The organism is Erythrobacter ramosus, assembly GCF_009828055.1.
Taxonomy (GTDB): Bacteria; Pseudomonadota; Alphaproteobacteria; order Sphingomonadales; family Sphingomonadaceae; genus Erythrobacter; species Erythrobacter ramosus.
In genome coordinates this window covers 1-46,238 of record NZ_WTYB01000005.1, presented here as the reverse complement: position 1 = coordinate 46,238, position 46,238 = coordinate 1, and the positions used below count along the sequence as shown (strand labels likewise).

At 63.2% G+C, this 46,238-nt stretch carries 42 protein-coding genes and 1 tRNA gene; 15 read left to right on the top strand and 28 right to left on the bottom strand.

Annotation, left to right across the window (positions count from 1 at the left end):
- Window positions 1–266: 266 nt before the first annotated feature.
- Window positions 267–503, bottom strand: coding sequence for a DUF6894 family protein (locus tag GRI59_RS15120; protein ID WP_160762088.1), 237 nt, complete (start codon window positions 501–503; stop codon window positions 267–269).
- A 626-nt stretch (window positions 504–1,129) separates the two neighbouring features.
- Between GRI59_RS15120 and GRI59_RS15115 the strand changes: the two genes are divergently transcribed.
- Window positions 1,130–1,609: a cupin domain-containing protein gene (locus GRI59_RS15115; RefSeq protein ID WP_160762087.1), complete on the top strand. Its 480-nt coding sequence runs from the start codon at window positions 1,130–1,132 to the stop codon at window positions 1,607–1,609.
- Between the two features lie 32 nt (window positions 1,610–1,641).
- On the opposite strand, the gene GRI59_RS15110 is transcribed toward GRI59_RS15115, so the two are convergent.
- From GRI59_RS15110 to GRI59_RS15045, 15 genes are all read right to left on the bottom strand, one after another.
- A complete protein-coding gene (locus tag GRI59_RS15110; RefSeq protein WP_160762086.1) occupies window positions 1,642–2,343 on the bottom strand; it encodes an ATP-binding cassette domain-containing protein in 702 nt (233 codons plus the stop codon).
- Window positions 2,336–3,562 (bottom strand): ABC transporter permease, encoded by a 1,227-nt coding sequence (locus GRI59_RS15105; RefSeq protein ID WP_160762085.1) that lies wholly within the window; start codon window positions 3,560–3,562, stop codon window positions 2,336–2,338. The genes GRI59_RS15110 and GRI59_RS15105 overlap by 8 nt, the downstream gene beginning before the upstream one ends.
- Window positions 3,559–4,893: an efflux RND transporter periplasmic adaptor subunit gene (locus GRI59_RS15100; protein ID WP_160762084.1), complete on the bottom strand. Its 1,335-nt coding sequence runs from the start codon at window positions 4,891–4,893 to the stop codon at window positions 3,559–3,561. Before GRI59_RS15100 ends, GRI59_RS15105 begins: the two co-directional genes overlap by 4 nt.
- The gene (locus GRI59_RS15095; RefSeq protein ID WP_160762083.1) at window positions 4,890–6,215 is read right to left on the bottom strand and encodes a ferredoxin reductase family protein; all 1,326 of its coding nucleotides are present in this window, start codon (window positions 6,213–6,215) and stop codon (window positions 4,890–4,892) included. The genes GRI59_RS15100 and GRI59_RS15095 overlap by 4 nt, the downstream gene beginning before the upstream one ends.
- Before the next feature lie 145 nt (window positions 6,216–6,360).
- Window positions 6,361–6,810: a ferritin-like domain-containing protein gene (locus GRI59_RS15090; RefSeq protein ID WP_160762082.1), complete on the bottom strand. Its 450-nt coding sequence runs from the start codon at window positions 6,808–6,810 to the stop codon at window positions 6,361–6,363.
- Window positions 6,811–6,864: 54 nt separating this feature from the next.
- Entirely contained in the window at window positions 6,865–7,191 is a 327-nt protein-coding gene (locus GRI59_RS15085) for a hypothetical protein (RefSeq protein WP_160762081.1), read from the bottom strand.
- A gap of 53 nt (window positions 7,192–7,244) precedes the next feature.
- Window positions 7,245–7,427 (bottom strand): CsbD family protein, encoded by a 183-nt coding sequence (locus tag GRI59_RS15080; protein WP_160762080.1) that lies wholly within the window; start codon window positions 7,425–7,427, stop codon window positions 7,245–7,247.
- Between the two features lie 54 nt (window positions 7,428–7,481).
- A complete protein-coding gene (locus GRI59_RS15695) occupies window positions 7,482–7,646 on the bottom strand; it encodes a Thivi_2564 family membrane protein (protein WP_183363777.1) in 165 nt (54 codons plus the stop codon).
- A gap of 49 nt (window positions 7,647–7,695) precedes the next feature.
- Entirely contained in the window at window positions 7,696–7,842 is a 147-nt protein-coding gene (locus GRI59_RS15965; protein ID WP_160762079.1) for a lmo0937 family membrane protein, read from the bottom strand.
- Between the two features lie 41 nt (window positions 7,843–7,883).
- Complete coding sequence (locus GRI59_RS15070) at window positions 7,884–8,291, bottom strand: glycine zipper 2TM domain-containing protein (protein ID WP_183363776.1); 408 nt, start codon at window positions 8,289–8,291, stop codon at window positions 7,884–7,886.
- Window positions 8,292–8,448: 157 nt separating this feature from the next.
- Complete coding sequence (locus GRI59_RS15065; protein ID WP_160762078.1) at window positions 8,449–9,186, bottom strand: helix-turn-helix domain-containing protein; 738 nt, start codon at window positions 9,184–9,186, stop codon at window positions 8,449–8,451.
- A gap of 143 nt (window positions 9,187–9,329) precedes the next feature.
- Window positions 9,330–13,712 carry a chemotaxis protein CheB gene (locus GRI59_RS15060; protein WP_160762077.1) on the bottom strand — a complete coding sequence of 1,461 codons (4,383 nt, stop codon included), beginning with the start codon at window positions 13,710–13,712 and terminating at the stop codon, window positions 9,330–9,332.
- A gap of 367 nt (window positions 13,713–14,079) precedes the next feature.
- A complete protein-coding gene (locus GRI59_RS15055; protein ID WP_160762076.1) occupies window positions 14,080–14,712 on the bottom strand; it encodes a tyrosine-type recombinase/integrase in 633 nt (210 codons plus the stop codon).
- A 326-nt stretch (window positions 14,713–15,038) separates the two neighbouring features.
- Window positions 15,039–16,736 carry an amidohydrolase family protein gene (locus tag GRI59_RS15050; protein WP_160762075.1) on the bottom strand — a complete coding sequence of 566 codons (1,698 nt, stop codon included), beginning with the start codon at window positions 16,734–16,736 and terminating at the stop codon, window positions 15,039–15,041.
- 363 nt (window positions 16,737–17,099) lie between these two features.
- Window positions 17,100–20,399: a S41 family peptidase gene (locus tag GRI59_RS15045; protein ID WP_160762074.1), complete on the bottom strand. Its 3,300-nt coding sequence runs from the start codon at window positions 20,397–20,399 to the stop codon at window positions 17,100–17,102.
- Between the two features lie 232 nt (window positions 20,400–20,631).
- On the opposite strand from GRI59_RS15045, the gene GRI59_RS15040 reads away from it, so the two are divergent.
- Window positions 20,632–22,479: a DUF885 domain-containing protein gene (locus GRI59_RS15040; RefSeq protein WP_160762073.1), complete on the top strand. Its 1,848-nt coding sequence runs from the start codon at window positions 20,632–20,634 to the stop codon at window positions 22,477–22,479.
- A 132-nt stretch (window positions 22,480–22,611) separates the two neighbouring features.
- On the opposite strand, the gene GRI59_RS15035 is transcribed toward GRI59_RS15040, so the two are convergent.
- Window positions 22,612–24,270: an NAD(P)/FAD-dependent oxidoreductase gene (locus GRI59_RS15035; RefSeq protein WP_160762072.1), complete on the bottom strand. Its 1,659-nt coding sequence runs from the start codon at window positions 24,268–24,270 to the stop codon at window positions 22,612–22,614.
- 119 nt (window positions 24,271–24,389) lie between these two features.
- Between GRI59_RS15035 and GRI59_RS15030 the strand changes: the two genes are divergently transcribed.
- The 3 genes from GRI59_RS15030 (at window position 24,390) to asd (ending at window position 26,849) form a co-directional block, all read left to right on the top strand.
- Complete coding sequence (locus tag GRI59_RS15030; RefSeq protein ID WP_202391050.1) at window positions 24,390–25,097, top strand: alpha/beta hydrolase; 708 nt, start codon at window positions 24,390–24,392, stop codon at window positions 25,095–25,097.
- Between the two features lie 106 nt (window positions 25,098–25,203).
- Entirely contained in the window at window positions 25,204–25,956 is a 753-nt protein-coding gene (locus GRI59_RS15025; RefSeq protein ID WP_160762071.1) for an SDR family oxidoreductase, read from the top strand.
- Window positions 25,957–26,000: 44 nt separating this feature from the next.
- Entirely contained in the window at window positions 26,001–26,849 is an 849-nt protein-coding gene (gene asd, locus GRI59_RS15020; RefSeq protein ID WP_160762070.1) for an archaetidylserine decarboxylase, read from the top strand.
- Between the two features lies 1 nt (window position 26,850).
- Here the strand turns inward: asd and GRI59_RS15015 are convergent, their stop codons facing one another.
- Window positions 26,851–27,294 (bottom strand): TlpA family protein disulfide reductase, encoded by a 444-nt coding sequence (locus tag GRI59_RS15015; protein ID WP_237440880.1) that lies wholly within the window; start codon window positions 27,292–27,294, stop codon window positions 26,851–26,853.
- 154 nt (window positions 27,295–27,448) lie between these two features.
- Here GRI59_RS15015 and argH point away from each other — a divergent pair, with 154 nt between their 5' ends.
- From argH to GRI59_RS14995, 4 genes are read left to right on the top strand one after another with little or no spacing between them, the layout of a single operon-like run.
- The gene (argH, locus tag GRI59_RS15010) at window positions 27,449–28,825 is read left to right on the top strand and encodes an argininosuccinate lyase (protein WP_160762090.1); all 1,377 of its coding nucleotides are present in this window, start codon (window positions 27,449–27,451) and stop codon (window positions 28,823–28,825) included.
- Window positions 28,825–29,061 carry a hypothetical protein gene (locus GRI59_RS15005; RefSeq protein ID WP_419866808.1) on the top strand — a complete coding sequence of 79 codons (237 nt, stop codon included), beginning with the start codon at window positions 28,825–28,827 and terminating at the stop codon, window positions 29,059–29,061. The genes argH and GRI59_RS15005 overlap by 1 nt, the downstream gene beginning before the upstream one ends.
- Window positions 29,062–29,072: 11 nt before the next feature.
- Window positions 29,073–30,332, top strand: a complete 1,260-nt coding sequence (gene lysA, locus GRI59_RS15000) for a diaminopimelate decarboxylase (RefSeq protein ID WP_160762068.1) — start codon at window positions 29,073–29,075, stop codon at window positions 30,330–30,332.
- 7 nt (window positions 30,333–30,339) lie between these two features.
- Window positions 30,340–31,152: a precorrin-2 dehydrogenase/sirohydrochlorin ferrochelatase family protein gene (locus GRI59_RS14995; RefSeq protein WP_160762067.1), complete on the top strand. Its 813-nt coding sequence runs from the start codon at window positions 30,340–30,342 to the stop codon at window positions 31,150–31,152.
- Here the strand turns inward: GRI59_RS14995 and GRI59_RS14990 are convergent.
- The 3 genes from GRI59_RS14990 to GRI59_RS14980 all read right to left on the bottom strand — a co-directional run bounded on the left by GRI59_RS14990 (window position 31,149) and on the right by GRI59_RS14980 (window position 34,106).
- On the bottom strand, window positions 31,149–32,144 hold the full coding sequence (locus GRI59_RS14990) for a helix-turn-helix domain-containing protein (RefSeq protein WP_160762066.1): 996 nt from the start codon (window positions 32,142–32,144) through the stop codon (window positions 31,149–31,151). The two genes, GRI59_RS14995 and GRI59_RS14990, sit on opposite strands and share 4 nt — an antisense overlap.
- Window positions 32,145–32,212: 68 nt before the next feature.
- Window positions 32,213–32,767: a L,D-transpeptidase family protein gene (locus GRI59_RS14985; RefSeq protein ID WP_160762065.1), complete on the bottom strand. Its 555-nt coding sequence runs from the start codon at window positions 32,765–32,767 to the stop codon at window positions 32,213–32,215.
- Between the two features lie 49 nt (window positions 32,768–32,816).
- Window positions 32,817–34,106 (bottom strand): adenylosuccinate synthase, encoded by a 1,290-nt coding sequence (locus GRI59_RS14980; protein ID WP_160762064.1) that lies wholly within the window; start codon window positions 34,104–34,106, stop codon window positions 32,817–32,819.
- Window positions 34,107–34,466: 360 nt separating this feature from the next.
- Between GRI59_RS14980 and GRI59_RS14975 the strand changes: the two genes are divergently transcribed.
- Window positions 34,467–35,294, top strand: a complete 828-nt coding sequence (locus GRI59_RS14975) for an alpha/beta hydrolase (protein ID WP_237440881.1) — start codon at window positions 34,467–34,469, stop codon at window positions 35,292–35,294.
- Between the two features lie 98 nt (window positions 35,295–35,392).
- Here GRI59_RS14975 and GRI59_RS14970 read toward each other — a convergent pair whose 3' ends face one another.
- The 4 genes from GRI59_RS14970 to GRI59_RS14955 form a co-directional block, all read right to left on the bottom strand.
- Window positions 35,393–35,782, bottom strand: a complete 390-nt coding sequence (locus tag GRI59_RS14970; RefSeq protein ID WP_160762062.1) for a RidA family protein — start codon at window positions 35,780–35,782, stop codon at window positions 35,393–35,395.
- Complete coding sequence (locus GRI59_RS14965; protein ID WP_160762061.1) at window positions 35,782–36,906, bottom strand: ATP phosphoribosyltransferase regulatory subunit; 1,125 nt, start codon at window positions 36,904–36,906, stop codon at window positions 35,782–35,784. Before GRI59_RS14965 ends, GRI59_RS14970 begins: the two co-directional genes overlap by 1 nt.
- Before the next feature lie 201 nt (window positions 36,907–37,107).
- The gene (gene serA / locus GRI59_RS14960) at window positions 37,108–38,694 is read right to left on the bottom strand and encodes a phosphoglycerate dehydrogenase (RefSeq protein WP_160762060.1); all 1,587 of its coding nucleotides are present in this window, start codon (window positions 38,692–38,694) and stop codon (window positions 37,108–37,110) included.
- Window positions 38,695–38,808: 114 nt separating this feature from the next.
- Window positions 38,809–39,987: a phosphoserine transaminase gene (locus tag GRI59_RS14955; protein WP_160762059.1), complete on the bottom strand. Its 1,179-nt coding sequence runs from the start codon at window positions 39,985–39,987 to the stop codon at window positions 38,809–38,811.
- A 165-nt stretch (window positions 39,988–40,152) separates the two neighbouring features.
- Between GRI59_RS14955 and GRI59_RS14950 the strand changes: the two genes are divergently transcribed.
- On the top strand, window positions 40,153–41,343 hold the full coding sequence (locus tag GRI59_RS14950; protein ID WP_160762058.1) for a glycosyltransferase family 4 protein: 1,191 nt from the start codon (window positions 40,153–40,155) through the stop codon (window positions 41,341–41,343).
- Window positions 41,344–41,355: 12 nt separating this feature from the next.
- Here GRI59_RS14950 and GRI59_RS14945 read toward each other — a convergent pair whose 3' ends face one another.
- A complete protein-coding gene (locus GRI59_RS14945) occupies window positions 41,356–41,790 on the bottom strand; it encodes a hypothetical protein (RefSeq protein ID WP_160762057.1) in 435 nt (144 codons plus the stop codon).
- Window positions 41,791–41,875: 85 nt separating this feature from the next.
- Window positions 41,876–42,520 (bottom strand): PadR family transcriptional regulator, encoded by a 645-nt coding sequence (locus GRI59_RS14940; protein WP_160762056.1) that lies wholly within the window; start codon window positions 42,518–42,520, stop codon window positions 41,876–41,878.
- A 115-nt stretch (window positions 42,521–42,635) separates the two neighbouring features.
- Here GRI59_RS14940 and GRI59_RS14935 point away from each other — a divergent pair, with 115 nt between their 5' ends.
- The 4 genes from GRI59_RS14935 to GRI59_RS14920 all read left to right on the top strand — a co-directional run bounded on the left by GRI59_RS14935 (window position 42,636) and on the right by GRI59_RS14920 (window position 45,638).
- Window positions 42,636–43,949: a replication-associated recombination protein A gene (locus tag GRI59_RS14935; RefSeq protein WP_160762055.1), complete on the top strand. Its 1,314-nt coding sequence runs from the start codon at window positions 42,636–42,638 to the stop codon at window positions 43,947–43,949.
- Window positions 43,946–44,830 (top strand): hypothetical protein, encoded by an 885-nt coding sequence (locus tag GRI59_RS14930; RefSeq protein WP_160762054.1) that lies wholly within the window; start codon window positions 43,946–43,948, stop codon window positions 44,828–44,830. Before GRI59_RS14935 ends, GRI59_RS14930 begins: the two co-directional genes overlap by 4 nt.
- A 22-nt stretch (window positions 44,831–44,852) precedes the next feature.
- Window positions 44,853–44,928 (top strand) — tRNA-Thr (locus tag GRI59_RS14925).
- A gap of 437 nt (window positions 44,929–45,365) precedes the next feature.
- Window positions 45,366–45,638: a hypothetical protein gene (locus GRI59_RS14920; protein ID WP_160762053.1), complete on the top strand. Its 273-nt coding sequence runs from the start codon at window positions 45,366–45,368 to the stop codon at window positions 45,636–45,638.
- A gap of 32 nt (window positions 45,639–45,670) precedes the next feature.
- Here GRI59_RS14920 and GRI59_RS14915 read toward each other — a convergent pair whose 3' ends face one another.
- Window positions 45,671–46,099 carry a protein NO VEIN domain-containing protein gene (locus GRI59_RS14915; RefSeq protein WP_160762052.1) on the bottom strand — a complete coding sequence of 143 codons (429 nt, stop codon included), beginning with the start codon at window positions 46,097–46,099 and terminating at the stop codon, window positions 45,671–45,673.
- Between the last annotated feature and the right edge of the window lie 139 nt (window positions 46,100–46,238).

The window sequence follows — 46,238 nt, the reverse complement described above, 5'->3', positions numbered from 1 at the left end:
TGATTCCTCGCCATCCCATTCCTCCTTCATGACCTATTCTAAAATAGAAATTGGGCCACTCAGAAGGGGGCAGATCATCTCGTTGGCCTCACCCAGGCATCGACATAAGGCCCGGCCAAAGGCACGCTGACCAAACAGCCGCTCCCCCGAGGGCAGCTTTCGGGATCGAGCCGGGTCGTCACTCATGGCTGGAACTGGGTGGAAAATGGACGCCGGATTTGCTCGAAACGCATGGGGAATAGATGCAAAACCGAAACGCCATACGCCTAGGCTTTTAAAACAATTGCCTCATCAAATCGAACTTGGCCGATTATATTTTGGTCGGCATCCACGAACTCCACGCGGTCACTTCCGGTAAAATGACCGAGCAAAACCGTTTCTGAAGCGAGTGAGCGAACCGCTTTTACTGCATGTGCTCGTGCAGCATGATCGTCCGCTAACAACGCCCCTTCGTCATCGAAGGTTATGTCGTCATTGTAGACGTTGAAATAATATCTTTTCATAGGGCATACTGGGACGCTCCCCAAAAAATGCTCTATTTTAAATCAGGTTTCGCAATTAAAGTTTCTAGAGAGCGTGCATGTTTCACGCGACGGCAATGGGGTCGGTTGCGGAACGGCAGCTCTTGGGTAACGAATTCACGATAGCCGCCATTCGTAGCACGCGTGGGGGGGGGCGGCGGTTGCCGACCCAGACCCGGTCGTTTACGATCACCGCATTGAATGTCCCCTTCTGACAGAAGCTGCCGATTTGGATGCCTCGAAGCGGACGGTAAGCAACGCGCGCCCGGTTCGGCACCGTAATCACACCGTAGCCGTGCCCAAATGCGGACGTCTGGGGCGGTCGATTTGTGTCCGGGTTTTGCTCCTATGAGCGGGAACTTCCCGTTCATTTCCTCGGCATTGCTAGAATCGGGAGAATTTGCCGACTTGCCGCGGATCTCGGTGGATTATTTCAGTTTCCCTATCTTCCGCCCCACTCGGGGATGGCTGGTCCCGCGAAATAGCGTCAGTAATTCCCGATGCTTTCCATAGGCGCCGAAAGGTACGATTAAGCCATCCGGGCGCACCAGTATTTCCTGACGTCTATAGAAGCGCACGCAGCATTTGCCCGCTCTAGGAGACGCATCATGGAACGCGCTGAACCGACGATCAAAGACATTGGACCAGCGCCCCAAGCGTTCGATATTGAGCGCGCGACCATTGCCAATCCGGATTATCGCACGGTCGCGTGGAGCGGGCGGTATCTTCAGGTCACCCTGATGGCGATCCCGGTCGGCGGCGATATTGGCCTTGAGGCCCACCCCGAGACTGATCAGTTCCTCCGGATCGAAGCGGGCCAAGGCCGGATGCGGATGGGTCCATCGGCGGATCACTTGACCCTCGATCGCGACGTGTCTGATGGCTGGTGCGTTCTCGTGCCAGCGGGAACCTGGCACAATATTGCCAATACCGGCAGCAGCCCCATGCAGCTCTATACGATCTACGCCCCGGCCCATCACAAGCCCGCAAAGGTGCAGGCGACCCAAGCCATAGCCGCCGGTGATGATGATGATCCGCCGGCCGATTGGTCAGTGCAGCCCCATCCCGCCGCCGACAAGCATGGCTGAACCGACAGGGGATTGCGGGGCAATGGCGCGGGTCAGGCTGGCGTGATCGCCCCGTCGGCCATAGTGATGATCCGGTCGCACTTCTGGGCGAGTTCGAGATTGTGGGTGACGATCAGGAAGCAGGTGCCTTCGTCGCGGTTCAGCTGGCGCATGAAGTCGAACACATTATCGGCCGACTGGCTGTCGAGGTTGCCGGTGGGCTCGTCGGCGAGGATAAGGCTGGCCTGCATCGCCAGCGCCCGCGCGATCGCCACCCGCTGCTGCTCGCCGCCGGACATGTTCGAGGACATATTGTCGCCGACATGCGCGAGGCCCATCTTCGCCAGCAGGCCCAGTGCGCGCGCTCTGATCGCATCACTGCCGCCATTACGATCGACGATCATCGGCATCATGACATTCTCCAGCGCCGTGAAGGCGGAGATCAGGTGGTGCTCCTGAAACACGAAGCCGATGGCATGGCCGCGCAGGCGGGTAATGGCAGAATCATCAAGGCTCGCGGTGTCGATCCCATTGATGAACACGTGCCCCGCCGTCGGCCGGTCGAGCAGGCCGATGATGTTGAGCAAGGTGCTCTTGCCCGACCCCGAAGCCCCCATCAGCGCCAGAAACTCGCCGCGATGCAGATCAAGGTCGATGCCGTGCAGGATCTCGATCTCGGACGGCAGCCCGATATTGTAGGAACGACGGATCCCCTCAAGATGCACGATCGGCGTGTCGGCAGCAGGTCTATCCACGGATGGCGTCGACCGGATCAAGCTTGGCCGCGCGCAGGGCCGGCGCGGTGGCGGACAGCAGACCCGTGATGGTGGCAAGGCCCAGCGTCACGATGAACATCTGACGCTCTAGCAGCAGCGGAAACAGCTCGCTACCATCGGCCTGACGGATCAGACTGTGATACCAGATGAGACCACCCGCCCCGACCAGGCAGCCGATGATCGCGCCCGCCAAGCCAAGCAAGCCGCCTTGAATGAGGAAAATCCGCAGGATCTGCCCGCGCGTCGTCCCCATCGCGCGCAGGATGCCGATGTCCTTCGACCGCTGGATCACCGAGACAACCAGCACTGCCGCAATCCCGAAGGCGACCGACAGACCGACGAACGCTCGGATCAGCGTGTTGGACGATTGCTGCGCCCGGATTGCGGTGAAGAACTGCGCATTGGTGGCGATCCAGCTTTCGGCTTTGACCGGATTGGCGGCGGCAATCTGCTGCGCTAGCCGCTCGGCGGCATAGACATCGGCGATCTTGACCTCGATCGTGGTGACCGCGCCTGCCTGCCCCAGCAGCGATTGCGCTGTGCGTAGCGCGACATAGCTGACGCTTTCGTTCGCAGCCTTGTTACCCAGATCGAACAGCCCGGTGATGCGCAATATGACCGAATTGCCCGAAGCCGCCCGGACATTTACGGTATCGCCCAGACTGGCGCCGAGATTGGTGGCGAGATCGGTGCCGAGAATGATCTCGTCATTGGCAAGGGTCGCTTTACCCTCGGTCAGAAAGTCAGGGATGCGGATGATTGGGAAATAGCTCTCGGGTTCAACCCCGGACACTCTGACCGCGCGGCTCGCATCGCCGCGCGTGACCAGCGCAGAACCCAGCATGGTCGGGGCAGCGTTCAACACACCTGGCATTTGCGCCACCCGGTCTCGCACCTTTTGCCATTGGTTGATCGACACGATCCTTTGCGTGGGACGCTGCACGGTCGCGTCCTCGATCACGTCATCCGATGCAAACAGCGGCCGGGCGACCTGATCGAGCGGCAGCAGCTGGATCTGGGCCGAGGATGTCAGCACCCGGTCAAGGAAGTTGACCTGCAAGCCCGACAGCAGCGCCGACATGAACACGATCACCGCAACGCCGATGGTGATGCCCAGAATGATGAAGGCGGTCTGCAAGCGCCCTTCGCGCAAGAATCGGACCGCTGCGATCCATTCGAACGGCACGGCATTGTTCATCGCGCAGCCGCTCGCACCCGGTCACCTACTGCAATCTCCGATGTTGCCGGGATCACCTGCGCGCCCTTGGCAACGCCGCTCAGGATTTCGATCCGCTGGTCGCCCTGCAACCCCAGCCGCACCGGACGGCGCACGGCGCGTCCGTTCTCGATCACCATCACCCACGGCGCAGGCGTCAGCGCATCGCGCACGGCGCTGCCCGGAAGCGACAGAACATCGGCGCGGCGGGCCGTTTCGATGTCGACCGACACCGTCATATTCTGGCGCAGATAGGCGGGCGGGTCGGTGACGGTCAGCTTCACGGTCGCCGAGGCGCGGGCAATGTCGATGCCCGGATTGATGTAAGCCACTTTCGCGGCGAAGTGCGCTTGCGGATAGGCATCGGCTGAGACACGCGCCGTCTGCCCGATGGCGATCCGGCTAAGATTGCGCTCGTCGATTTGCAGCACGATCTGCATGTCGCCACCGGGCGAGAGCAGCATCAAGGTCGCTCCGGGTACGACCACGGCCCCGCGTTCGACCGAGCGGCTGATGAGCACGCCGTCGCGTGGCGCAGCGATCGTGGCATCGCCGAGCCGTGATTGCGCCGCCGCCGAGCTTGCTCGGGCTTGCTGCAAGTCGGCGGTGGCTGCGGCCAGCCCGCTCCCGCCGGCGCGGGCGCTGCGAATCTGCGTCTGCGCCACCACCACCTGCGTGCGCGCAATATCGCGGTTACGGGTGACCTCGTCGAAATAGGCGCGAGTCACGAAGCCCTTCGGCAAGAGGGCGGATGTGCGGTCGTAGATCTGCTGCGTGCCAAGGAGGCTGGCCTGCGCGGAACGCTCCGCCTCCAGCGCTTGCGGCAAGGACAGCTCGCTCACTTGCCGGACCCGCGCACTGGCTTGCGCCTCGGCAGCTCGGGCCTGAGCAGCGATGTTCTGCAATTCGTCCGACCGCAGCAAGATCAGCGGCTGCCCCCGCCGCACCACTTCGCCTTCGCGCACAGCGACCGAGACCACGGTGCCAGTAATCTGACTGGCAATTTCGACCCGATAGGGGGATTCGATGTGCCCACTGGCGACCACCGTCTTCAGCAGGTCGGCGCGCTGCACCAGCTCGACCGGAACCGCTGTGCCGTTCAAATACCGGTAGCCAAAGTAACCGGCGAGCAGCAGGCCGAGAACGGCCAAGGCGACCAGCCATTTGTGGCCCAGCAGGCTTTTGGCCAGCGGACTGACCTTGGCCTGAGGGATTGCCGCCGCCGAAGTCTGTGGGCCGACAAGGGGCGGAGGGACCGGCTCGGATGATGCCGATGGAACCGAAGCGGGGCCTGCCAGGATTTCAGCCGTCATCGCATCTGGAACAATTCGCGGTGAAAGCGGTGCGCAGGCAGGCCGTCCGTGCGCATGGCCTTATGCAGAGCATCGCCGAATATCGCCGGGCCGCAAAACCAGACGTCGGCCTTGCGCCACTCCGGGACCCAGCCTTCGATCTTTTCTAGATCGACAAATCCGTCCCGGCCCGTGTCGACAAGGTGCAGACGCACACCCGAGGCAGCGGCTGAGTTGCGGACCTCGGCGATGAAACCGTCATCGGGCGCGGCTGTCGAGTAGATCAGGTCAACGTCCGCCAGATGGCCGGACATGGTGAGCGCCTCCATCCGCGCGATGAAGGGAGTGATGCCGACCCCGCCAGCGATCCAGAGCTGCGCCCCTCGGACGGGCTCAAAGTCAAAGCGGCCGTAAGGCCCTTCAATTGTGATCGCTTCGCCGACCGCGATGGTCGTCGGCAGGCGCCGGGTGTAATCGCCGAGCCCCTTGATGCTGAAGGCAAGGCGGCCCGTATTGGCCCAGCCGGATGAAATGGTGAAAGGATGGGCCTGCCCGTCACCTGTGAAGGTCAGGAAGGCGAATTGTCCGGCGGCATGACCTGGCCACGCCGTCGTCAATTTCACACCCACATCCAGAACGCTGTTGCCTGCATGGACATGGAAATCGGTGACTTCGCCCGCAAACCGGTGCGATTTGCCGATCCTCCCGAAGATCGACAGGCCGGCGGCAACCGCTGCGGCAGCGAGCACGGTCATTATCAGCCATCCGATCGGGGCGCTCCAGTAGCTGGCCGGAGTCAGCACGGCGGCGTGGAACGTCAGCACCAGAAACATGGGCGCCATCAGGCGGTGGGTCTTGAAGAAGAGGTGGTAAGGAAACCGCCGCCACAACGCGAGCGCGGCCAGCACCAGCAGCAGGTAGAACGCCCACTCACCGAGGTCTGCGGCCAGATCCCTGTATTCGGCGAAAGGCCGCTCCCCGGCGCCAGCGTCCGCCCCGGCGACGCGCACTCGCGGCGCAAGCCACCCCAGTTCGACGAGCCATTTCGGCGCCTTTTCCACCAGCCAGTGCAGCACCGCCATGCTGACCGCCGCGATGCCCAGCCATTTGTGGAGGCGGTAGAATTTGTCGAGTCCGCCCAGAGCCGCTTCGACCTGCACCGGCCTTGCCGCCAGCAAAACGGCCACAGCCATGAAGGTGATAGCCAGAATGCCGGTCAGGGGCACAAGCAAGCCCCGAACCGCCCAGAAGCCGCCTGCTAGAAGAGGCAGTTCGACGCTGGCGAGCCACAGCACGATGATCAGGGAGGCAACGGCTGCAAAGGCCAATTTCAGGCGTTTCATGGGGTTTGCCTTCCGGCGTCGGCGTAACGGGCTGCGTAAACCTATTGCTGCGCCCGCTAGTGCCAGGTTCGCGGACGCAGCAATAAGCCATCAGTGCCGTGCGCGGGGTGCCGGACAAGCCGCCATCTGGCGCACGGCAGAAACGTCACGTCATCGAATGCTTCAGGTCGCGCATCTCGTCATGGCCCTGCTTGATCGAGACAAAGCATTCGCGGATCGTATGCATCACCTGCGGGGAGATATTAGAGTCCGCGATTGCGTCTTCGAACTTGGCCTTGATGTGGTCTTCGCCCTCTTCAACCTCAGCGATAATCGCCTTTTCATCCCGCCCGGTGACGACGGATTTGAGGTTCATGAACATCCTGTGCGCTCCGCCCAGCACAGTGCCATTGTCATCCGGCTTGCCGCCCAGCCGGATCACTTCGGTGCACAGTGTTCTGGCCGCGGCCTCACGCTCAACCGAACGGGCGGTGAACATGGCGATGAAGCGTTGGTTGTCCGAGTTCTCGGCAGCTTCGGTGTAGCCATTTATGCTGTCATACGTCGTGGCGATCAGATCGTTCAGCGTTGATATGTCGTGCGATGTTTCGGACATGAAGGTCTCCTGTCCCGAAAGGGTGGGTGAAGCGCGCAGCCAATGCCGCGCGCCTTATTGTGCGGCGTGCTTGCTCTTGCGGCTGACTGCCATCATGCCCATCACCGCAACCACTGCGGTCAGCGCTGCTGCCAGCGATGCCAGCGGATGGGCCTCCACCTCGTGCTTGGCATAATGCGCGGCGTCCTTGGCGGCATCGACCGCATGGGCGCGCAGGCTTTCAGCCAGCTTGGTGATCTCGGTGCTCGCCGTGGCAAGCACTGCGCTGGCTTCCTCGGTGAACTCATGGGTGCCGGAGGCAGCGGCTTTCAAGGCATCAGCAGCGGTATCGACGCTGTCCTGGAAGTGGCCGGTCATAGTGTCGGTGAGGGTATTGGACATCAGGTTGTTCCTTGGTTCTGCCGCCGAGTTACGGGCGGGGAAAGGCAGGCAGATCAGATCTTGTCGCCAAGCGCGCCCTTGACCGAGCCGGCGACATTTTGGGCCTTGCCCTTGGCTTGCTGGGCCATGCCCTTGGCGACCAGTTCGGGGTTGTCGGTCGCACGGCCAGCGGCGGCCTTGGTCTTGCCGATCGCTTCGTTGGCGGCGCCCTTGGCCTTGTCCTTGAATTCACCCATGTTACGTCTCCTTGAATGGTCGCAGAAGAGTTCTGCATCAGTATTAGTAAGTTATCACAGAAGTCCGAAGGTTCTCACGAGCCAAAGAATGACTGCAATCACCACGACAATGTTGAGAATGCTTTTAATCTTGCCGTCCATCGGTAGATAATTGTTGATGAGGTAAAGAATGACCCCAACAACGACCAAGGTGATGATTAGGCTAACCAGCGGTGTCATAGTGAATTCCTTGCTTCACGATTGATCTGGAATTCTGATGCGAGCCGCGTCACGCACTCTTTGCGGTCATGAATTCCACGACAAAAATGAAGAGCGCGATGATCAACAGCAGGTGAATCAGGCCGCCCAGCATGATGAAAGTGGCCAGCCCGGCCAGCCACAGCAGGACGAGGATCGCGATGACTTTGTAAAGCACTGATCCCCTCCCTGTTTGCGCTGCTGCCGGTGCTGATCTGCCTAGCGGCAGCGGACATCGCGGCCGCGGTCGATCGCACGGCCAGCCACGCCACCGCCGATCGCACCGAGGATCGTGCCGACCAGTTCCGAACCGCCGGGTGCGATGACATTGCCCAGTGCGCCGCCAGCGACCGCGCCGACGATCAACCCGGTCGTGCCGTCGGAGCGGCGGCAGTAATAGCGTCCGTCCTGTCCGCGATAGACGCGCTCGTTGCGCTTGAGTGCGCGTTCGCGATAGCGGCGGGTATCGTCGCGGTGGTAGCGGTCCGCATAGTAATTTCCGTAAGCGGGATCGGGCCGGTCATAGTCATAGCGCGACCAGTCGGAGCGATAGTCGGGATCTTGAGGCCCGGTGACACAACCCGCCAGCAATCCTGCCGAAACAATTCCTAATGCCAATTTGAACATGACTCACCTTTACCAAAGAGCGAGCGTCCGGACGGGCATCAGGGACTGACCTTCCGTCCAGACGCTCTAGTCGGGGTCGAGATAAACCATTGGACGCATTCTCACGGCTTGCTCAGCCTCGGAATCTACGCAGGCTCGAAAGGGAGACGGCTGCGTGTCAGTTCAAGGCATGCTGCCGCGCGACTGCGGGTGCGTGATCGAGATAGCCGGGATCAAAAGAGGCGCTGGCTTTCAGGAACGGCAGATCGAGGATTTCGATGCTCTGTGACTTCAGCGTGATCAGACGGTCCTGCCGTAACCGTTGAAGTTTCCGGTTTACGTGCACAGGCGTAAGGCCGAGCGCATCGGCAAGATCGCTTTGTGTGAGCGGCAGGGAGAAGGAGTTGGGCTTGTGCTGTTCGACCTGAAGCATCCTGTGTTGCAGTTCACATAACAGATGGGCGAGCCGTGCGATGGCATTGCGCCTGCCAAGGCTGACAAGCCATACGCTCGCAATGGCATATTCGACAGCCGCATAGACCTGCATGGCGTTGGCAATCCCGGGTCGCTCCACCATGAGGTCGTGCAAGTCGCGGCGAGAAATTAGGGCAATCCGGCACGCGGACAGGGCGACGATTTCCTCACTCGCAAAGGGCGTTACGTGCCGGCTCGAGTAAGCAAAATCGCCCGGAAGCAACAGGCCGGTAATCTGGCGTTGCCCGTTCGATAGAAGCTGACATCTCGCTGCCCAACCCTCCAGCACAGCGGGGAAAAACTCCACCGGTTCGCCCGCGCGGCACACGACTCCCCGTGCCTCGACAGTAATGGACTTGCGGATGAGGCGCCTAAACGCGGTTTGATCGGCTGCCTCCAGAGGCGCCAATCTGCACAATCGCATCAGGAATTGGTTTTCCACGGCATAAGCCCCTGTCATTGCGCCGAGTTGCTACCTTAAGCCCTCGGACGAATGCCGGAATGGAACCATTCCTAACTAATGTTCAGACTCGGAAACTACGCAGTCGGGAACATTCCGCCTGCGGCAGCCACGCGCGATCGGGATTAGGCGGGCGTGACCAAAAGCACCGCACGGACAAGGTCGGGGATCGTGCGCACGCCCAGCTTGTGCATGATCTGCGCACGGTGGCTTTCAACGGTGCGCTGCGAAATCCCGAGATCTGCGGCGATATTCTTGCTCGGGTCGCCTGCCATGACCATGTCGAGAACGTCCTTTTGCCGCGCCGTCAGGGTGGTCAGTTTCTGGGCAATGGCATCGCCCGCTGCGTCCCTGTTGCGCCCTGAGGACGCACCAGCGACGGCGCGTTCGATGCTGTCGATCAATTCTCGGCGACTGACGGGCCGCTCGATGAAATCGCTCGCCCCCGAGCGCATGGCCTGCACCGCCATGGCAATGTCCCCGGTGCCGGTGATGAGCACGGCGGGCAAGTCGTCACCTGCCTTGCGCAGCATTTCGATCAGAGCGATCCCGCTCATGCCTGGCAGGTTGGTGTCGACGATCAGACACCGGTCGGTGCCAGCGGTGTCGGCCTCAAGAAACGCTTCGGCGCTCGGATAGGTGGTGACCTGCCAGTTTTCATGTCCGAGCACGCTCAGCATCGTTTTGCGCATGTCCGGGTTGTCTTCAAGAATGCAGATCAACCTTGTCGGGCAGGATGTGACGGGGGTATTATCGGCGCGTCCATCCGGCGTCACCTTGCGGATCGCGGCATGCAGCTTGGCGGCGGTGACCGGCTTGTTCAGCAGCAGACAATCGGCCAGCTCGATCTCGGCCAAGGCATCTTTTGAGATATCGCCGGTCAGCACAATCCCGGGAAGATGCTGCTTGAACATGGCCCGCAAGTTGTTCAGCACGACGACGCCGTTCATGCCGCCGGGCAGGTTGTAGTCGGTCAACACCAGATCAGGCAGGATCGCGCCTTCGCTGGCCAGCGCCAGTGCGGCGGGCCCGTCTCTGGCGGAGATTACGGTATGACCAGCCTCGGTCAGCAGCGTTTCCAGCGTCTCACGCACACCGGCATCGTCCTCCACCAGCGCAATGGTGCATCCGGTTGTCGGGCCGGACTGTGCAAGCTTAGCCACCGGCTGCGCCTTGTGCTCGCCCGTGGCCGCATGCGGAATGGTCACCGCAAACACCGAGCCCTTGTCCGGACGTGATTGCACCGCGACAGCATGGCCGAGCAGCAAACCGAGTTCCCGCACAATCGTCAGACCCAGTCCGAACCCGCGCCCGTTTGCCCATGCAGGGTTATCGACCTGGTAGAACTCATCGAAGATCGGGCCGAGCTGGTCCGCCGTAATCCCGATCCCGGTATCCCACACCTCGATCCGCTTCATCGCGCCGGGATGGCGGCACCCCAGCAAAATGCGCCCGCCGGGCGGCGTGTATTTGATGGCATTTGCCAGCAGATTGCGCAGCATCGCTTCCAGCAGGCGCGCATCGCTCAGCACGGCGGCGGTGCTTGGTATCACGCGCAACTCGAGGGCTTGTGCTGCGGCCAATGGCGCGAACTCTTCGCGCAAGCGTTCGAACAGGTCGGCAAGGGTAAAGGACGCAGTGCTCACTTCGAGCACGCCCGATTCGATCTGGTTGATATCGAGCAGGGAATTCAGCATCCCCGTCATTGCATCCAGCAGCAGGCCAAACCGCGCGATCTGTTCCTGTGCCTTGGGATCATCAACGCTTTGGCGCAGCATGTCCTGAATCAGCGACAGCGATTGCAGCGGCTGGCGAAGGTCATGGCTTGCCACCGCCAGGAACCGCGATTTGCCGCGGTTGGACTGTTCCGCCGCGCGCCGCGCCTCGTCCAGCGCGGCTGCCGTCCGGCGACGTTCGGTGATGTCGATAAAGGTGATAACCACGCCCTCAACCCGGTCATCATGCGTGCGGTAGGGGAAGATGCGGCGCACGAACCATGTTCCGCCCGGCCCGCCGATTTCACGGTCTATCGTTGTGTGCTGGAGCAGGACGATCCGGGCGTCGGCCAACAGATCATCGTCATCGGCCAGCGATTGCAGGTCTGCCAGCGGACGGCCGATATCGCCGGGGATGACGCTGAAGAAGGACTTGGTGGCCGGCGTGAAAAACCGAATGCGCAGTTTCTGATCAAGGAACAGCGTTGCGACATTGGTGCTGTAGAGGATGTTCTGCAAATCGTCCGACGCGATCCGTTGCCGGTCGAGGGTTTCCTGAAGCTGGCTGTTGAGCGCGATCAGCTCCTCGTTCAGCGATTGCAGTTCCTCCTTGGATGTCAGCAGCTCTTCATTGGTGGACTGAAACTCCTCGTTGACCGAGAGGGCTTCGTCATTGATCGCCTTCTGTTCGAGCACCAGCGTATCGCGGCTCTGGATCGCCGACAGCAGGTCAGCATGGGCGACTTCAAGCTGCCGCTCGAGTGCGCGCATCTGCCCTTCATTATCGTGCTGGGGTGGCAGAGCGACGGACGCAGTCTGCGGCGCCTGTTCAATGAAGCTGACCAGATGCAGCGGCTCACCATCGCTTTCGACAAAGCGCACCATGATGGTGAAGAACACCGCCGCGCCGTCGGCGGTGGCTTCGCACAGGCCAGTCGAAATGAGCGGCCGCTCACGATCCGCGCGCGAGATCGCAAAGCGCAAGGTGCCGCGTAGCTCCTCCGGTGCCAGCGCCAGCAGATCGAGCGTCGGCGGGCCGGAGGCAAGGCGCAGATAACGGCTCACGGCGCCAACCGAATAGATGCAGTGGCGCTGGGCATTGATCAGCAGGCTGGCCGGTGCAAAATTGTCCAGCACGGTATCGCGGCAGAGTTTTGCGAGCGCCGCCTGCCGGGTCAGCTGTGCCTTGCTCTCGTGGCCGGTCAGCCGGGGAATGTTTTCGACAAAGCTGAGCGGAAAGCCCGGCTCGCCCGGCTTGCTTCGCGCGATGTGGCGATAGATCCGCTCGGCCTTGTGCAGTACCGCAAACCGTTCCGAGACATTGCCTGGCGTCTCGGCCATGCCTAACATCAGCACGCCATTTTCGCGCAAGGCGAAATGGAACAGGCCAATCACCTTGGCCTGCGCGTCGGGCTTGAAATAAATCAGCAGGTTGCGGCAGGATACCAGATCCATCCGCGAAAACGGCGGGTCGTTCAGCACATCCTGCACAGTAAACACCACCGATCCGCGCAAGGCCTGCGTGACGCGGTAGCCGCCATCCTCCTCGACGAAGTAGCGGGCCAATCGTTCGGCAGGCACTTCATCCTTGATGGAGCGCGAATAGAGCCCCTCGCGCGCGACTGCGATGGCTTGGGCATCAATGTCAGACGCGAACACTTGCAGCTTGATATCGCGCCGCGCGGCAAGGATGGCGTCGCGCATGATGATCGCCAGCGAGTAGGCTTCTTCGCCGGTGCTGCAACCTGCCACCCAAATCCGCAGCGCCTGATTGGCAGCGAGATTGTCGAGCAGATCGGGGATCACCTCGCGTTCCAGCAGCTCGAACACCGTAGGATCGCGAAAGAAGCTGGTGACATTGATCAGCAAATCTTCGGCCAAAGCGAGGCATTCTGCCTGATTGCGGCTCAGCTCGTCATGATACCGCGCCAATGCGCCCGCGGGCAGGCCGCGTAGGCCCATCCGGCGGTGAATGCGCCGCTCCAGCGTGCCGCGCTTGTAGGCACTGAAGTCCTGCCCGACCTTCTCTTGCAGCAGTGCGATGATGGTTTGGATGTCGGTCGCATTATAGTCTTCGGGCCGCATCGTGCGGGATGCAGCCGCAGCCGCTTTCTGCTGACCGATAGCCGCCAGCCGCGCGGGGATCTGCGCGAGCGGAACCACCGCATGGGCGAGCCCGGTCTGCACCGCACTGCGCGGCATCCCGTCGTGCTCAGCCTCGTCCGGGTCTTGCACAATGATATGACCGCCGCTTGCGTGCAGCGAGCCCAGCGCGTTGCTACCGTCAGTGCCGGTGCCTGAAAGGATGACCGCGACCGACCGCGCGCCGCATTCCTCGGCCAGCGACCGGATCAGGAAATCGATCGGCATGCGTGCGTGGTCGCCCGTCAGCGGGCGCGTCAGATGAAGCACGCCGAAGCGGATCGCCAGAAAATGGCCCGGAGGGCAAATGTAGATCGCGTCTGGCTCCATACCCATGCCTTCGGTAGCCTCGACGATGGGCATGTCGGTGTGGGTCGAGAGCAGTTCGGCTAGCTGACTGGGGTGGTGGGGATCGAGATGCTGAACCAGCAGGAACGCCATCCCGGTATCGGCCGGCATCGCATCAAGCAGCCGCGCCATCGCATCCAGCCCGCCCGCTGAAGCTCCTATGGCTACCACCGTAATGGGAGATTGAGCCGATCCTCCGGGTTTTGTCGCTGCCGCGGCCGGGCGTCGATCTGCCTTCCCGGTGTGCAAAACCTCCCCGACGAGCCTGTCGCCACCTGCTTGAGGAGGGCTGCTGTTCGGCATCAGGGTGAACGTCTAGCATCAATGCGGCGAGCCAGCACCATTCAAAGCGACCGGCGCCACGTGCCAATGGCGCCAGCTTGGCGCGACAGCGGATCTGACCAACGGGCCTGAAAGCATCTATTTCAACGGTTCCCTTTTACCGGATGCCGAACTGCCCTCCAACACCAGAACGGCCGATCTTGCATTTGGCCGGAGCATGGCGGCTGAAGCGATCAAGGCTACAGGCAGATCCGTCGGACGTTCAAATGACCGACATGGGGACGGTTTGAGAATTTCCGCTTTCGGCAAAGGAGCTTAGAATAGCCGCTATCCATAGCGCGAGCAGAGTAGTGTCGGCTCCCCGCCGGTAAAGCGAGGAGCCCGTTGTTCAAATTTCGGTGTTCTCGGCGAGGGCAAGCGCATCTTCTACGTCGATCCCGAGGTAGCGCACCGTATTCTCGATCTTGCTGTGGCCGAGAAGAATTTGGACGCCACGGAGGTTGCCGGTCGCCCTGTAGATGATCGACGCCTTGGTTCGCCGAAGTGAGTGGGTGCCATATTCGCTTCGCACCAAGCCAACTCCGGTCACCCATTCATCAACAAGCCGAGCGTATTGGCGAGTGCTAAGGTGACCGTTGTGATCGACCCGGCTTGGAAAGACATAATCATCCACCGTGCCACCTCGGCGATTAAGCCACGCCAACAGACTAGCTCTGGCGTCCGGCAGAAGTTCGAACTGAACAGGACGGGCTGTCTTCTGCTGCATCACGATTGCGCGCGATCGGATCTGCCCGCCGCTGACGATGTCGCCAATCTTCATCCGCACAAGGTCGCAGCCACGCAATTTGCTATCAATTGCGAGGTCGAACAATGCGCGATCACGCAAGCGGCGGCGTTCGTTGAGAAAAAAGCGGATCTCCCATGTCTGCTTCGGTTTGAGCGCGCGCTTGGCGCCAACACTCCTTCCCGCGTTCCAGACCGGGCGCTTGGTGGCAGTCGTTTCGGTTTCGGGCATCTCCATGATCATTCTCCAGTGACCACAATGGTCATCTGAAGAATGTCTGTCGGCCTGAAGATTAGAAAATGCTGCCGCTCTGACCGACCAGTTGCAGGCTTCGCCAGTGCCAGCCTCGCTGCTTCCCGAACCGCTGGTTTCGGCGTAGTCGGTCGTTCCGGTATGCGTCACCGCATGGCAGTTTTGTCCCACTTCGTTCCCTTCCGGGCAACTGGCTGCAGTCGACCCACAGCTGGCCGTTTCCGATCGTCGAAAGGAGTAGCGGCTTTTGGCAAAGCACGACATTCCAAGAATAGAGCCGGAGGTGCAGGCCAGAGATGAACTCGGCGTAACTATTCTTGCACTGTGGCTGGGTTGGGGACCGCTGGTCCCGGCAGCCCGAGGCGCGCCTTTTCGGACGCCACCATTTCGGTCACTTCCGCCAACAGCTTCTTGGCGTCGTAAACGATGCCATCCTTGATCGTGTAGCTGACGCCGCCCACCAGCTCTTGCTTGTTCGTCTCCGGGTTCAACCGCAGATGCCCGGTGCCGTAGAGCGTCCTGAGGTTGGCGAGCGGGTTCTCCTTCACGATCACCAGGTCCGCGAGCATGCCGGGCCGCACCACGCCGAACTGGGCTGCCTTGCCCGAGGGCCTGGCAAGTTCGTCCGCGCTCCACATCGTCGCCGCGCGCAGAATCTCCGGCGGGGTGAAGCCCGCCTCGCGGAACAGCTCGAGCTCCTCGACATAGGCAAAGCCGTAGGTCTTAAAGATGAAGCCGGAATCGGTGCCGACCGTCACTCGCCCGCCCATGTTCTTGTAATCGTTCATCAGCCGGAAGAAGTTGGAATAGAACTTTTTCCAGGCGTATTCATGTTCGGTCGTCCAGTCGTAGAAGTAGGACCCATGGTTATCGCGCGTGGATTGGAAGAAGCTCCACAGCTGCGGGGTCGTGTACCTGTTGTTCCAATCGGCGTTGCGGGCGCGCATCAGATCGCGTGAGGCGGCGTAGATGTTAAACGTTGGATTGAAGACAACGCCGTTGGCCTTCTGATGGCGCAGGTATTCGGTCCATTCAGGTGAACCCGGCGGGTAGGTCTCGTCCCATATCTCGGCAATGTCGCCAAAGCGCTGCTGCTCATCGAAGTAGTTATAGTCAGACGGCAGATCCTGGATCGTCGCATCCTTGAGCAGTGCCTCGTGATGGCCGTAGAAATGCGTAACGGTGTCGAGATGCGCATCGCCAGCGTCGCGCGCGTTGAAGCTGGCTACCCCAGTCTGCGAAAGATGGGCGATCGTGCCCATGCCATTCTTGTGCGCCTCGTCGATCGCGGCGGCGATGATTGCGGGCGTTTCCGAAGGGCGGTTGAAGAACTTGATCCCGTCGATGTTGTGCGCGGCGGCCCAGCGCACCCAAAGCCGCGCCTTTTCCGGCGTGTCGACCGCGCCCCCCGTCCAGCCGGCACCCAGCGTCTGATAATTGAAGATCCGCGGGGCCGCGATCACGTTGGCGGCCGCGCGGTTCTTTTCCGAACTTGCAAAATCGGGCGGAGCGAGCGGTACGCCGCGCACGCTCGTCACGCCGTGCGCCAGCCATAGCTTGTAGGCGTAGCTGACGTCGGGTGCCTTGTCGGCCGCAGGCAGATGGACGTGTGTATCCACGAAGCCGGGCATCACGTACATGCCCGTGGCATCGATCTCATGCTCGGCGTCGCGCGGCTCGCGGTCCGCATTCATCGGCAGCCCGGGCCAGCCCGCCTGGTTGACCGCAACGATCCGGTTGCCCTCGATCACGATGTCGGTCGGCCCGCGCGGCGGCCCTCCTGTGCCGTCGATCAGCATGGCACCGCGGATCACCAGCTTGCGGAATGGGCCAAGGCTCTCGGTGGATGTGCGGGATGGGCCCTGCACAAATGTATCCGCTGACCCTTGCGTGGCACCTGCGGCCCCGCCGGCAAACCATTGGTCATGATCGTCCTGAGCCATCGCCATGCCCGTCAGCGCCGTCGTTGCAAGGATCAGTGCGGCTGCCGCTCGGAATGCCTGTTTCATCGGTGAAGCCTTTGGCTGTTGATCGCGGCAGAAGAGTGAACCCTGATTTGAATAAGCTCATACTCGGCTAGGTGTCTCTCGCTAACGCCTATCCTAGTCAAGCCTCCCATCCGTTCATGCTTCGAGGTTCAAGAGCTGAGGACTTGGACGAGACGAATTCTTCCCGCGTGCGGCTGCCCCCGACGCGTCATTCCGGGCTCACACACCAAGAACGTCCAGCTCTGGATCGATTTGGGGATTTCGGCCGATGGGATGCGGACCCCGAATAGCCGCCATTCGCTGCCCGAGTGCCCTAGAAATGATAACGTGCAATTGCTTTAACAGAGCCCGGGCGCAGGTTGAATTCAGCCTGCGCCCGATTGCTCACTTCCCGATTTCGGTCGGATAGGGAGGCGGCGGTTTGATGGGGGAGGATGCCCCTTCCAGCTGTTGCAAGACGCTCCCGATCGCTGCCTCAAGCTGGGTGTCCTGCCCCCGGTCGAGCGCGAGCGGATCAAGCTCGACCATGATATCAGGGGCGACGCCTTCGTTCTCGATCGTGAAGCGGCCCTGCGTGTCGTAAAACCGAAAATTCGGCACCGCCAGCCGCCCGCCGTCTATCAGGCCGGGATTGGCGCTGATACCGATCAGACCGCCCCACGTGCGGGTGCCTATCAACGTGCCAAGGCCGTTCTCGCGGAAGGCATAAGGCATCCAGTCCCCACCCGATCCTGCGTCCTGATCGATCAGCATCACCTTTGGGCCGTAGATCCCGCCGCCCGGCGTGGAATAGGTCAACCCTTCGCGGTCCTTCCAGCCTGCCAGCCATTTCCGGCCCAAAACGTCGATGATGTAGTTGGCCGCTTGCCCGCCGCCGTTCGAACGTTCGTCCAGGATCAACGCTTCCTTGTCGGTCTGCGCAAAATACATCCGGTTGAACAGAGTGAACCCGGCGTCGGCAGTGTTAGGCATGTAGACATAGGCAACGCGTCCGCCCGTTGCCTGATCGACCCGCCTGCGATTGTCCTCGATCCAGGCCCACAAGCGCAATGTGCCTTCGTTGGCGACAGGCTCAACCGTCGATGTGCGGCGCGGCCCATTGGGCGAGGCGGCAACGGTCAACGCAATCTGGCTGCCACGCGCGCCAGACAGCGCGGCGTAGATATTGTCACGCGAGGTCAGTTCCTTGCCGTCGATGGCGACGATATAGTCGCCCTGGTTCACATCGACGCCGGGTGCGGCTAGCGGGGCGGCAACGAACGGGTTCCACTGTTCGCCGTTGAAAATGCGCTTGATCCGATAGAGCCCGTTTTCCGCGACAATGTCGGCGCCCAGCAGTCCCGGCGCGGCTGCGCTGTTATCATACACCTGACCGCCGCCAACATAGTTGTGGCCGACACCCATCTCGCCCGTCATTTCGATCAGTAGCTCGTTGAGGTCTTCGCGCCGTCCGATATGCGCCAACAGCGGCTCAAACTTGGCGCGCACGCCGGCCCAATCCAGCCCGTGCAGGCCCGGATCGTAGAAATATTCCTTCTCCATCCGCCAGACGTCGCCGAAGATCTGTTTCCACTCGGCCATCGGATCGACATACAGCTTCGCTCCGGCGAGGCTCACCGGCTCAGGCTCCAATTTCTTGCCCGCATCGGCGGTTAGCAGGGTGTCGTCGTGCTTCATCAAAAGCAATTTTTCACCCTTGGCATCGGTGGTGACGGCGATGACGCCGTCGCCGACCTGCTCTGCCTTGCGTTCTTCGAAGTCGAACCGCATCAGCCTCGCACGTTCCTGCCCGCTGCCCGGGCCGGTGGCGACGCCAGGCTGAACACGCTCGATATAGAACAATGCGCCATCCTTGGCGGTGGCGAGGCTGGCATAGGCCGCTTCGGCTACGGGTAACGCAACGATGCGCCGTTCCAACCTGAAGGGATCGACCTTCGGGGCCGGATCCTTGGCCTTGGCGGTGTCGGCCTTGGTGTCCTTCTGGCCCTTGCCTTCCTTGCCTTCGGTGTCCGGCTTCTCCGCCTCTTCATTCGCGAGGATTGGAGCGAGCGGTGATTCTCCGTCAGCTTCAAGCACGGCGGCATAGATTCCCGCTCGGTACGGGCGATCCTGCGTCGTCATATCGAGCCCGGAATAGAACGAGCCAGCATTGGTCGACGCCGTAAAGAACAGCAATTTGCCATCCTTGGAAAATTGCGGCGAGCCGATGTCGGCAAAGCTGCTAGTCACCGGGTGACTACGGCGGGTGGCGAGGTCGTATAGGTTGAGCGCGGCGTTCTCGTTCGCCCCGCGGGTGGTGTAAGCTACCCAGTTGCCAGTGGGAGAAATGGTCGCGCCGAAATTGCCATTGCGACGCGGGCTGCTGGCGACCTGCCAATGGTTGCCTGTCGCCACTTCCAACGCATGCAGGGTCAACTTGTTGCTGGCAAAGATGATATGCTTGCCCGCGTTACCCCAGCCGACAAGTTCGTAAAAATGTTCCCCCAGCGGGATGCGGCGCACTGGTTCGATGCCGCTTTGATCCTCGATCATTAGAACCTGTCCGGCCCCGTCATCGGTGACATAGGCGAGCCTGGTGCCATCGTCCGACCAGATCGCGGAGTAGTCGCGGGTCGCGGCACTCTGCGAAATGTTGCGGACAGCGCCCTTATCGGTTGGGGCGGTGAAAACCTCACCGCGAGCAGTGACCGCGACCCGTGCGCCTGATGGGGAGAGCGCCGCGCTCGTCATTTGATCGCCAACCGGTTGCCAGCCTGCGCGGCGCGCAGGCAGGTCGGCGACGAGCCTGATGGGCAGGCGGCTCGACGTGCCGCTCGCCACGTCGAGCGTATGGAGAACGCCGCCAGCTTCATAGACGATCCGCCCGTTCTTGCCGGTGATATTGCGGATGTCCCAATCGCTTTCGCGGGTGATCTGAACGGTCTCACCGCTGGCCGGATCGTAGCTGAAGATATTGGCGCGGGTGTTCCAGCGGTCGGATAGGAAATAGAGCTTTCCGCCCATCCAGATTGGATCGAATTCGCTGGTGCGATCGCCGGGGATGGTGGCCGACGTGCCAGCACCGAAATCGATCAGCTGGAGCGACGGAGTGCGGCCGCCGCGATAGCCGCGCCAACCATTGACGCCGCCGCCGGTCAGCACGGCATTGCCCGATGTCCAAGGCACATTGGCAAAGACGCGCCCGCTTTCGTCGTAGCTACCCGCCGCTACCGCAGCTTCGGACACCTTCGTCGGCAGGCTGCCATCCAGCCCGACATGGTAGAGCTGGCCCGACCGGCCCGAGCGCCGCTCACGCGCGCTGACCATCGCCACCGTCTTGCCGCCGGGTGCCCAGTCGACTGCAGTATCTTCGCCCGGATGCCAGGTCAGCCGTTGCGGTTCGCCCCCGCGCACATCAATCACAAACACATCGGCATTGCCGTCGTAATTGGCGGTGTAGGCAATTTTGGTACCATCGGGCGAAATGATCGGATCACGTTCATCGGCGAGGTGCGACGTCAGCCGAACAGGGTTGCTGCCATCAGGCGCCGCGATCCAGATATCCCCGGCATAAACAAACGCGAGCGCATTGTCCGACAGCGCCGGATCGCGCAGCAGCTTAGTTTCGGTCTCTTGCGCCTGCGCAATTGGTGCAGCGAGCGCGCTTGTGGCGAGCAAGGCAGCGGCGATCCAGCGGTGTTTCATGTTGTTCCCCCTCCTGCGGATAACAGGCTGCACCCAGCCTAGCGCCAACCTTGCCAAGCAAAATGCCGCTGGTCGAGCCTGAGTACACTTTGGGCGAATGCCAAACCGCCAGGTCCCCGCTCTCCGTCACCTGTTATGCTCGGCACCAAAGCCCCTTCACCCGCTTGGTAATGCCCGCTACGCCAAGCAGCCATTACCTTCGATCAATCATCGGCCAGCGACAGGAACCCAGATGAAGCGCACATTTTCTTGCAGCCTTGCCACTGTTATCGCCGCGCTGATGCTGCCGAGCGCGGCCGCATTGGCGCAGGATGGTGCCGCCACTGTCGCTGCTCCGGACGCAGATTTCGCGCAGGAAGATGCCCGCCTGACCGCGTTTCTCGATGCGGAATTTGCCGAGTGGCTAACGTTGCAGCCGCAGCTTGCCACCCGATTGGGGATTCAGGATGGCGGAGATCGCTGGAATGACAATGGTGATGCGGCGGCCAGTGCCCAGGTCGCTTGGCGCGAAGCCAGCGTGGCCAAGATGCGCAGCGCATTTGACCGCGCCCGGCTGTCGCCCGAAGCGCAGGTCAATTTCGACATCTGGGTGCTTGAGGCCGAGCGCGCGGCTCTCTCGCAGACCGGGCGCATTTATCGCCCACCGTTTTATTCGCGGCTGTATTCTGCGCACAGTCAATTGCCCGACTTTCTGGTCAACACACACACGGTCGCAGAACGAACCGATCTGACAAATTACATCGCCCGGCTGCGCGGCATTCCGGCAGTGCTTGATGTCGCCATCGAACGCACCAAGGCGAGCGAGGCGGCGGGCATTCGTGTACCGCGCTTCCAGATCGAAACCATCATCGCAGGAAGCCGCCAGCTGATTTCCGGCGCGCCTTACGGGGACGGCCCGGACGCAGCGCTTTGGGCGGACGTCAAGGCCAAGGCCGAGGCTTTGGTCGACGCTGGCAAGCTCACGCGCGGCGATGCCGATACGCTGCTGGACGAGGCGCGCAGCGCGATTGTGGCCTTGCAACCAGCTTACCAGCGCGTGATCGCCTGGGCCGAAGCGAGCCTGCCCGATGCACCCAGCGGCCAGGTCGGGGCGATCACGCTACCGGGCGGCGCTGACTATTACGCCGCCGAGCTGAAGCTCAACACCACCACCGACCTGACCGCCGAACAGATCCACGCGATTGGCCGTTCGGAAGTGGCGCGGATTGAGGCGGAGCAGGATGCGCTAGCGCAGAGCGCGGGCTTTGCAGATCGGCACGCCTTTTACAACGAGCGCGCCCGGCTCTTCCCGCCGCGTCCTTATGACGATGCGGCGCGCGCCGAATATCTCGCCACAGCCAATGCCTTCGTCACCAAGACCCGCACCTTGCTCGAACCCTATTTCGGCACCTTGCCCGCCTATGGCATCGAGGTGGTGCGCGAACCGGCCTTTTCGGAAGTGGCAGGCGGTGCAGCCCATGCCTCGGCTCCAAGCCCAGATGGTTTGCGCCCGGCGCGCACCTATGTCCATCTTGTCGGCAACACGCCCGACCCCGCAGCGATGTTCACGCTGATGTGTCACGAGGCAATCCCCGGCCACAACATGCAGGGCGACATTCAGGTGCGCCAGAGCGGCGGGCCCAAGTTCCGCTCGGTCACCGGCTATGTCGCGTTCGGCGAGGGTTGGGGCCTCTATGCCGAGGCCATGTGCAAGGAAATGGGCGCTTTCCCCGACATTGCTGCCGATTTCATGCGGCTGGATGCCGAACTGTTTCGCGCGGCACGGCTGGTGGTCGATACTGGCATCCACGCTCTCGGCTGGACCGAGGATGAAGCGGTGGAATACATGAACATCACGGGCCGCCAGCCGCTTCAAAGGTCGCGGTCGGAGGTGCGCCGCTACATTACGCTGCCCGGACAGGCCACCGGCTACAAGATCGGCATGATCAAGATCATCGAGCAGCGGCGCAAGGCTGAGGCCGCGCTAGGTGCGAAGTTCGATCTAAGGGGCTTCCACGACCTATTGATTGCTTCGGGTTCGCAGCCTTTGTCGATCCTTGAACGCCGCGTGGATGAGTGGATCGCCCGCCTTTCGATGTGATTGCAGGCCGGTGCCTCAGAGCAATTTCTCGCTCCGGGACATTGTCAGATTTTGGCCCATTTGCGGTCAGTGTTCAGAACACGTCGGTGAAAGTTGGATGTCCGGTTTGACTGATCCAGACTTCAGCGCTTCTTACGGGGCGGGGGCGCTTTCGTGACTGCTGCGTGCTTGGGCAGCGCCGAGGCTTAATGCCACTGCTTCGGCAATCTTGATTCCATCCACCGCTGCAGACAGAATTCCTCCGGCATAGCCTGCCCCCTCGCCAGCAGGAAATAGCCCCGCCGTGTTCAGGCTCTGGAAGTCCTTGCCGCGGGTGAACCGGATCGGTGAGGACGTGCGGGTTTCGACGCCGGTCATCAGCACGTCGGGGTGATCGTAACCTGGGATCTGGCGGCCGAAGATGGGCAGGGCCTCACGCATCGCGGTCACCGCGTAGTCGGGCAGGCATTGCGCCAGATCCGTCAGATGCACGCCGGGCTTGTAGGATGGCGTGACCGAACCGAGCGCTTCGGAGGGGCGCCCTGCAAGAAAATCGCCCAGCCTCTGGGCCGGGGCCTTGTAGCTCGACCCGCCAGCCACATAGGCCAACGACTCCCAATGACGTTGCAGCGCGATCCCTGCCAGCGGATCACCGGGGAAGTCGCGCTCCGGATCAATCGCGACGACGAGGCCAGAGTTCGCGTTGCGCTCGTTGCGCGAATATTGGCTCATGCCGTTGGTGGCGACGCGGCCTTCCTCGGAGGTCGCAGCGACCACGGTGCCGCCCGGGCACATGCAGAAGCTGTAGACCGTCCGATCATTCTTGCAGTGGTGCGAGATGTGATACTCGGCCGCGCCGAGGATCTTGTTGCCAGCGTCGATACCGAACCGCGATTTGTCGATCCACGATTGTGGGTGTTCGATCCTGACCCCGATCGAAAACGGCTTGGCCTCGACATAGACCCCGGCGGCATGGAGCATCGCAAACGTGTCGCGCGCACTATGGCCGATGGCGAGCACGACATGATCGGCCTCCAGATACTCCCCTGTGCTCAGATGGACGCCGCGCACTCGGCGGTCCCCTTGGGCATCGGTCGTGATGTCGATGCCATCGACCCGGTTCGAAAAGCGGTATTCACCGCCCAGTGCCTCGATGCTTTTGCGCATGCTCTCGACCATCGTCACCAGCCGGAAGGTGCCGATGTGAGGATGCGCTTCGGTGAGGATCTCGGACGGCGCTCCGGCTTTCACGAATTCGGTCAGAACCTTGCGGTCGCGATTGTTGGGGTCCTTGATCCGGCTGTAGAGCTTGCCATCAGAAAAAGTGCCCGCCCCGCCCTCGCCGAACTGGGCGTTCGACTCCGGGTTGAGAACCCCCTGCCGCCACAGCCCCCAAGTGTCCTTGGTCCGCTCGCGAACCACTTTCCCCCGGTCAAGGATGATCGGGCGGAACCCCATCTGGGCAAGGATCAAGCCGGCAAAAAGCCCGCATGGCCCGGCGCCGATGACGACGGGCCGCTTGGACGTGCCGCCTTCGGGTGCTGTGGCCACCAGATGGTAACGCGGGTCCGGGGTGAGCAGGACCTTGCGATCCTTGCGAAAGCGCTGGAGCACCGCCGCCTCGTTCTTCACATTCACGTCGACCGAATAGACCAACTGGATGTTGTTCTTGTCGCGCGCATCATGGCCGCGGCGCGCGACGACAAAGCGGACCAGATCGCGCGGGGTAATCCTCAGCCGCTTGCAGATGGCCGCAGGTAAGGCCTCGTCCGGATGATGGAGCGGCAGGGTCAGTTCGGTAATGCGCAGCATAGCGCAGCATTAGAGAGGGATAGCGCGGAATGCCAATCGCTGATGCGCAGGGTCGTTAAATCCGCTTGGCATCTCCATCTATCCACTGCGCCTGAAACACAGGTGTTCGGCCAAGCATTTTGGCCATAAGCAAGCGGCCTTCTTCACCAAGAGAGACCAATTCATTGTCGAAAATTGTCAATGGCGCCAGCCTCAAGCCACGATCCGGAGCGCGGCCCAGGAAGATCGTTCTGCTGCTTCACGGCTTCGGTTCGAGCGGAACCGACATGATTGCGCTCGCACCGCAATGGCAGGACGCGCTTCCCGATACACTGTTCCTCGCACCCCACGCGCCTCAGCGGTGCGGGATGATGGGGACTGGCTATCAGTGGTGGGGGCTGTCCGGATTTGCGCCATCGGCTCTGGCAGCGGGCGCAGCATCAGCGGCTCCGGCGATCGACGCCTTCATCGACCGCAAGCTGGCAGAATATGAACTAACCGAGGCGGACCTGGCGCTGGTCGGCTTTAGCCAAGGCACGATGATGGCGCTCCATATCGGGCTGCGCCGACCGCGGCCGGTCGCTGCTGTGGTCGGCTATTCGGGGATGCTCACCGCAACGACAGGGCTTGCGCACTCTGAATTCTCGAAGCCCCCGGTGCTGCTGATCCACGGAACGGCTGATCCGGTCGTACCGATCGCGGCGCTGCATATGGCGGAAAGTGAGCTCAAACGGCTGGGTGTCGAGGTCACGACGCACATTTCCTATGGGATACCTCACAGCGTTGATCCTGTTGGTTTGCGCCTTGGGAGGGATTTTGTGGCTAACGCTTTTGAACGCTTGTCTTGACGGCTTTCGCGGGCTGACATCACCCCCCACCTCGCCCATACTGTCAGGCGCGCACCGCAGAAAATGCTGCCAAGCTGCGCGCAAATCACTGTTACGGAGAACGGCCATGGATCTGCAACTCGACGGCAAGACCGCCCTGGTGCTCGGCGCGAGCAAGGGGTTGGGGCGCGCCATTGCCGTGTCGCTGGCCGATGAAGGCGCGGATGTCATCACCGTCGCGCGCTCGGCGGATGGGCCGCACGGGCTTGCTCACATTGTCGCCGATCTCGATGATCCCGCTGCCCCCGCCCAGATCATCGCCCGCGTGCGCGATACGGGCAAGCCGGTCGATATCCTCGTGCTCAACGCAGGCGGCCCGCCCACCGGGGCGGCGGCGACCACTACCCCGGGCGACTTTGCCGCCGTATTGGACCGGATGTTCAATGCCCAGCTGAAGCTCGCTCAGGCGTTTCTGCCTGAGATGCGGGCGCGCGGGTTCGGACGGATTCTCGCGGTCGCCTCGACCAGCCTGATCACCCCGATCCCCGGCTTGGTGCTGTCCAACGCGGTTAGGGCGATGCTGGCATCGTGGTGCAAAACGCTCGCGGCCGAAGTCGCGGCGGAGGGTGTGACGGTCAACCTGCTGCTTCCCGGCCAGATTGCGACAGACCGGCTCACCAGCCTCCACGGCGCGATGGCGGCGGGGAGCGGGATGAGCCACGAACAGATCACCGCCCGCTCGATCGCGGCAATCCCGGCCGGGCGGCTAGGTCGGCCCGAGGAGTTTGGCGACATGGCCGCCTTCCTCGCCTCCCCGCGCGCCAGCTTCATCACCGGCTGCGCGATCAAGGTCGATGGCGGGCAAACCGCAACACTCTAGCCGCATCGCTTGCGCCGCCCGCCGCAGGCCGGTAGCGCGGGGCCATGTCCTCTGCCTTCTTCGCGCTCCAGCATATCCTGCCGCAACACGCGCTGTCCCGCTTCGCCGGGAGCCTTGCCGCGAGCGAGACGCCGTGGCTGCGTGACCGGCTGATCCGCCGCTTTGTTGCGGCCTACGGCGTCGACCTCAGCGAAGCGGCGCGCGGGATCGGGGAGTTTGCGAGCTTCAATGACTTCTTCACGCGGGAGTTGAAGCCCGGCGCACGGCCGCTGGCGGATAGCGCGACATTTATCCTCTCACCTGCCGATGGCGCTGTCAGCCAGCTTGGCCCGATCAGCGACGGGCGGATCATTCAGGCGAAGGGGCGCGATTACTCGGTCGCGGAAATCCTCGGCTGCTCCGCCGCAGAGGCCGCGCGGTTCGAGGGCGGGCGGTTCATGACCATTTACCTCAGCCCCAAGGATTACCACCGCGTCCACATGCCGGCCGCAGGGACCTTGCAGGCGACCAGCTATATTCCGGGCGACCTCTACTCGGTCAATGTCGCCACCGCCGCCGGGGTGGACCGCCTGTTCGCGCGGAATGAGCGGCTTTCGTGCCGGTTTGACGGGCCGGACGGGCATTTCGCCAGCGTCATGGTCGGCGCGATGATCGTCGCCGGGATCGACACGGTGTGGCCGAACACCTTTCACACCCATGCCTCAGCCCCCGTGCACGAGGACTTCACCAGCAAAGCCCACAGCTTCGCCGCCGGGGACGAGATGGGGCGCTTCTACTTGGGCTCAACCGTGGTGCTGTTGTTCGAGCCCGGACGGGTGGAATGGCTCGACGGCCTAAAGCCCGGCGATCCCCTGCGCATGGGTCAAGCCATAGCGCAGCGGTTGAGCGCCTGACCTACTTCGCGGCTAAGCTCTCGCGAATCAGCGCCGCCGCCTCGGGGCTGTCCCACTCGTAACCGCCCGCCACCCGCAGCACTTCCTTGCCGCTGGCGTCGAACAGGATCGTCAGCGGCAGCGCGCCTTCGGGGGTGAACTGCGCCGACAGCGCGGTTTCGGGATCGAGCCACGGTTCGAGCCGCGTCAGCCCCGTCCGCGCAAAGAACGGCGTCACCACCTCGGCCCCGCGCAGGTCTTGGCTGACGGTGATCACGCGCACTTCGCCATCCAGCTCTGCGGCCAGCGCGTCGAGCTGCGGCATTTCCTTGACGCAGGGCGCGCACCAGGTCGCCCACAGGTTGAGCAGCACTGGCCCGTCCTGCGCGCCCAGATCAAGGCTCTTGCCCGCCGGATCGACGACCGCAATCGCCGGAATGGGCGTTCCGGCAAACTGGCGCGTCATCAGACCTGTCGGAGACTTGGCCGCTTCGCCCTGCGCAACCGGTTGCGCCGGGGCCTCGGCAGCCCTATCGCATCCCGCCAGCAGCAGGAGCGGTAGTGCCAGAATGAGCGACGAGCGGGACATGACAGGCTCCGATACGGGTGCGACCAACGCCATGTGGGGAGGACGCTTCGCGGACGGCCCTAGCGCGATCATGCGTGAAATCAATGCCTCGATCCCGTTCGACAAGGCGCTGTGGCGGCAGGATATCGCTGCCAGCAAAGCGCATGTGGCGATGCTGGGCGCAGCGGGCATTATCGCTGCCGACGATGCGCTGGTGATCGCCAATGGCCTCGATGCGGTCGCCGCCGAGTATGAAGCCAATGGCGTGCCCGAGGATTGGGACCGCGAAGACATCCATATGACCACCGAAGCGCGGCTGGCCGAGTTGATCGGGCCGGTTGCCGGACGGCTCCACACCGCGCGCAGCCGCAATGATCAGGTGGCGACCGACTTCCGCCTGTGGGTGCGCGATGCCGCTGCGCAGATGGACAAGGGGCTGGCGGCGCTCCAGCGCGCGCTCGTCACCCGCGCGGGGGAGCACGCGGGCAGCATCATGCCCGGCTTCACCCATTTGCAGACCGCGCAGCCGGTGACGCTGGGCCACCACCTGATGGCCTATTACGAGATGTTCCGGCGTGACCGGGCGCGGCTGGCCGACGCGCGGGTGCGGATGAACGAATGCCCGCTCGGCAGCGCAGCGCTGGCAGGAACCGGCTTTCCGATCGACCGAGAGGCAACGGCAAACGCGCTCGGCTTCGACCGGCCAACGGCAAACTCTCTCGACGCCGTGTCCGACCGCGATTTCGCGCTCGATTTCCTGTGGTGCTGCTCGTCCACTGCCCTGCACCTTTCGCGGCTGGCCGAAGAACTGATCCTGTGGGCGAGCCAGCCCTTCGGCTTCATCCGCCTGCCCGACAGCCTCTCAACCGGCTCGTCGATCATGCCGCAGAAGAAGAACCCCGATGCCGCCGAACTGGTGCGCGGGCATTCGGGCCGGGTGATCGGCAGCCTGACCAGCCTGATGATCACCATGAAGGGCCTGCCGCTGGCCTATTCCAAGGACATGCAGGACGACAAGCCGCCGGTGTTCGAGGCTGCCAGCCTTATGGCACTGAGCATCGCGGCGATGACCGGGATGATCGCGGGCGCCACCTTCAACACCGCCCGGATGCGCGCCGCGGCCGAACTCGGCTATGCCACCGCGACCGATCTGGCCGACTGGCTAGTGCGGGCGCGCGGCATTCCGTTCCGGGAGGCGCATCACATCACCGGGGCGGCGGTGAAACTGGCCGAACAGCGCGGCATTGCGCTCGACGCCCTGCCGCTCGATGACCTCAAGGCGATTGATGCGCGGATCGACGAAAGCGTCTATGCTGCGCTTTCGGTCGATGCCTCGGTCGCGGCGCGCGCGTCTTATGGCGGAACTGCGCCCGATCAGGTCCGTTTGCAGGTCGCCCGTGCGCGCGCTGCGCTGGGTATGGAGGAATGATGCGCAAGTTTGCCATATGGGGCCTTGCGGGCTTGCTGTCGGCCTGTGGCACCGTCTCGCCGCTGACCCCGCCCGAAGGCGCGACCCTGCCCGATGCGCCCTATGGCGCGCCCGACAAGCCGACCGCGCAGGAACTGCTCCGCCGCGATGCCCTCGCCGCGCCCGAACGCTCGGTCGAATTGCGCCGCCGCTCGGAGGAGCGCGAGGACGATCCCTTCGATCTGCCGCCTGAATAGAAGCGAAGACCATGGACCATTTTGCCTATCGTGACGGCGTGATGCACGCCGAAGATGTGCCGCTGCCGCTGATCGCCGAGACGGTCGGCACGCCGGTCTATGTCTATTCGCGCGCCACGCTGGAACGCCATGCGCGGGTGTTCCGTGAGGCGCTGGCGGATGTGCCGGACAAGCTGATCGCCTTTGCGGTGAAATCGAACCCGAACCTTGCCGTGCTCAAGGTGCTGGGCAAGCAGGGCATGGGCGCGGATGTGGTCTCCGTCGGTGAAATGCGCCGCGCGCTGGCGGCGGGGATCGCGCCGGAAATGATCGTGTTCTCGGGCGTCGGCAAGACCGCCGCCGAGATGGTCGCGGCGCTCGACGCCGGGATCGGCCAGTTCAATATCGAGAGCGAGGAAGAGGGCATCGAACTCGCCGCGATTGCCGCTGCCAAGGGCATGACCGCACAGTGCACGCTGCGGATCAATCCCGATGTCGATGCAGGCACGCATGACAAGATTTCGACCGGCAAGGCTGACAACAAGTTCGGCGTGCCGATCAGCGAGGCGGGTCAGATTTTCGGCGCGCTGGCAGGCTTGCCGGGCGTGAAACTGCGGGGCGTGGCGGTGCATATCGGCAGCCAGCTCGCTGATCTCGCACCGCTGGAGACCGCGTTCGAAAAGCTCGGCGCGCTGGTGCAGGCGCTGCGCGGGGCGGGCCATGTCATCACCCATGTCGATCTGGGCGGCGGGCTCGGCGTGCCGTACCGGGTGGGCGAAGTGCTCCCTCCGCCATCCGAATATGGCGCGATGGTGGCGCGGGTGACGCAGGGTTGGGGCGTGAAGCTGATCTTTGAACCCGGCCGCGTGATCGCAGGCAATGCTGGCGTGCTGCTGACCCGCGTGGTGCGGGTGAAGCGCGGGATCAATGATCCCTTCGTGATCGTCGATGCGGCGATGAACGATCTGGCGCGCCCGGCGCTCTACGGCGCCTATCACCACTTCGAAGCGGTCGAGCCCACGGGCGCGCAGATGACCGCCAATATCGTCGGCCCGATCTGCGAGACGGGGGACACCTTCGCGATGGGCCGGGACTGCGACAGGTTGGAAGCAGGCGACCTCGCCGTGTTCCGCACTGCGGGGGCTTACGGCGCGACCATGGCCTCGTCTTACAATTCGCGCGGGTTTGTGGCCGAAGTGCTGGTCGATGGCGACAAGTTCGCTGTGGTCGCCGACCGGATCGAAGCAGGCGCGATCATGGATGCTGAACGCGTGCCCGAATGGTTGGTGTGAGGCTCTGATGAGCCAGATCGCCAGCCTGCCGCTGTTTCACCAGATCGCTGGACAGAGCGTGCTGGTGCTGGGCGATGGCCCGGCGGCGGAACCCAAGCGGCGGCTGGTCGAACGGGCGGGCGGCGTGATTGTCGATGATCTCGCCCGCGCGGTGGATGAGGGGGTGCGGCTCGCCTTCATCGCCTATGATGACCCGCGGGCTTGCGAGGTCGCGGCGATCAATGCGCGGTGTGCCGGAATGCTGGTCAATGTCGTCGACCGGCCGGAATTGTGCGATTTTACCACGCCCTCGATCCTCGACCGTGATCCGCTGCTGGTGGCGATTGGCACCGGCGGAGCGTCTGCGGGGCTGGCGAAGCATGTGCGGCTGCGGCTGGAGCGGGTGCTGCCTGAGACCCTGGGCCTACTCGCCAAGGCTCTGGAGGCAGCACGGCCTGCCCTGCGGGTGAAGTTTCCCGAGGGCCCCGACCGGCGGCGGGCGGTGGATGCGGCGCTGCGCGAGGGCGGTGCGCTTGATCCGTTTGATCCGGCGTCTTTTCGGAAGGTTGATGATTGGGTGGAGGACATGGCACTTCCCGCGTCCGGTGCGATCTTCGACGTTACCCTCACCAGCGCAGACCCGGAGGACCTGACCCTGAGGCAAGCGCGCCTGCTGGGTGAAGCGGATGTCCTGCTGATCGACGGCGCGGTTCCGTCCGCCATTCTGGCCCGCGCCCGGGCCGATGCGGCGCGCGAGCCTATGCGCGAAGGCAGCGCCAACGGGCCGGGCCTTACCCTGATCCTGCGGTGGCGGCCTGCCGCGCCTGAAACGGGCTCCTAGGCGGCCTGCAACACCGGCGCACGCAGGCTGGCGAAATAGGCGGACATCGCCGCGATTGCCTTGTCACTCAGCGCGATGAAAGCGCGGCGGCGGTCCGCCGGATCGGGCACGCGCTGGAATATCCCGCTTTCGACCATCTGGGTCAGCCAGCGCAGCGCCGTCGTCGCCGGGACGCCTGCCGCGATGCACAGCGACGTGACCGAGACCTGCGCGCCTTCGCCATGGGCAGCGGTCAGGTCGAGCAGCATGTCCCATGCCGGATCACCGAAAAGCGCAGGATCGAAGAACCGCGCGCGTGCCTGACGGTTGGCGATCATTTGTCGCACCATCTGCGGATCGGGCAACGGCGGCTGCGCAACACCAAAACCGCTGACCAAACCAGCCTCGGGCGCGTGATAATCCCGTTTGTGCTCGCCCAGCTTCGGCGCGAACACTGCGGCACCGTGGCTCAGCCGGTCGAGCGAATGGGCAATCGCTTCGACCTGCTGCGACAGGCGCAGCAAGGCCACGCGGTCTTCCTCACCCATTTCACGCAAGCGAGCCGCGCCCGCTTCCCCCATCACCCGCCCCACCGCGATCAACCGTTCGGCGCGGCTGGGCGCGATCAGAATGTGCGGATTGGACTGATCGAGCACCGCAAAGACATCATCGAGCCCAGCGAGAGTGGTCGCGACGATCAGCTTTGCCCCGGACCGCGCCACCCGCATATCGAGCCGCGCAAGGCCCGCCAGCATCATCCCGTCGATCCCGCGCGCGCCAACCACTGCGCAATCGACCACCACAACGTCACCTAGCAGGGCAATCGGCCCATCGAGCAGCGACCGCAGCGACCCGCCATCAATGCTGCGAAACCCTGCCCCGCCAAGGTCCGCGCCGATCTGGCGGCGCAAGCCTTCATCCTCGGCAAAGATCGCCACGCGGGCAGGCAGGCCCGATCCGTCGTCAGCGATGTCATAGGAAAAATCGGCCAGATCGGCAGCATCGTTCAACATCAGTGCGACTCCAACAATGTTGGAACGTGTGTAGAACAAAAACGGATCAGGTCAAGTAAATCTGCGTATTATGGGCGAATTTCGATCACCGTGCCATCCGGAACGATCCGCCACAGTTCCTCGATTTCGTCGTTGGAAAAGGCGATGCAGCCGTCGGTCCAGTCGCCCGGCATTCGCCCCATCGGCAAGGCATTGGGCTGGCCGTGGAGGAAGATGTCACCTCCGGGCGAGCGGCCATATTCCCTCGCGAAGGCGCGATCTGCGGGGTTGGGGTAGGAGACCTTCAGGCTCAGATGATAGGCGCTGCCGGGATTGCGGCCTTCGATCACATAGCGGCCTTCGGGCGTGCGTTCGTCGCCTTCAAACTGCTTGTGCCCGGACGGCGCGTCGCCGAATTGCAGGCCGCGCCATGCCTTGACCGGCTGACCGCCCGCATAGGCGATCATCAGCCGCTCGGATTTGTCGACGATGAGGTAATCGACGGTGGAAAAGCGACGCTCCGGCACGATCCGCGCCGCCTCGCGCGCCAGCGACGGCTGGGAGGATGGTGCCTCGGCCTGCTTCACGGGCGGGTTGGCGCAGGCGGCGAGCGCGAGGAGGGGCAGGAGCGCGAGGCGGTTCATCCCCGGAAGGATAACCCTGCCCCGCCCCTGCTATCAATCCACAAACGGCCTAGTCGACGAAGGGATCGCGCATCAGGATCGTGTCGTCGCGTTCCGGCGAGGTCGAGACCAGCGCCACCGGGCATTCGATCAGTTCCTGGATACGCTGGATATACTTGATCGCGTTGGCGGGGAGATCGGCATAGGAACGCGCGCCCGCGGTGCTCTCGTGCCAGCCGGGCATGTCTTCATAGATCGGCTCGCACGCGGCCTGATCAGCGGCGTGGCTGGGGAGGTAATCGTAGACCTTCCCGTGTAGGCGATAGCCGGTGCAGATGCTGACCCGGTCGAGCCCGTCGAGCACGTCGATCTTGGTGAGCGCGATGCCGGTGACGCCAGAGATCGCGCAAGACTGGCGCACCAGTACGGCATCGAACCAGCCGACGCGGCGCTTGCGGCCGGTAACGGTGCCGAATTCATGTCCGCGCTCACCCAGCCTTTGGCCGATGTCGTCTTCCAGTTCCGTGGGGAAGGGGCCGGAGCCGACGCGGGTGGTGTAGGCCTTGACGATGCCGAGCACATAGCCGGTCGAATTGGGGCCAAGACCGCTACCCGAAGCCGCCGTACCGCTCACCGTGTTCGACGAGGTGACAAAGGGATAGGTGCCGTGATCGACATCGAGCAGCACGCCCTGCGCGCCTTCGAACAGGATCTTGGCCCCCGCGCGGCGCACCTTCTTGAGGCGCTTCCACACCGGCTGGGCGAATTTCAGCACGAACGGCGCGATTGCGCGCAGTTCTTCGAGCAGCGCGGCACGGTCCACCGGGGGCTGACCGAAGCCCGCCCGCAGCGCATCATGATGGGCGCAGAGGCGATCGAGCTGCGGTTCGAGCGTATCGAGATGCGCCAAGTCGCACACGCGGATCGCGCGGCGGCCGACCTTGTCTTCGTAAGCCGGGCCGATGCCGCGTCCGGTGGTGCCGATCTTGCCCTTGCCCGCCGCAGTTTCGCGCAGGCCATCAAGGTCGCGGTGGAGCGGCAGGATCAGCGGGCAGTTATCCGCGATCGCGAGGTTCTCGTCCGTGATCGAAACGCCCTGCCCTTCGACCTTGGCGACCTCTTCACGCAAGGCCCAGGGATCCAGAACCACGCCATTGCCGATCACCGACAGCGTGCCCGACACGATGCCCGACGGGAGCAGCGAAAGCTTGTAGGTCTTGCCGTCAATCACCAGCGTGTGGCCGGCATTGTGCCCGCCCTGGAAGCGCACGACCACATCGGCGCGGCTGGCGAGCCAGTCGACGATCTTGCCCTTGCCCTCATCGCCCCACTGGGCGCCGATCACGGTGACGTTGGCCATGTGTATCCTTGTAAATTGGTGGCGAGAAAAGCCGCGCGGGGCCTAGGCGTTTGGGGCGGGAGTGGCAAGGGTCGGGGCCGGGCGCGAAGGGTTTTGCGGGCGGCGTCGTTGAGCGGAAGACAATTCACAAGGATATTGCCCATGAACACCCCCGCCAAAGCCCTGATCGCCGCCGGAGCGCTCGCCGTGCTGGCCAGCCCGATCCTCGCCCAGCAGCGGCGCGGGGGCGAGCGGATCGCAGGGGAATGCCGCGCCGAGATCGTTGCCCTATGCGGGAGCGATCGGAGCCAGATGCGCAGCTGTCTACGCGAAAAATATGCCGAGCTGTCGGATGGCTGCCAGTCCGAACTGCGCACGCGGATGGAAGCGCGCGGCGGAGAGCGCGGTGGCGGCGCGGCGGCTCAGGCGTTCGCACCGCAGACATTGGCCTATGGCAGCGATGCGCTTCAGGGGCTCGACCTATGGGTGCCAGAAGGCGCCAAGGGGGCGCCGCTGGTGCTGTTCGTCCATGGCGGCGGGTGGAAGCGCGGTTCGAAAAGCAACGCCGTGGGTCGCGCGCTGCCGGGACATATGCTGGCGCAGGGCTATGCCTTTGCCTCGATCGATTACCGCCTCGTTCCGGCTGCTACGGTCGAACAGCAGGCGGCGGATGTCGCCGCCGCGCTCGCCTATCTGCTGAAGCGAGCGGACGCGCTCGGCATTGATCGCAGCCGCGTGGTGCTGACCGGCCATAGCGCGGGCGCGCATCTGGTGGCGCTGGTGGGGACGGACGAGCGCTATCTGCGCGCCGTTGGCCTCAGCTTCGCCGATATCGACGGGGTGATGCCCAATGACGGCGCGGCCTATGACGTGGCGAAACAGGTCGCACAGGCCGGACGGTTTATGGCTGGCACGTACAAGGAGGCGTTCGGCACCGATCCCGCACGCCAGCGGGCACTCTCCCCCACCGCCCACGCATCCGCGCCCAATGCGCCCGCCTTCCTGCTGACCCATGTCCAGCGCGAGGATGGCGTGGCGCAGAACACGGCGCTGGCCGAAGCCCTGCGGCGCGCTGGCACGGCGGTCGAGGTGGGCAGCTTTCCCGGTGAAGGCCTGCGCGGGCACATGGAGATCAACCGCAAGCTGGGCGAGCCGGACTATCCGGCCACCCCAGTGATGGATGCGTGGCTGAAGAAAGTGTTGGGATAAAGACCTATCCCCGTCCCGGACCTGATCCGGGACCCCGCTTTCCTGCCCCGCTTGATGAGGCAGCTGGGTCCCGGGTCAGGCCCGGGACGGGGTAGTCGTCATAAGCTCGCGATGACGTCGATCTCGACCATGAGTTCGGGCAGCGCCAGCCCCTTCACCTCCACCGTCGTGTCTGCCGGATAGGGCGGCGTGAACCAGCGTTGGCGCGCTTCCACGATCTTGGGGAAGTTCGCCATGTCGGTGAGGTAGATCGTGACCTTGACCACCTTGGACAGGTCACTGCCGCCAGCCGCCAACACGCGCTCGATATTGGCGAAGGTCTGCGCCAGCTGCGCGTCGAAATCGCCCTCGCCCACGATGCTGCCATCCGCGCCGATACTCGCCTGCCCGGACAGGAACAGCAGACCGCCAACCTGCCACGCGGGCGAGAAGCAATAGGCCGCGAGGGGATCGTTTTCGAGCGTGATGGCCTTGGGTGCATCGGTCATCAGGGCTGCTCCAGTTCGACGGGGCCAGTGGCTGTGAGGATGTAGCCGCAGCGCAGTGCCGGTGCGTCTTCGCCCTCGGCCAGCTGCGCCCGCGTGCGCCAGCCTTCTGCCCGAAGCTTTGCCGCCGCCGCGCGGTCATGGCCGAGCGGGAGGTAGCAGGTGCGCGCCGCCTCGGGCTGAGGGGCTGCGTCGGCCAAGCGGTCGAGATAGAGCGTGAAGCCGGTCGCGGCCTCATCGCTGCCTGCGATGCGGTAGGTGCCGCCGCGCCCGGCCGCGCGGCGCAGACCCTCGGCATAAAGTGTGAAGCCGAACCATGACTGGTATTCGAACCCGTGACGCTCGGTCGGGTCGAGCGTGATGCGGGCCGCATCGCCGATGTGCGCGGCAATCGCCTCCAGCCCGTCGAGCCGCGACTTGAGCGCGCCGCCCGCGTCAACGTCGCGAAGGGCTGCGAGCGCCGTTTCGAAGGGCCCGGTCGCGTAGAGCAGCGGCAGATAGGCCGCGCCGCCCGCTGCCTTCAACCCACCTGCATCCTTGGTATCCAGCTCGCGCCGCACCGCTTCGATCTGGCCGTCGGACAGGGGGAAGGCCTTGGCCGACAGCGTATCGACGAGGTCGGGCAGCGTGAAATCAACCGAGATGCCAGTGAGTCCTGCCGCGGTGAGCGCATCGACCGCAAGCATCACCGCTTCACTGGCCGCCGCGACCGAATCCGACCCAATCAGCTCGGCGCCCAGTTGCAGGCGCTCGCGCGCGGGATCGAGCTGGCTCGCCTTGATCACCACGGTGTCGCCGCAATAGGCGAGGCGCAGCGGGCGGGCGGCGGTCTTGAGGCTGGTGGCGGCGATCCGTCCGACCTGCGGGGTCATGTCCGAGCGCAGCGCAAGGGTGCGCAGGCTCGCTGGATCGACAAAGCGGAACATCGCCCGCGCCTCGCCTGCAACGGCCCCGGCCATCCGGCCTGCAAGCGACGCTTCGAATTCGAGCAGCGGCGGGCGCACCCGGTCATAGCCATGCGCATCCAGCACATCGAGGCAAGCGCGCATCATCGCCGTGATCCGCGCGGCTTCGAGCGGCAGGCGGTCTTCGAGGCCTTCGGGGAGGAGGTCGTTGGGTTGGGTCATGGGCAAATTCTCGTCATCCCGGCGAAGGCCGGGATCCAGTCCCAACCCTCGCCTCTGGGCCCCGGCCTTCGCCGGGGTGACGATGAATTGCAAGCCTTGCTTGGCCAATCGGTTCGCACAGCGAACCGCAAGGGCGACTGCCCGCCGGCCGGTCGGCCGCCCCTCGGAGGGAAGGTGGCGTAGCCAGCCTCCCGCGAGAGACTAAAACGCCAAAGCCTTGACCAGCTTCACGCCTTCAACCTTCTCGGCTTCAGCGATCACTTCAGGCGTCAGGGCTTCGTCGAGGCTCAAGAGCAACACCGCTTCCCCGCCCGCTTCGCGGCGGCCGAGGTTGAAGGTGCCGATATTGATCCCGCGCGCGCCCAGCAGCGTGCCGATGCGGCCGATGAAGCCCGGCTTGTCGTCATTGACGATGTAGAGCATGTGGCCCGACAGTTCCGCCTCGATCCCGATGCCGAAGATTTCGACGAGACGCGGCGATTCTGTCCCGAACAAAGTGCCCGCGACCGAACGCGGGCCCTGCGCGGTTTCCACCGTCACGCGGACCAGCGTGTTGAACGCGCCGTCGCGGTCGTGGCGGATCTCGCTAACATCAAGCCCGCGCTCCTTGGCGAGGAACGGCGCGTTGACCATGTTCACCGTGTCCGAATAGCGGCGCATGAAGCCCGACAGCACGGCGGCGGTGATCGGCTTGCCGTTGAGGTCAGCTGCCGCGCCTTCACGCTCGATGCTGATGTGGGTCAGGTTGCCGTGCGCCAGTTGGCCAACAAGGCTGCCGAGCTTTTCCGCCAGAGACATATAGGGGCGCAGCTTGGGCGCTTCCTCGGCCGAGAGCGAGGGCACGTTGAGCGCATTGGTGACGCCGCCATTGACGAGGTAATCGGCGAGTTGCTCGGCCACTTGCAGCGCGACATTGACCTGCGCTTCGGTGGTCGACGCGCCAAGGTGCGGGGTGCAGATGAAGTTCGGCGCACCGAACAGCGGGTGATCGGCTGCGGGCGGTTCGGTTTCAAACACGTCCAATGCTGCGCCGGCGACCTGACCGCTTTCGAGGCAGTCCTTCAATGCCGCTTCATCGATCAACCCGCCGCGGGCGCAGTTGATGATGCGGATGCCCTTCTTGGCATTCTCCAGCCGTTCGCGGCTGAGGATGTTGCGGGTTTCCTCGGTCAGCGGCGTGTGCAGCGTGACGAAATCGGCGCGGCTCAGGAGCGTGTCGAGATCGACCTTCTCGACACCCATTTCCACGGCGCGTTCCTCGGTCAGGAAGGGATCATAGGCGATCACCTTCATCTTGAGGCCGAGCGCGCGGGTGGCGACGATCGAGCCGATGTTACCGGCACCGATCAGGCCGAGGGTCTTGGCGGTTAGTTCCACGCCCATGAACCCGCTCTTGGGCCACTTGCCCGCCTGCGTCTGCGCATTGGCTTCCGGGATCTGGCGGGCGAGCGCGAACATCAGCGCGATGGCGTGTTCGGCGGTAGTAATCGAGTTGCCGAACGGGGTGTTCATCACCACCACGCCCTTGGACGAGGCGTAGGGGATATCGACGTTATCGACGCCGATGCCCGCGCGGCCAATGACCTTGAGATTGGTCGCGGCATCAAGGATCGCCTTGGTCACCTTGGTCGAGGAACGGATCGCGAGGCCATCATACTCGCCGATGCGGGCGATCAATTGCTCGGGCGTTTCGCCGGTAATGACATCGACATCGCAGCCGCGCTCTTCGAAAATGCGGGCGGCGTTGGGGTCCATTTTGTCGGAAATGAGAACTTTGGGACGGGTCATGGGGAATTCCTTGGCATCCGCGGGTCCCCGCGCAGGCGGGGACCTCAGGCAGTGATTTAAGTGCGTGGAGGCATGAGGCCCCCGCCTTCGCGGGGGCGCACAGGCATGGCTGGATCAGCCGTTCTTGACCTTCTCGTAGGCCCATTCGATCCACGGCAGCAGGCGCTTCAGGTCCTCCTGCTCGACGGTCGAACCGCACCAGATGCGCAAGGACGGCGGCGCGTCGCGGTAGCCGTTGAAATCGAAGCCGACGTTGCGTTCTTCGAGCAGCTTGACGATCTTCTTGGGCACGGCGGCCTTTTCGTCATCCGAGAGGCTGTCGTACCATTCGCCCTGGAACACCATGCAGACGCCGGTGTTGGTCTGCTTCGCCGGATCGGACGCCATGTTGCGCAGCCACGGGGTGGCCTCGATCCAGTCCTTGACGATCTTCGCGTTGGCATTGGCCCGCTCGACCAGCGCCTTGCGCCCACCGATGCTCTTGGCCCATTCCAGCGCCGCGATGTAATCTTCGGTCGCCAGCATCGAAGGCGTGTTGATCGTTTCCCCGGCGAAGATGCCGAGATTGATCTTGTTGCCCTTCTTCATGCGGAACAGCTTGGGCATCGGCCACGGCGGATCGTAGCTTTCAATGCGCGCAACCGCCTTGGGGCTGAGGATCAGCATCCCGTGCTGCGCTTCCGAACCCATCACCTTCTGCCACGAATAGGTCGTCGCATCGAGCTTCGACCAGTCCATTTCCTGCGCGAAGATGGCGCTGGTGGCGTCGTTGATGGTGATGCCCTCGCGGCCTGGCTCCAACCAGTCGGTGTTCGGGATCATCGCGCCAGAGGTCGTGCCGTTCCAGGTGAACACCACGTCATTGCGCTGCGGGATGGTGGTGAGATCGGGGATCTCGCCATAATCGGCGGTGAGGACTTGCAGGTTGGGCAACTTGAGCTGCTTCACCGCGTCCTGGATCCAGATATTGCCAAAGCTCTCCCACGCGGCGACCGTGACCGGGCGCGCAGGATCGAGCATCGCCCACATCGCGGCTTCAATCGCGCCAGTGTCGGACGCGGGCATGATGCCGATCAGATAATCATCGGGGATGCCGAGCAGTTCGCGGCTCAGGTCAATCGCGTACTTCAGACGCGCCTTGCCCAGCGCCGAACGGTGCGACCGGCCGAGAACTTCGGTTTTGAGGGTGTCCAGCGACCAGCCGGGGAATTTCGCCGTGGGGCCCGAAGAAAAGAAGGGGCGTTCAGGCTTAAGCGTCGGCTCGTGTGCGAGCCCGCGTGCATACTCAGTCATGTATTCTCTCCTTGCAGAGAGCTCGCGCGGCGTTGGGACCGCGTGGCCCGTGGGCGGCTTTAGAGGCGGGCTGTGACAAGTCAATGAATGAATCATCCAATGCGGATACAGGCACGGGGATAGCCCCTCGCCAAGCGCTGCAAATGTTACTAATCAGGCCTTTCCATGGACATTTCCGATCTTCGCATTGCCCTGTTCAGTGGCAACTACAACTACACCCGCGACGGGGCGAATCAGGCGCTGAACCGTCTGGTCGGCTCGCTGCTGGCCAAGGGCGCGAAGGTGCGCGTCTATTCGCCCAAAGTCGCCAATCCCGATTTCCCGGCGACGGGTGATCTGGTCGGCCTGCCCAATGTGCCGATGCCGGTGAAGGGGCGCGGCGAATACCGGATGCCGACCCATCTGGGCGCTGAGGTGAAGCGTGACCTTGCCGAGTTCGGGCCGAACATTGTCCACCTGTCCTCACCCGATCCTGCCGCGCATAATGCGCTCCGCTGGGCGCGCGCGCATGGCATTCCGGTGCTGGCCAGCGTCCACACCCGGTTCGAGACCTATCCGCGCTACTACAACATGGCTTTCCTCGAACCGCTGATCGTCAAGGGTCTGCGGCGGTTCTACCATCGCTGCGATGCGCTGGTGGCGCCGTCGCAGTCGATGATCGACGAATTGCTGGCGATGGGAATGCACACCCGCATCGGGCTGTGGAGCCGAGGCGTGGACCGCACGATCTTCTCCTCCGCCCGCCGCGATCCCGAATGGCGCCGCAGTCTTGGTCTTGCCGACGATGACGTCGCCATCGTCTTCCTCGGGCGGCTGGTGATGGAGAAAGGCCTCGACGTTTTCGCCGAAACCATCGTCCGCCTGCGCGCCGCTGGCGCACCGCACAAGGTGCTGGTGATCGGCGACGGCCCGGCACGCGGCTGGTTCGAGGCGAACTTGCCCGGCGGGATCTTTGCCGGGTTCAAGACCGGTGAGGCTTTGGGTCAGGCGCTCGCCAGCGGGGACGTGTTCTTTAACCCCAGCGTCACCGAGACTTTCGGCAACGTCACGCTGGAAGCAATGGCAAGCGGGCTGCCCGTGGTTGCCGCTGGGGCTACCGGCAGTGCCAGTCTGGTTGCCGATGGCGTCACCGGCCGCCTTGTCGCGCCGTCCGGTGCCAAGGACAGCGATGCCGCCGCCTTTGCCGCCGCCCTCGCCCCCTATTGCACCGATCCGGCACTGCGGATCGCGCACGGCGCGGCGGGTGAGACGCGGGCCTGCGAATATAGCTGGGAGGCGATCAATCAGGTCGTCGCCGAAACTTACGTCCGGCTGGTTGAGGAACGCCGCGCGGCGCAGACAGCGCGGGCCGCCTGATCAGCGCGCGGGTTACTTGAGCACTCCGGCAGCCGCCATCCGCCGGACGTAAAGCAGCAGCGAAAGCGTCACCGCCCAGATCGCGATGTCGAGCGCAGGCGCTTCCATCGCAGCGGGCACTTCAATCAGGCCATAATTGTAAACCGTCGTCCCGACGAGGCCAATCGTCGCCACCACCATCGCCGGGACCGCGAAGCGCGACCGCAGCAGTAACAGCACCGATCCGGCAAACGCCCCCCACACGCCAAGCGCCCAGAACGCGCTGGCCCAGGCGGGATAGGCGTCCATGAAAGCGATCTGATCCGCCGTCATGCCGGCTTCGGCGAGCATGTCGAGCTTGGTCATGGTGTAGCTCATCACACCCATCGCATTGAACAGCAGCGACAGCCCGCCAATGAACCACAGGTGCCACGGCGCCTTGGCCGCGCCGAGTGTCGTATCGTTCATGGGTGCCCCTCCCCCGTCCGGCGCGACCCGGTCGGGGGAGAGTGTATTCCTAACTTACATTAATCGCAATCGCGGCTGCGCAAGCTCACAGGCGTTCGATGCGCTTGGCCATCTCGTCGATCATGTCGACGATTTCGTTGATGGTGGCCTCGTCAAGCTTGCCCGCCTTGGCGCGGTTCTTGAGCACCGAGCCGAGGTTGCCCATCGCCCGGAACACATCGTGCGAGCGGACCGTGCTGGTGCGCTCCCCGTGACGACCGAGGCGGCGCAGCAGTTCGGCGACTTCGACCTTGCGTTCCTCCAGCTCGGCCTCGCCCTGCGCAGTGACCGCGTAAGGCTTTTTCGAGCCTTCGGCGTCGGCCTCGGCAATGGCGCCTTCATCCTCGAGCAGTTGCAGCGTCGGATAGACCGCGCCCGGGCTCGGGGCATAGGCGCCGCCGGTCATCTCTTCGATGCCCTTGATCAGTTCATAACCGTGCGAGGGGTTTTCGGCGATCAGTGCCAGCAGCGCGAGCCGCAATTCGCCGGTGCCGAACATCCGCCCGCGGCGCTGACGGCGGCCGCGCTCTTCGCCTTCGCCGTCACGGTCGCCTTCGCTCTCGCTGTCCCAGCGCCACCGCGCCTTGAAAGCCGGGCCGCCCATGTTGGCATTGCCGTTCATCGCCATCATCGCGATTGCTTCACCGAGCTTGTCCCAGCCATTGCCGCGACCATATTTGTTCCACGTCATGTCACGCTCCTTTGTGCGTTTCGATGTATCCAAGATATATCTTAGACCTATCTTTGCAAGGCGTGCGCCTGAGGAGATTTCACTTTTCCGCCGACAGGCCTATCACGCCCGATGAATGACTGATCTGTTCGGACAAGATGCATCCCCGCCCCCGTCTGCCGCGCCCGCAGGTGACGCGCCGCTGCCTGACCGGCTGCGTCCATCCTCGCTGGGCGACGTGGTCGGGCAGGAGCACCTGACTGGCCCCGAAGGCGCGATCGGGCGGATGGTGGCGGCGGGCAAGCTCGCCAGCATGATCCTGTGGGGGCCGCCCGGCACTGGCAAGACCAGCATTGCCCGCCTGCTCGCCGATGCCGTGGGGATGCGCTATGTCGCGATCAGCGCGGTGTTCTCGGGCGTGGCAGATTTGAAGAAAGCCTTTGCCGAGGCCGAGAAGATGGCGGGTGCGGGGCGCAAGACGCTGTTGTTCGTGGACGAGATCCACCGCTTCAACCGCGCGCAGCAGGATGGTTTCCTCCCCTATGTCGAGCGCGGGGTGGTGACGCTGGTCGGCGCGACGACCGAGAACCCGAGCTTCGCCCTCAACGCCGCGCTGCTGAGCCGCGCGCAGGTGCTGGTGCTGAACCGGCTGGACGAAGCCGCGCTGGCGGCGCTGCTCGAAAAGGCGGAGGACTTGGAAGGCTCCCTCCCCGTCACCCCCGAAGCGCGCACCGCGCTCATTGCGCAGGCCGATGGCGACGGGCGGTTCCTGCTGGGTCAGGCCGAGACTTTGTATGCGGCGTGCCTTCCTGAACCGCTTGATCCCGCAGCGCTCGGCAGCTTCCTGCAACGCCGCGTGGCGGTGTATGACAAGGACCGCGACGGGCATTTTAACCTCATCAGCGCCTTGCACAAAGCCGTGCGCGGGTCTGATCCGCAGGCGGCGCTGTACTACCTCGCGCGGATGCTGACCGCTGGCGAAGAGCCGCTGTTCCTCGCCCGCAGGCTGGTGCGGATGGCGGTGGAGGACATCGGCCTCGCCGATCCCCACGCCCTGACACAATGCATGGCCGCGATGGAAGCCTACCGCTTCCTCGGCTCACCCGAGGGTGAATTGGCGCTGGCGCAGGCGTGCCTCTATCTGGCAACCGCGCCCAAATCCAACGCCGTCTATCTCGCGCAAAAGGCGGCGTGGAAAAGCGCGAAAGAGACCGGCAGCCTCATGCCGCCGATGAACATCGTCAACCCGGCGACAGGGCTAATGGAAAGCCTCGGCTACGGCAAAGGCTACACCTATGACCACGACACGCCCGAGGGCTTTTCGGGCGACAATTACTGGCCGGAGGAGATGGCGCCGGAGCAGTTCTACACCCCCGTGGCACGCGGGTTCGAGCGCGAGGTGAAGAAACGGCTCGACTACTGGGACAAGCTCAGAGCCGAGCGGGGATGACTCGCTTCAGCCACTTCCTTGCCGTCGACTGGTCGGGTGCCAAGGGGCCGCGCCAGAAAGGCATCGCGGTGGCGGTGGCGCTGGCAGAGGGCGGCGCGCCAGTGCTGCTCCCCCCGCCCGATCCCAAAGGCTGGGCGCGGAGCGAGGTGCTGGCACTGCTACACGATCTGCCGGGCGCAACGCTGGTCGGTCTCGACCTCGGCATTTCGCTGCCCTTTGCCGATGCTGGCGCGTTCTTCCCCGATTGGGACGCTTCGCCTGCCGATGCGCGCGGGTTATGGGCGCTTATCGATGGGTTATGTGCAGGTTATCAGCACCTTGAAGCGGGCGGATTTGTGACCCATCCCGAGGCCTCGCGCTATTTCCGCCACGGCGCGGGATCGACAGGCGACCGCTTCCTCCTCCCCGGCGCAGCCACCCGCGAAGGCCGCTTCCGCGTAGCCGAGGCCGCGCAGCGCCAGCAGGGCGTGCGACCGGTGAGCAATTTCAACCTCGTCGGCGCAGCCCAAGTCGGCAAATCGAGCCTAACGGGGATGCGGATGCTCCATCGACTGGTCGGGAAAGTACCAGTCTGGCCGGTCGATCCACTGCCGCAGGAAGGCTCAGTCGTGACCGAGATCTACACCTCGATGGCCGCGCGGCTGGGCGGCATAACGGGATCGGCGACCAAGATCAGAAGCTATGAGGCCCTCAACAACGCACTGGACGCGCTCGGCTCGCCGCCGGTGCAAGGGACAGGCGCAATCGACGACCACTCCTCCGACGCACTGCTGACCGCCGCCTGGCTGCGGCGCGTACATGGAGAGCGCGATCTATGGCACCCACCCACCCTCACCCCCGACATCGCGCGCACCGAAGGCTGGACTTTCGGTGCGTTGTGAGATTAAGGCGCGCTCACGGTCAGCCGGCTTAGCTCAGTTGGTAGAGCACCTGATTTGTAATCAGGGGGTCACGAGTTCGAATCTTGTAGCCGGCACCATTTTCCAATGACTTATACTAAACCCATGCCACTCTATCTCACGTTGGGGTCCCAACGGGGCATCAGAGAATCGGCTGAGTCCCAGATTAAGAAAATCGGACGGGGTTTGTAATCAGGGGGCCACGGGTTCGAATCCTGTAGCCGGCACCATATTTTCAGTTACTTAACGCAACGAGTACCTCTGATATCTTCCGCTTGGGTCCCATAGGGGCACCAGATTCCGTCTTTGGGTGCTATCGGTTTGAAAAGGGCCTTCTTCATCATTCCCTTCTCTCAATCAGTAGACCCCAGCTTCCAGCCCTAAGACATCAGACATTTTCAATGATTGACAGATTTCACGGTGGCACGACCGTTCGCGTGAATCGTAATCTGACCTACATTATCATTGATCACCCTGCTTCGTGCGTTCGCGAGTTCATGCATACCGCCAGAGTGCCATGACAACACCGCTTACCTTGGGTCTCAATGGTGTCGCGAGGCTTCAAGCAATCTCTTACAGACCCTTATTTGCATCAGTAGGTTGCTGGTTCGAAGCCAGGAGGGATCGCCGTGCCATCAACTGTTTAGGTGCGATCACGCTGCTCAAGGAATTTTTTTACGTCGCTCGTGCGTCAGCTGACCACCTGGTTCAACAACGACGCACCTTAATGACATTGGAAGTGGTCGATCATTTCCACAGGCCGAAAAAAATCTTGAGCGGCTTAGGGTAACCAAGACCGCGCTTCATCCGAAAAATAACTCTTCATCCACCAAAACCTCGGGCCGAAAACGTCGGATCTGGTGCGATCACGAATGGACGCCACGCATCGGCAGGTGGTTTGAATTGAGCTGCCTCGGTCCATTTAAAGCCAGCAGAATCTGCCGGTGCGAGATCAACTATGACCTCATTGCTGATTTCATACACTGCCAGCACATGATCATTAGTAATTATCTCGTCGATAAATGCAGAGTTCGAAAATACTACCTGTATGACTCGCCATTCCTCTCGAAAAAGCTTGCATTTTTCAAATTCATTGCGCGTCAATCTGAAACTTCCGCGTGTTGCCGCACTAGCAGCCTTCACTTCTATTCTATCGATAGGGGGCCCCGGAAGCTTGATGTCATATCCTGCCGCATCCGACCAAAGCGCTATATGAAGCGGCCGAAGCCCTGCATGCTTAAACGCTCGCATTAAATAGGTCTCGGCAGCGTCTCCAATCCGTTTGAGGCGAGCATCGTCTCGGACGCAGCGAACTGATCTGCCCCCTTCTGAGTGGCCCAATTTCTATTTTAGAATAGGTCATGAAGGAGGAATGGGATGGCGAGGAATC

Excerpts from the sequence above, each read along its gene's own strand:
- GRI59_RS15050 (WP_160762075.1), bottom strand. The coding sequence starts at position 16,736 with ATGAAACAGGCATTCCGAGCGGCAGCCGCACTGATCCTTGCAACGACG.
- serA (WP_160762060.1), bottom strand. The coding sequence starts at position 38,694 with ATGACCCGTCCCAAAGTTCTCATTTCCGACAAAATGGACCCCAACGCC.
- GRI59_RS15005 (WP_419866808.1), top strand. The coding sequence starts at position 28,825 with ATGCGCAAGTTTGCCATATGGGGCCTTGCGGGCTTGCTGTCGGCCTGT.
- GRI59_RS14985 (WP_160762065.1), bottom strand. The coding sequence starts at position 32,767 with ATGAACCGCCTCGCGCTCCTGCCCCTCCTCGCGCTCGCCGCCTGCGCC.
- GRI59_RS15090 (WP_160762082.1), bottom strand. The coding sequence starts at position 6,810 with ATGTCCGAAACATCGCACGACATATCAACGCTGAACGATCTGATCGCC.
- GRI59_RS15055 (WP_160762076.1), bottom strand. The coding sequence starts at position 14,712 with ATGGAGATGCCCGAAACCGAAACGACTGCCACCAAGCGCCCGGTCTGG.
- GRI59_RS15085 (WP_160762081.1), bottom strand. The coding sequence starts at position 7,191 with ATGTCCAATACCCTCACCGACACTATGACCGGCCACTTCCAGGACAGC.
- GRI59_RS14995 (WP_160762067.1), top strand. The coding sequence starts at position 30,340 with ATGAGCCAGATCGCCAGCCTGCCGCTGTTTCACCAGATCGCTGGACAG.
- GRI59_RS15035 (WP_160762072.1), bottom strand. The coding sequence starts at position 24,270 with ATGCTGCGCATTACCGAACTGACCCTGCCGCTCCATCATCCGGACGAG.
- GRI59_RS15100 (WP_160762084.1), bottom strand. The coding sequence starts at position 4,893 with ATGACGGCTGAAATCCTGGCAGGCCCCGCTTCGGTTCCATCGGCATCA.
- GRI59_RS15095 (WP_160762083.1), bottom strand. The coding sequence starts at position 6,215 with ATGAAACGCCTGAAATTGGCCTTTGCAGCCGTTGCCTCCCTGATCATC.
- GRI59_RS14955 (WP_160762059.1), bottom strand. The coding sequence starts at position 39,987 with ATGACTGAGTATGCACGCGGGCTCGCACACGAGCCGACGCTTAAGCCT.
- GRI59_RS14990 (WP_160762066.1), bottom strand. The coding sequence starts at position 32,144 with ATGTTGAACGATGCTGCCGATCTGGCCGATTTTTCCTATGACATCGCT.
- GRI59_RS14920 (WP_160762053.1), top strand. The coding sequence starts at position 45,366 with ATGACAACACCGCTTACCTTGGGTCTCAATGGTGTCGCGAGGCTTCAA.
- lysA (WP_160762068.1), top strand. The coding sequence starts at position 29,073 with ATGGACCATTTTGCCTATCGTGACGGCGTGATGCACGCCGAAGATGTG.
- GRI59_RS15025 (WP_160762071.1), top strand. The coding sequence starts at position 25,204 with ATGGATCTGCAACTCGACGGCAAGACCGCCCTGGTGCTCGGCGCGAGC.
- GRI59_RS15045 (WP_160762074.1), bottom strand. The coding sequence starts at position 20,399 with ATGAAACACCGCTGGATCGCCGCTGCCTTGCTCGCCACAAGCGCGCTC.
- GRI59_RS15070 (WP_183363776.1), bottom strand. The coding sequence starts at position 8,291 with ATGTTCAAATTGGCATTAGGAATTGTTTCGGCAGGATTGCTGGCGGGT.
- GRI59_RS14945 (WP_160762057.1), bottom strand. The coding sequence starts at position 41,790 with ATGAACGATACGACACTCGGCGCGGCCAAGGCGCCGTGGCACCTGTGG.
- GRI59_RS15060 (WP_160762077.1), bottom strand. The coding sequence starts at position 13,712 with ATGCCGAACAGCAGCCCTCCTCAAGCAGGTGGCGACAGGCTCGTCGGG.
- GRI59_RS15695 (WP_183363777.1), bottom strand. The coding sequence starts at position 7,646 with ATGACACCGCTGGTTAGCCTAATCATCACCTTGGTCGTTGTTGGGGTC.
- asd (WP_160762070.1), top strand. The coding sequence starts at position 26,001 with ATGTCCTCTGCCTTCTTCGCGCTCCAGCATATCCTGCCGCAACACGCG.
- GRI59_RS14940 (WP_160762056.1), bottom strand. The coding sequence starts at position 42,520 with ATGACGTGGAACAAATATGGTCGCGGCAATGGCTGGGACAAGCTCGGT.
- GRI59_RS15015 (WP_237440880.1), bottom strand. The coding sequence starts at position 27,294 with ATGACGCGCCAGTTTGCCGGAACGCCCATTCCGGCGATTGCGGTCGTC.
- GRI59_RS14915 (WP_160762052.1), bottom strand. The coding sequence starts at position 46,099 with ATGCGAGCGTTTAAGCATGCAGGGCTTCGGCCGCTTCATATAGCGCTT.
- argH (WP_160762090.1), top strand. The coding sequence starts at position 27,449 with ATGTGGGGAGGACGCTTCGCGGACGGCCCTAGCGCGATCATGCGTGAA.
- GRI59_RS14935 (WP_160762055.1), top strand. The coding sequence starts at position 42,636 with ATGACTGATCTGTTCGGACAAGATGCATCCCCGCCCCCGTCTGCCGCG.
- GRI59_RS15040 (WP_160762073.1), top strand. The coding sequence starts at position 20,632 with ATGAAGCGCACATTTTCTTGCAGCCTTGCCACTGTTATCGCCGCGCTG.
- GRI59_RS14980 (WP_160762064.1), bottom strand. The coding sequence starts at position 34,106 with ATGGCCAACGTCACCGTGATCGGCGCCCAGTGGGGCGATGAGGGCAAG.
- GRI59_RS14950 (WP_160762058.1), top strand. The coding sequence starts at position 40,153 with ATGGACATTTCCGATCTTCGCATTGCCCTGTTCAGTGGCAACTACAAC.
- GRI59_RS14975 (WP_237440881.1), top strand. The coding sequence starts at position 34,467 with ATGGAAGCGCGCGGCGGAGAGCGCGGTGGCGGCGCGGCGGCTCAGGCG.
- GRI59_RS14930 (WP_160762054.1), top strand. The coding sequence starts at position 43,946 with ATGACTCGCTTCAGCCACTTCCTTGCCGTCGACTGGTCGGGTGCCAAG.
- GRI59_RS14965 (WP_160762061.1), bottom strand. The coding sequence starts at position 36,906 with ATGACCCAACCCAACGACCTCCTCCCCGAAGGCCTCGAAGACCGCCTG.
- GRI59_RS15115 (WP_160762087.1), top strand. The coding sequence starts at position 1,130 with ATGGAACGCGCTGAACCGACGATCAAAGACATTGGACCAGCGCCCCAA.
- GRI59_RS15080 (WP_160762080.1), bottom strand. The coding sequence starts at position 7,427 with ATGGGTGAATTCAAGGACAAGGCCAAGGGCGCCGCCAACGAAGCGATC.
- GRI59_RS15105 (WP_160762085.1), bottom strand. The coding sequence starts at position 3,562 with ATGAACAATGCCGTGCCGTTCGAATGGATCGCAGCGGTCCGATTCTTG.
- GRI59_RS15120 (WP_160762088.1), bottom strand. The coding sequence starts at position 503 with ATGAAAAGATATTATTTCAACGTCTACAATGACGACATAACCTTCGAT.
- GRI59_RS14970 (WP_160762062.1), bottom strand. The coding sequence starts at position 35,782 with ATGACCGATGCACCCAAGGCCATCACGCTCGAAAACGATCCCCTCGCG.